Here is a 57,671-nt window from a genome sequence, read left to right as displayed (position 1 = left end):
GAACTTTTTGTTCGTCTTTTAGACTCCAAAAAGCTCCTAATCATCCTCGCGGGGCTGGGACTACGAAATCGAGACATTGTCTATCGATTTCTGTCCCACCGCCATTTTTACGAATTCTCTTATCACAATCTTGTGATAATTTACAAGTTTTTAACAAATAGCTTTTTAAACTTCATTATTTTTAAAAAAAGTGTATAATGGAAATTGTTTTTGAAAGGAGAAGAAAATGTCTGAAAAACAAATGAAAACACTGGGTTGGATTGCAACCTTTATGTCTGTAATGATGTATGTCTCTTATATTCCACAAATTATGAACAATCTTGCGGGTCAAAAAGGGAATTTTATCCAACCGGCAGTAGCTGCACTTAACTGCAGTCTTTGGGTTTACTACGGTCTCTTTAAAAAAGAACGAGATATCCCTTTGGCAGCAGCTAATGCACCTGGTATCGTTTTTGGACTTATCACCGCTTTGACAGCTTTAATTTAATATAGCTAATGAACTCTTCTTCGTATTTAAGCATGAAGGAGAGTTTTTCTTTATCCGAAATTCCTAAAAAAACATGATATAATACTATTAGAAAGGTTGGTGTTTATGGCTAGAATACTTATCGTTGAAGATAATAATGAGATTCAAGAAATTTTGAGAACTCTTCTTTCTGAGGAGCATGAGGTGATTCAGGCTTTTTCTGGTACTGAAGGAATGATACGATTTGAACAAGGTGACATTGATCTAATCTTGTTAGATATTATGCTACCGGGTAAAAATGGTGATCAAGTTTTAAAAGCCATTAGACACGATAGTTCAGTTCCTGTCATCATGCTAACTGCCCTAAGCGATAAAAAGCTCATCAGCCAATATCTCTTAGATGGTGCTAATGATTATATTGTAAAGCCTTTTGATTTGGATGAAGTTTTTGCCAGGGTTACGGTACAATTACGTCAAAAAAGTGACAAGCAAGCAGCTGAAATCGAACATCCAGACAAGTTGATTCAACAGTTAAAAAATATTCAATTTGATGCAGATAGTTTTGAAATCAAAAATTGCCAGGAAACTATTCGCCTAGCTAAGAAAGAATGCTTGATTCTCCAAACCTTGTTGAGACATCCTAAGAAAATTTTCACGAAAGAAGAACTCTATGAATTGGTCTGGGAGGATACTTATTTACCAGGCGACAATACTCTCAACACTCATTTAAGCAATCTCCGTAAAAAATTAAGCCAACTAGATCCAGAGCAAGAGTATATTGAAACCATCTGGGGAGTTGGTGTTCGGTTAAAAGGAGATGAGCAATGATCTATATTTTACTATCTTTGCTACTAATGGTTATTATCCTATTGACGATAGGGTTGATTCGCTATCATCTAGCACTCATGAGCTTGACCCAACAGATTGAAGACAAGATTCTGACTGGAAGTATGAAGAGAATCGGAGTGTCAACTTTCTCCAAGGATTTTTTACATCTTTACAAGCAAATCAATCATCTCTTTCAAGAAGTTGAGCAGTCACGCTTGATTATGAAGCGTGAAAAGCAGACTTTAGACATGGCTATTAGCAATATTGCACATGATATTCGGACGCCTTTAACGATTGCGTCCGGTTATACTCAGCAATTGCTTAAAACAGAAAATCCTGAGTCTGAGAGTTTGAAAAAAATTGCCCATCATCTCAATCAAGTTTCAAAACGTCTAGAGGCTCTTTTGGACTATCGTCGGTTAATGGAAGGAGCAGTTAAACCTGACTTATCTGAGTTAGAAGTCTCGACATTTATGACGCAAAAATTGCTAACCTATTATGATTCTTTTCAAACGGCAAAGATTGACCTTGATTTGCAAGTAGAACCTGGTTTGTATTTACTGACAGATTCGGATTTATTAGACCGTATGTTGCAAAATCTCATTGGCAATGTTTTAAAACATGGGAAGGATGAAGCGAGATTTTCTTTGAAGGAAGTGGATAATCACATTTATTTGGAAATTTCAAATCTGGTCAAACAACCCATTCGAAAAATTGAAAATCTCAGTCAACGATTTTACTCTGAAAACCTATCAGATACAGAAGAATCCTCTGGTTTAGGTCTTTATATTACTGAAGAACTATCCCATCTCCTTGGAGCAGAACTACAACTAAGTACAGATGGTGCCTGGTTTACAGTTAAGATACTCTTTTAAAACAAGGAACCTCCTCTTTTTAAAAAGAGGAGGTCATTTTTATAAGCTTTTCTTCTTGAAAACAGCAAGTCCACTAACGGTAAAGAATAGAATAACAGTAACTGTAACGATAATGGTGTATAGAACAGCTTGACTATAGGCAGTCATGGCATAGGCAACATTTAAGGATAAATAGCGTAAAATCTCGATATCTGGAAAGATAAGCATCGGCGTTGAAAGTAAGATAGAACTGATTAAATAGCCAATGAAAACAGCCAGATAAGAATGAGTCACATAGAGAATGAAGGAAATAATGGAAAGCCAAGCAAGAAGGCAGAGGAATTGAAGACCAATCGTTAGAAGGAGATTGCCAATAAATCCTTCTGGCATGGTTCCTACTCCGTTTAGGATAGTTGCTGGTACGAAAGCAATAACTAGGCTAATAAGAATTTGCATTAGAGCGATACTGGCTAATACAACAGATTTGGCTAGAAAGAATTCTGTACGAGAAACCCCTACTGTCAAACTGTTTTTATAGAGTTTTCCGATAAGGTCAACTCCCAGAACGAGGCAAGCAAGGATAATACAGAGAAAAACGAGGTTTGAACCTTGACTCGATGCGTTAATCAGGGCTTGCACACCATTCCAACCTTGGGTTGGAATTTCTGATTCTGGGGGCGTTGTATTAACTGACATTAGATGTCCTGTAGCCCCAATAGTAGCTCCCATTAACATGAGTGCAAAGAGAACAATCTCTGTAATCCAAAAACCTTTGGAACGGAAAAGACGGTAAAAGTCTGCTTGAATTGTATGAATCATGATCTTCCTCCTATTTTACTAATTGTGTGAAGTATTCTTCAAGATTTTGACGAGCATAGTAAATCTCATCAACAGCGACATCTGCTAGAGTAAGTTCTTTGAGAATTCGTTTGACATCTTGTTCATGACTAAAAATATGAATCTCATTATCTGAATTCACAACTTTAAATTCAAGACGCACTTTGTCTTTTAAGATTTGACTAGCTTTTTCTTTTTCACTTGTTTTCAGAACGATATAGTCTTCATTCAGTGTCTCAAATTCAGCCTTACTGATTTCTCGAATGATTTTTCCTTGGTCCAGAATTCCAAAGCGATTGGCAACCAGATAAAGTTCTGACAAGATATGACTAGAGATGAGAATGGTCATTCCTTTCTCTTGATGCAGACGTTGAATCATTTGACGAAACTCTTTGATACCGATTGGGTCAAGACCATTGATGGGTTCATCAAGGATGAGAAAGTCTGGTTTTGATAGGAGGGCAATAGCAATGCCTAGACGTTGTTTCATCCCAAGAGAGAAATCTCGAAAAACTTTTCTACCTGTATCTGTTAACCCCACATACTTTAATGTCTCCTGAATGACTTGATCAGCATTTGGGATATGTCGAATCGTACAATAGTATCTTAGATTTTGATAGGCTGTTAAATGATTGTGAGCTACTGGGGATTCAATGACTGAACCTACTCGAGATAGGGCTTTCGTGCACTCCTTATACCCTTGACTAGAAAATAGGGAAATCGTTCCATGGTCAGCAGATAATAATTGGGTAATAATTTTAATCAGAGTTGTTTTACCAGCACCATTTTTTCCGATAAGTCCATAGATATCTCCTTCTTTAACTGAGAGACTAAGATCTTGTAGAATAGGTTGTTTGCCAAATTGTTTGGACAAGCCATGGATTTCGAGGACTGTTTTCATAGTTTTCTCCTTTAATCTTTGATACTCAATGAAAATCAAAGAGCAAACTAAGAAGCGAGCCGCAGGCTGTACTTGAGTACGGCAAGGCGAAGCTGACGTGGTTTGAATTTGATTTTCGAAGAGTATAAGATGTTTTATTTTTATAATTCTAGTATAAAGCATAGATATCAAAGAATCGTCAAGCATTTCTAAAGTGTTTCTAAAGTTTTTAAGTTTCTAAAAATAAAAAGCCCAGTTGGCTAGAAATACTAGTTGACTGGGCTTATTTTCTACAAAATATATTTCTCAATAGCACGTGCAACACCATCTTCTTCATTGCTAGCAGTTACGGCATCCGCGAGAGATTTGACGTAGTCGCTGGCATTTCCCATGGCAATCCCAAGCCCTGCAAATTCTATCATCTCAATATCGTTATTGGCATCACCCATGGCCATGATTTCAGAAGGTTGGATATCCAAAATCTCAGCCAAGCGAGAAAGAGCAGAAGCTTTTGTGGTACCGAGTGGCATTGCTTCATAGATAACTGGTTGTGAACGAACTCCGCTAAATCTCTGACAAAGTTCATCAGCAAATCGTTGTTCAAAATCATCTGTTTGTTCTTTTGTACCTAAGAACATACCCTGGAACATGCGATATTTTCCACTGGTAGCTTCCTCTAGTGAAATTTCAGTCAGGTCAGAAAAGACGAGTGTCGCATCGTATTTTACGATAGGATTTGGTTCGCCTCCGAGAACGAAGTAGTGTTCCTCGTCAAAGAGAGTCAACTGGACCTCACTCTTTTCAGCAAGTTCATTTAGGTATTCAATGTCTGATTTGCTAAGTTCTCTCCAGTCAACAAGGCCCCAATCACTAGTTTGGTGGGTAGAACATCCATTGTTGACGATGACGTATTCATTCTGCAAATCAAGTCCGAGTTTCTTGTAGTAGGGAAGAACCCCAAAGAGAGGACGACCAGTACAGAGAACCAGTTTGACGCCTTTTTCGACAGCCTTATGAATGGTATTAATATGAGCCTGAGGAATTTCCTTGGCTTCGTTGAGCAGAGTTCCGTCCATATCAAGGGCAAGTAGTTTAATCATAGTAGTTCCTTTTCACGTGTTTTGTCTATATTATAGCATAATTTAGTGGAAATAAGGATTACTATGTCAATTTAGGACGTTTCAATTACAATTCATGATTTGAAGAAGCTTTTTGGCAAATATATGCTATACTAAACTTGCGATATACTGATAATGGATAAAAAAGCAGAGGACTTATCATGAAAAAAAGAGCAGTACAGATTTTACTAGCCTTGTTAGTAATTATTTATAGGAAGACTTGGTTTTGGTGGATTTTTAATCACTTTACAGCTAGATTTGTAGCTGCTAGTCGAGAATTTTTTCAAATTCTTGCTTTTTTAGAGTTTATCGTTATTCTTCTAGCTATGCTATATTTACTAGTATTCGAAGGTAGAAAAATGCTTGAGTTGAAGTAGAAATGGAGATATCTAGTTTATTTGCTTCTTGCTTATGGAGTCAGTTATCTTTCAGATATTGTGTTTTCTTTTTTAACCCCAGCAACGTCCAATCAAATCGCTTTAAATGAATTGACTGAGATGACAGGGCGACAAGAGTTACCTTATCTTTTACTTATTGTTTGTCTACTAGGACCAATTACAGAAGAATTGGTTTACCGTGGAGTTCTGATGAATACATTTTTGAAAGATTCACCTTGGTATGGAGATGTTTTACTATCAGCCTGCGTCTTTGGCTATGTGCATGTCAGTTCAGGTTTAACACCACTCGCCTTTTTCACCTATGCAAGTGGAGGAACGATTTTAGCATTGCTCTACCGAAAAACTCACTCTCTCTATTATCCCATTTTACTCCATATCATGATTAACATTACAGCATTTTGGGATTTATGGATGCTTGTATTTTCATGAAGATAGTGCTTATCGATCAATGCCGGAAATTTCTGGCATTTTACTTTTTATCAGTAGTTTAAGAACTCTCTATTTATAGGATTAGCAGTCAAAAAATGGTATAATGAAAGGTAATGAAAAAATCAAACGAGGCAGAGATGAAACTACTTTATACCGATATTCGGACTTCTTTGACAGAAATCCTGACCAAGGAGGCTCAAGGACTGGTTGCCCAAGGCAAACGAGTCTTTTACATAGCTCCTAACTCTCTTTCTTTTGAAAAGGAACGTGCCGTCCTGGAGTGCTTGAGTCAGCAGGCTTCTTTTGCGATCACAGTCACGCGCTTCGCTCAGATGGCTCGTTATCTGGTTTTAAACGATATACCCGCGAAGTCAAGTCTCGATGATATCGGTCTTGGTATGGCTTTCTATAAATGTCTGTCTGAGATAGACCCTAAGGATTTACGTGTTTACGGGGCTATTAAGCAAGATCCGCAATTCATCCAACAATTGATTGAGATTTACCATGAAATGACAACTGCTAAGATGAGTTTTTTGGATTTAGAAAGTCTATCTGACGCTGATAAACGTTCTGATTTGCTCATGATTTTTGAAAAGGTAACAGCTTATCTGAATCAAGGTCAAGTTTCGCAAGGGAGTCAATTATCATATCTGATCAATGCTATCGAAGAAAACAAGGTAAGTAGTGATTTTAGTAAGATTGCCCTAGTCATTGATGGTTTTACCCGATTTTCTGCAGAAGAAGAACACCTAGTGGATCTACTTTATCGTAAGGGTGTTGAGATTGTTATTGGTGTATATGCGTCTAAGAAATCTTATACTAGCCCATTTAGTGAAGGGAACCTCTACCAAGCCAGTGTTGAGTTTCTACGCCATTTAGCTTTTAAATATCAGACTAAGGCAGAAAATACTTGTCAAGAACATGAGAAACTTGATGCCTTTGCCAAAGCCTCAAGACTACTCGAAAGTGCTTATGATTATTCTAAAATTAGCTTAGAAGTGGATGATAAGGATAGAGAAGATTTGCAAATTTGGTCTTGTCTAACCCAAAAAGAAGAGCTGGAGTTAGTTGCTCGTAGTATTCGCCAGAAATTGCACCAAGAGCCAGAACTAAGCTATAAAAATTTTCGAATCCTATTAGGTGACGTAGAGTCTTATAAACTGTCTCTGCAGACAATTTTTAATCAATATCAAATTCCTTTTTATCTAGGTAAGAGTGAGTCTATGGCTCACCACCCTTTGACTCAATATGCAGAATCCATCGGGCGTTTGAAACGATACAATTTCCGTCAAGAAGATTTGATTAATCTCCTACGAACCGGCTTATATACCGACCTTAGTCAAGAGGAAATCGATAGCTTTGAGCAATATCTTCGTTATCTAGGAATTGATGGTCTCTCTAGTTTTAAACAAGAATTTACCAAAAATCATCATGGGAAATTTGATTTAGAGAAGTTAAACAAGCTTCGTTTTCGTGTTCTAAATCCATTAGAAACTTTATTATCTAGTCGTAAGCAAAAAGCTGAGAATCTTCTTTCAAAATGGAACAACTTTTTGAAAGATGCTCATTTGACCAAGCAGTTACAAACCTTATCTGCAACGATGGAAGTAGCAGAGCAAGAAAGACAAGAGGAAGTCTGGAAAGCATTTTGCCACGTAATGGAGCAATTTGCAACTGTATTTGAAGGTTCTAAGGTCAATTTGGATGATTTCTTAGCTCTTCTTCATTCAGGCATGAGCTTGTCCAATTATCGTACAATTCCAGCAACGGTAGATACTGTCCTGGTGCAGAGTTATGATTTGATTGCACCCTTGACAGCTGATTACATCTATGCAATTGGTTTAACTCAAGATCACTTGCCTAAAATTGCTCAAAACACCAGTTTGTTGAGCGATGAAGAAAGAGAAGTGCTGAACCGAGCAACTCAAGAAGGTTCTCAATTACTGATTGCAAGTCAAGAAAACCTCAAGAAGAATCGCTATACTATGCTTTCGTTGGTCAACTCTGCTAGGAAACAATTAGTCTTATCGGCGCCAAGTTTACTCAATGAAAATGAGAGTAAAGAGTCGGTATATCTGAAAGAATTACAGGACTTTGGTTTTAGCAAGATTGAAAAGAGAATTGACCGAAAAAATCTAACAAAGGATGATATTGGTTCTTATCACAGCCTTTTGTCTAGTCTTGTTGCCTATCATCAGCAAGGTGAGAGTGAGACAAGTGACCAAGACTTAACTTTTGTAAAAGTTCTGGCTCGTGTGATGGGTAAAAAGTTGGAAGACCAAGGTTTAGAAAATCCAGTTTTACCAACAAGTCCAAAGAGCAAGATTTTAGATTCTGAAACTTTGAAAGTCTTGTATCCTGAAGATCAAGATTTCTATCTATCTACTTCTGGATTAACAGAATTTTACCGTAATGAATACAGTTACTATCTCCGTTATGTCTTAGGTTTGCAGGAAGAATTGCGTTTGCGTCCTGATGCACGAAGTCACGGTAATTTCTTGCATCGTATTTTTGAACGAGCAATGAAACTTTCGCCTAATGAATCCTTTGATCGTCGTTTAGAACAAGCAATCTCTGAAACTAGTCAAGAACGTGAGTTTCAAGCCATTTATCAGGAAAGTTTGGATGCTCAATTCACCAAGGAAGTCCTATTGGATGTCGCACATGCTACAGGACACATTCTTCGACATAATGCGGATGTTGAAACGATTCAGGAAGAAGCAGTCTTTGGTAGCAAGGAACAAGCTTTTGTTCAGTTAGAAAACGGCAGAAATGTCTATGTCCGTGGTAAAGTCGACCGTATCGACCGTCTAAAATCAGATGGAGCTATTGGTGTTGTAGATTATAAGTCTTCTTTGACTCAGTTTAAGTTTCCTCTCTTTTATAACGGTCTTAACTCGCAATTACCAACCTATCTAGCTGCACTTAAAAAAGAAGGGAATAGAGACTTCTTTGGTGCCATGTATTTAGAGATGACTGACCCGATTCAACCTCTACAAGCCAATAAAACTCTTTCAAAGGCTGTAGCAGAAGCGAATAAGAGCATGAAGTATCAAGGACTCTTTCTTGAGAAAGAGATAAAAAACCTTGGAGAGTTTTACAATAAAAACAAGACTTATCAGTTGTCTGATGAGGAATTCCAGTTATTGTTGGACTATAATGCCCTTCTCTACAAAAAAGCGGCAGAGAAGATTTTATCTGGTGAATTTGCGATCAACCCTTATACAGAAAACGGTAGAAGCATTGCACCCTATGTTCAACAATATCAAGCTATTACAGGTTTTGAAGCCAATTACCATCTAGGTCAGGCGAGATTTTTAGAGAAAGTTGCCAAGAGCAATGCCAAGGAAGCTTGGTTTAATAAAATCAGAGAGGAGTTGGAGCGATGAAATTTTTAACCCAAGAAGAGATTGCAGCCTTGCAAGTAGCAGAAGCTCAGTCTAACAAGAAACCAAAGAAAACAGCTGAACAAATTCAAGCTATTTATAGCTCTGGTCAAAATATTTTGGTTTCAGCTTCAGCTGGTTCGGGAAAAACTTTTGTCATGGCTGAACGAATTCTTGACCAACTAGCACGTGGTGTTGAGATTCGCCAACTCTTTATCTCAACCTTTACGGTAAAGGCAGCAACCGAGTTAAAAGAACGCTTGGAAAAGAAAATTAGCCAACAAATCCAAGAAACGCAAGATGTGGAACTAAAAAAACACCTCGGCAGACAATTAGCTGATTTACCCAATGCCGCGATTGGGACCATGGACTCTTTTACCCAGAAATTCCTGACCAAGCACGGCTATCTTCTTGACCTGTCTCCAAATTTTCGCATTCTTCAGAATGAAAGTGAGCAACTCCTCTTAAAAAATGAGGTTTTTCGACAAGTTTTTGAACAGCACTACCAAGGCCAGGATAAAGATAATTTTAGTCGCTTGGTCAAAAACTTTGCAGGTAGAAGCAAAGACGCGCGTGGACTACGTAAACAGGTCTATATGATTTATGATTTTTTGCAATCTACTAGCAATCCTCAGGCTTGGCTAGAGGAATCTTTCCTAAAAGGTTTTGAAAAGGCTGATTTTACAGTTGCTAAAGAAAACCTTGTAGACGATATAAAGGAGAAACTCTGTGATTTAGAAAGCTTTTTCCGTTACCATTTGGATAATGATGCCAAGGAATTTGGTAAAGCAGCTTATTTAGAATCTGTTCAACAAGTTCTTGATGAAATCGGAGCTTTAACCAACGAATCAACTTTTAATCAATACCAAGAAGTTTTAGAACGAGTTGTTAGTATCTCTAAGGATAAGGGAGGTCGTGCTCTTACAAATGCTAGTCGTAAGGCCGAACTGCAAGACTTGAAAGAAACCTACAACCAAGAGAGAAAAGCAAAATTTGAGAAGCTGATTGCACTCAATGATCAAATCACTTTACTAAAATTCCAAGAAGATTATCATCAAGAGTCCTGGGACTTGGCAAAGACATTCCAAGTGTTCATGAGAGATTTTGTTGATGCCTATCGACAACGAAAACGCGAAGAAAATGCCTTCGAATTTGCTGATATTAGCCACTATACCATTGAGATTTTGGAAAACTTCCCACAGGTTCGTCAAGAGTATCAGGAACGCTTCCATGAAGTCATGGTTGATGAGTACCAAGATACCAACCATATCCAGGAAAGAATGCTAGAACTCCTCTCAAACGGTCATAATCGTTTTATGGTAGGAGATATTAAGCAGTCTATTTATCGTTTTAGACAGGCCGACCCACAAATTTTCAACGAAAAATTCCACAGCTTCGCTCAAGATGACAAAGAAGGTCAGTTAATTCTGCTTAAAGAAAATTTCCGAAGCAGTTCAGAGGTTCTTGATGCTACGAACGATGTCTTTAAACACCTCATGGACGAGGAAGTTGGAGAGATATCTTATGACGGTATGCACCAGCTTGTTTTTGGAAATACTGATATTCAATCAAATCCAGAAAACAAGGCAGAAGTTCTCTTGTACGATAAGGATGATGATAGCGATTCTGATGATGAGGAGGAACTTGCAACTAACAAACTGACTGGTGAAATGCGGATGGTGCTTAAGGAGATAATTCACCTTCATAATGATAAGGGTGTACCTTTCAAGGACATGGCTCTCTTAACTGCTAGTCGAAGTCGTAATGATCAAGTTCTGCTCGCCTTGTCTGAATATGGTATTCCTGTCAAGACAGACGGTGCTCAAGCAAACTATTTGCAATCCCTAGAAGTCCAGGTGATGTTGGATACTCTTCGTGTCATCCACAACCCTCTTCAAGACTTTGCTTTGGTTGCTCTGATGAAGTCTCCGATGTTTAGCTTTGATGAGGATGAATTGGCTCGTCTCGCTCTTCAAAAATCTGAGGATAAAGTTCAAGAGAACTTTTATGAGAAACTAGTCAATGCTCAAGCAAATACGGGTCTTCAAAAGGATTTAATTAAGTCTGAACTTCATAAAAAAATAGAATTTTTCATGGAAACCGTCCAGGCTTGGCGTTTATATTCCAAAACACATTCTCTTTATGATCTCATTTGGAAAATCTATAGTGACCGATTTTACTATGATTATGTTGGTGCCTTGCCAAATGGACTGGCCAGACAGGCAAATCTCTATGCCCTTGCTCTAAGAGCAGATCAGTTTGAAAAGAGTAATTACAAGGGATTATCCCGTTTTATTCGAATGATTGACCAAGTCCTGGAAGCCCAGCATGATCTTGCCAATGTTGCTGTAGCACCACCAAAGGATGCTGTAGAACTTATGAGTATTCATAAGAGTAAGGGGCTTGAATTTCCTTATGTCTTTATCCTCAATATTGATCAAAAATTTAATAAGAAGGATACTATGTCTGAGGTTATCCTCAGTCGCACAAATGGAATTGGGTTAAATTATGTAGCTAGAGTCGCTACAAATGCAAAAGAGGAATATGTTCCATCTACCATTAAATTATCTATTCCTAGCTTGACATATACTCAAAATAAGGAAGAACTCCAATTAGCAAGTTATTCTGAACTCATGCGTTTACTTTATGTAGCCATGACACGTGCTGAGAAGAAACTCTATTTAGTTGGAAAAGGATCTCGTGAAAAGTTAGAATCTAAAGAATATCCAACAAATGGGCAAGGTCTTTTGACTCGAGAAACGAGACTAGACGCTACTAATTTCCAAGATTGGATTTGGGCCATTTATCAAGCATTTTCTAAGGAGGATTTGCATTTCACTGTGCGCTTTGAAGGTGAAGAAGGCCTAACCAAAGAAGCTATCGGAGAATTGGAAAATAAAAGTCAGCTCCAAGACCAATCCCAAGCAGATAATCGCCAGTCAGAAACCATCAAAGATGCGTTGGAAATGCTAAAAGAAGTGGAAGTGTATAACCAAATCCACCGTGCAGCAATCAATCTTCCAAGTGTACAAACCCCTAGTCAGCTTAAAAAATTCTATGAACCAGTCATGGATATGGAAGGTGTAGTAGTAGCTGGTCAAAGTCAACTAAAAGAAAGCACTGTTCAATTCAACCTTTCTGATTTCTCTAAAACTAAGAAAGTTACTGGTGCTGAGATTGGTAGTGCTACCCATGAACTCATGCAGAGAATTAATCTAGCTAAGAAACCCACTTTAGAGACTTTAACAGAGGCCTTAGAGCAAGTTCAAGTAAGTTCAGCTGTCAAATCCAAAATCAATCTAGGAAAAATTTTATCCTTCTTTGATTCAGCTCTCGGTCAAGAGATTCTTGCAAATCAAGATAAACTCTATCGAGAACAACCTTTCTCAATGTTAAAAAGAGACGAGAAGAGCCAAGAAAACTTTGTTGTCCGTGGAATCTTAGATGGATATCTCCTCTACGATGATAAGATTGCTCTCTTTGACTACAAGACAGACCGTTATGAGCATGTTAGTCAACTTGTTGAACGCTATCGAGGACAATTAGACCTCTATGCAGAGGCTCTATCTCGTTCTTATCAAATAGAAACAGTTGAAAAATATTTGATTCTACTTGGTAAAGACCAAGTAGAAGTCGTTAAAATATAGAAAGAAAGGAGGCATCATGTCCATTCCTGTTAGAAAAAACTTATATGATGCAGTTTTAGAGGCCTCTAAAGCCGATACTTGGGAACAAGCTACCAAACAATGGAGTGAAGTTTCCTTGATTTTTAATGGAATCGGTCGAAGCAATTGTGTCTGCGGTAATGCTATTAAGTATGCTTATGAACTTTTTAACGGAGTTACTGGCAAACGACTTTTCCCATTGGGAGTGACTGTGTGCGTCATTTCCAAAGAATTAGCCTAGATCAACAGCTAGAAGAGGAAGAAAAACTTCTCAGAAAGCTTGAAAATCTAACCAGAAAGGCCCAGAAAAAAGAAGCCATTCGAGTTAATAAAACAGATTTTGATGAGCGACTAATCAACTGGCTATGGGAAAAGGGAGCTTTTAAGTCAAATCGAGGTAATCAATTTTCACCAGAAAAGGATTATCAACTCTTTTTGGAAGTTTTTCAAGGTGGAAGTTGGAGTAGGGCAGAGCCTTTGAAGAAAGCTCGTATGGAGGAAGTCCTTGAAAAATTTATCAAACCCTTTCTACTTGGAAAATCTGACGATCAGCTCTATCTTGTTAAACTAGGAAAAGAAAAAATTGACTATGAGCAGGAACTTCGCATCAAGGCTGAAAAGGAACGAAAGAAGCGAGACGAGATTGCTAAACAATATGCGGATAACCTGGTTCTAGCAATGGGACCAGCTGAACGTGCCTACCAGGATTACTTTGGATTGAGCGAAACACTGACACTAGAAGAGCGCCAGTGGGAAAAGATTCTCTTCGGTAAAAATCGGACAGAACGTTCTATAAAATCAAAACAGTACCAAAGAGAACTCGAAAAGGATCAACGCATTGCTAGTCAAGATCCTCTTGAAAGAAAACAAAAGCAAGTCTGGTTGCTTAACTCTTATTTTAAGGATATACCCGAAGAAAAAGCTCGCTTTTCCCGACTTCTAATCATGTATCGAAAAACTGGAGAAATCCCATTTTCAACTGACTATCTCTCTAACACTTTGTTTGACTTTTTCTACAAAATGAAGGCTTTTGAATTTGAAATAGCACCTGATCAGGTACGTGATTTTCTAAAGGAATGTTTAGATGCGGAAAATCTATCGTCCGCACAAAAATCTTGGATAGAAGGCATTTTAACCAACTGCATCAAACCTTTTTTAGAAAGAATGATAGTTTCGTCCTGAATGGATAGACTCATTATTGTTAAAATTAGTCTTAAAAGTATTTTACATAATTTATTTTATGTATAAACTAAAAATGTTTGTGTCAACATTAAAAAAATAGAAAGAAACTATGTCAAAAGAAATCGATATCGAATATTATCACCAACTAGCCTTGCAAAAACAAAAAGAGCATCGGAAGTTTTTAGGAAATCTGAAAAAGAAAGCACCTAAAAATTTGGATAAAATTGCCCTTGAAATCCATCAAGAAGTTTTTACTGAAATTGATTGTACAGCCTGCGCTAACTGCTGTAAGAGTCTTGGTCCAGACTTCAAAGAAGCAGATATCACACGTATCGCAAAATACTTTAAAATGAAATTGCCAGCCTTTGAAGCTGAGTTTTTGCAAGTAGATGAAGACGGTGATAAAGTCTTTAAGTCAATGCCTTGTCCCTTCTTAGGAGGCGATAATCTCTGTTCCATCTACGATGTCCGTCCAAAAGCCTGTCGTGAATTTCCACATACTGACCGTAAGAAGATTTACCAAATCAATAATCTTACTATTAAAAATACTCTAACCTGCCCCGCAGCTTATCTCTTTGTTGAAAGATTAAGAGAGAAAATAGACTAAGTACTCTCATTGTATGATAAGATTCATCCTCAAATACAGTTACTATTTGGGGATTTTTGTATATTTATTTTTATCTGAAAATTCAAACTAAATTTCTTATTAATTGATAAGTCTTTTCTTTAAGCTTAAAGTTTTTTAAACCTTATCTTAAAGAAAACTGATATAAGGTATTTTTAAGCGATATTCTGTATAGTTATACCATCACCAAAGAAAGAGGTATCGATATGAACTACATAGTCATTCCAGCTTATCAACCAGATAATAAACTTATCAAACTCATCGAAAAAATTCATGAAAAGAGTGATTTTCATATTTTAGTCATAGACGACGGCAGTTCATCAAAGTGCCAAAAAATCTTTGATAAAGCAAAACAATTTGCTACTGTCATTCGTCACCAAGTGAACCAAGGTAAAGGGCAGGCTCTAAAAACAGCCTTTACTTATATCCAAGAACAAAACATTTATGGTACGGTTGTCACAGCAGATGCGGATGGACAGCACAAGGTATGGGATATTTTCCGCACGGCTAATAAAGCTTCCGAAAATCCAAATAAGCTAATCTTAGGTGTACGTGCCTTTTCTGGAAAAGTTCCTCTTCGTAGCCGTTTTGGTAACAGCTTAACCAAAGCTCTCTTTAAGCTTCAAACAGGAGTTGGAGTAACAGATACGCAGACAGGTCTTCGTGCTTTTACTACAAACTTGATACCGTTTATGCTTAAGATTGAAGGCCAACGTTACGAATATGAAATGAATATGTTGCTCGAAGCAACAAAAGAATATGAGATTTTAGAAGTTCCTATTGAAACTGTCTATATTAATGACAATGAGGCTTCACACTTCCGCCCAATCCAAGACGGGCTCATGATTTATAAAAATATCTTTAAATTTGCCTTATCATCTCTTAGTAGCTTTGTTGTAGACTATGTCGTTTACGCTCTAGCAATCTTGATTTTACCGACAGTTCCGACGAGTCTACGAATCTTTCTAGCAAACGGAGTAGCTCGTGTGACTAGCTCTATTTTCAACTATTCTACAAATAAGAAACTAGTCTTTAAAAATGACGATAGCCTTGTGAAAACAGGGATGGGATACTTTGGTCTAGCAGTTGGACTCTTTGTCTTAGACACGCTACTGATTCGTCTCTTCTTTACAGTCTTTGGTATCAACCTTCTGATTGCTAAAGTTATCGTCGGCATCCTTCTCTTCGCTGTCTCTTGGACAGTTCAGAAGAAATTCATCTTTAAGGAAAGGACATCAACTGTATTATGAAATTTTTAAAGAAACGCTATGCTTACGCCTCAGTTATTGGCCTACTCTTGACAGGATCCTTTAGTTACTCAATGCTAAAGACCTTTGTCCTCGCTGAAACTATCTCGACAGTTGCTACAACTAGCACAAGTTCCAATGCAGCAGCAGCAAGTCAAGCTGCTAAGACAGCTACTGTCACTGACTCTAGTTATAAAGATGACAATATTACTGTCAATTTGTCTGAAACGACGGTCAATAATACCCAAGTCTACGTTGCTGATATTTCTCTGAGCTCATCGGATTATCTGAAAACTGCCTTCGCTCAAAATGCCTACGGAACTAATGTAACTGCAAAAACCTCTGTTACCGCAGCTGACAACAATGCCATTTTAGCGGTAAACGGGGACTACTATGGTGCTAACTCTACAGGTTATGTTATCCGTAATGGAGTAGTTTATCGTGATACTGTTCGTGAAGATTCTAGTAATGGCGACCTAGCTATTTATAAAGACGGCTCTTTCAAGGTTATTTACGAAGATCAAATCTCAGCTGAGCAACTAGTAAATGACGGTGTCGTCAATCTCTTGGCTTTTGGACCAGCCTTGGTCGAAAATGGTGAGATTGCAGTTGATACCAATACAGAAGTAGGACAGGCCATGGCTTCAAATCCTCGTACAGCTATTGGTATTATCGATGAAAACCACTATATCATCGTGGTTTCAGATGGACGTACCTCTGAAAGTGAAGGTCTCTCTCTTTATCAGCTTGCTGAGGTCATGAAATCATATGGAGCAAAAACAGCCTACAACCTTGATGGTGGTGGATCATCTACACTTTACTTCAACGGTCAGGTTATCAATAAACCAACGACTGGTGGAAACAAAATTTCAGAAAGGGCGGTGAGTGACATTGTCTACATCGGTTACTAATTTTAGCAAAAAACGATTTAAAAAAACGGTCATTTCTTATACACTAATCACTATTTTCTTCTTTGCATTTTCTAGAATTTACGAAGCATTCAGCTTTGGAGAAACTTCTATTCATATGCACTATTTATTTGCAGTACCTCTTATTGGAGGAATTCTACTAGCAATCTTTCTCCAGGTTCTCCCACATTTCTCTCGTATTAGTCTAAATCTATGGAATTCGGCAGTAGCGATTATTACGGCAGGGATACTTTTCCGCGGGATTGTCAATCTTTCTGGACGCTCAACAACCTTGGATGCACCCTACTGGTACGTTGGGATTGGGTTTGCAATACTAGCGATCGTCACTATTTTCATCAATCCAAACCTTTGGAATAATTCTCCTAAAGCAACCAAAACGAATCGCAAAGAAGTCTACAGTCAGGTATAATGTTATAAAAAAGTAGTCGTTCAACTTATGTTCGACTACTTTTTATTGATTTTTATTTCTAAAATATTTTAAAAATATTACAAGTTCTTTTCTTCTGAAAGATACTACTTTTATATTTAACAGAATATTGTATAATATAGTGGATAAATACTGTTTTTTACACAATATATAGAAACACCAAATACAATATCTAGGTATTCGTAAGGAGAAAAGAATGAAAAAAATATTGCTGGCAAGTACAGTTGCCCTCTCTATGGCAGGTTTTGCAAAAACGACCGTCTATGCCGAGGATTCTCAAGCTACCAATAATGTTCAATCATCAGAAAAGATTGCTACCAATACAGTAAGCAATGAGAAGAAAAATCAAAGCGAAGCTGAAAAAGCAACTTCTCAAACTCCAGAGACCAAAGAAAAACCTTCAAAAGAAACAGTAGTAGAAGTAGTTAACAAAGAAGGTTGGCAAAAAGAAAATAACCAATGGCGTTATTATGAGGATAATCAGCCCGTTTCAAATTGGAAAAAAATAGCAGGAGTCTGGTACTATTTCAATCAAGATGGCATCATGCTTAGTAATACTATTTTTAATGATTACCTATTGAATAATAGCGGTGCTTTGGCAGAATCTTCTTGGGTAAAAATTGACAACCAATGGTATTATGCCACTGAGGACGGGAAAGTTACTCGTAATAATTGGAAAAAGATAGCGGGTGTTTGGTATCGATTCGATGAAAATGGTATCATGATCAGCAATGCAGTTTACGATGATTATCTGTTCAAAGCAAGTGGTGTCTTAGCTGAAAATAGCTGGGTAAAAATTGGTGATAAATGGTACTACGGCGATCAAGAAGGAAAAATCAATCGTGACAAGTGGGCAAAGATTGATGGACAATGGTATCGATTTGATGAATCTGGTGTCATGCTAAGTGCTACTATTTATAAAGACTATCTTCTCAAGACTAGTGGAGCTATGGCGGAAAATGCCTGGGCAAAACTCGAAGATAAGTGGTATTATGCTACAGCATCAGGAAAAATTATTCGCGACAAGTGGGAGAAAATCAGCGGTTCATGGTACTATTTTAATAAAGACGGTGTCATGTTAAGTAGCCAATGGAAAGAGAAATACTATCTAAAAGATAGTGGGGCCATGGCCAAAAGTGAATGGATTTTCGATGAAAAATTCAAGAGCTGGTTCTATCTCAAATCAGACGGCACCTATGCTGAAAATCAATGGGTAGGTTCTTACTATCTCAAACCTTTTGGTTATATGGCCAAAAATGAATGGATTTTCGATAAGGACTACAATGCTTGGTATTATCTAAAAGAAGACGGAGCTTATGTAACTGGTAACTTCACCATTAACGGGAAAGACTATACGTTCCAAAGCAATGGGAAATGGATTTCTGATACAGCAGCATACTATAAAGTAAAACCAATTACAGCAAATGTATATAGCGCTTCTGGTGAGAAACTCAGCTATATTTCGCAAGGAAGTATTGTAGCGATTGATGGAGCAGAAGCCAAAGACGGTCGACTTCCAGTCAAAATTTCAGGTCTTTCAGGATATATGAACAAGAGTGATCTAGTAGCAGTCAGCTCTGATAGTGACTTTATTCCTCACTATGCCACTGATGGTAACTATCTCTACCATGAATTGTCACCATACGCAAGTATCCGTGTAGCACCTCATAGTTCATCAATGGCAATTGGCAAAAAATACTATTCAGCTGATGGTATCAATTTTGAAAACTTTACAGTTGAAAATCCTTTCTTATTTAGAGATTTAAGAAAACCAAGCAATTACACAGCTGAAGAATTAGATAAAGTCTATTCTCTTATGAATATCAAGGGAAGTCGTCTGGCAGGTAAGGGTGCAATCTTTAAAGAAGCTGAAGAACGCTATCAGATCAACGCTCTCTATCTAATCGCCCATAGTGCTCTTGAAAGTTCATGGGGACGTAGCCAAATTGCTAAGGATAAAAATAACTTCTTTGGTATCGCTGCTTATGATACAACGCCATATGATTCAGCTAAAAGCTTTGACGATGTTGATAAGGGTATCTTAGGTGCAGCCAAGTGGATTCGCGAAAATTACATCGATAATGGGAGAACATACCTAGGAAATAAATCATCAGGTATGAATGTCCTTTATGCTTCAGATCCATACTGGGGAGAAAAAATTGCAAGCATCATGATGTCAATTAACAGCAAGCTTGGTGAAAAAGATTAAAAATCATTAAAATCGATAACGACTGTATAGTGGTTATCGATTTTGCTTATCAAGAAAACTTGAAAAATGAACTTTGTGAAGCAGAATTTCGAGAATAGAAATAAATGAGGAATTGATTTACGTGACTTAGGAATTGATGCATACGCTTATGATTATTCAGTAATCCCAGACTTACTTAATAATCTCAAAGCCAATAATCAAATTATACTAGGTGGGGATGCTTTTTGCTACAAGAATGGCCAATTGACACATACTTATGATAATTGGTATTACGAGAAACAAGATCCAACTATTGATAGCAGTGAATCCATTTTCCAAACAGAAAAGTATATCAGCAACTATGTTAAAAATCATGGTGAACACTCTTATTTTTCAATCGTTTTAGACAATGAGGAATTTCATTTGTGACTGATTCACTTAGAAAACATTTTACAATCGGCATTGAATCAAGCGTCAAATACGAGAAATCATGTTATAATAAAAGACAGTGATTTATTTTAGAAAAAGATTTGTATTTAATTTTTGAAACTGGAAAAATAGATACAAATCCAATAAGAGAAAGGAATTATACTCTCATGGCAACTATTCAATGGTTGGTCTAGAAGATTTAAAATAATAAAACATTGTGAAGTAGAATAAATACTTAAAACCCTTGGAATTCAAGGGTTTTTATTGGTTTAGATTTTAATTCTTCACATTGTTATATGTGCTTGATTGAGCAATAATCATCAATAAAAACATTTTTTTGGTGTTGAGTTTGGTGTTCAAATATTTATTATGTTACGGAAAGGAATTTCACAATCTTTCCGTTTTTTTATTTTCTGGAGGAAAAATGACAAAAGAATTACAATCATCACGCTATATTGTCATTTCATTTTTAGTACGTGAAATGGGAATTGATATTGTTGAGGCCATCACTCTTATGGCTGAATTAGAAAAAAGTGGCTTGGTTCGATTGGAATCAAGTGGAGATTTAATACTCAAAGAACTTGGAGGAGCTCTATGAAACGAATTACCGCAAATCAATATCAAACTTCAGAACGGTATTATAAATTACCTAAAATTCTTTTTGAGGATGAGAAATATATGGATATGAAACTAGAAGTAAAGGTGGCTTATTCTATTTTAAAAGATCGTTTAGAATTATCTCTCAGTCGTGGTTGGATAGATGAAGAAGGCGCGGTTTATTTAGTATTTTCTAATTCTAAACTGATGAGGCTGTTAGGTTGTTCGAAGTCAAAATTACTGTCCATCAAAAAAACTCTTAAAGAATATGACTTAATTGATGAAGTCCAACAGTCTTCAAGTGAGAAAGGAAGACTAGCTAATAAGATTTATTTAGGGGAATTATCTTCTAGCCCAGTAGCTAGTTCAAACAGGCCTAGTGTTAAAAAAAGACTAGGGCAGGTTGAAAATGAAACGGCCCCCGTCTCACATTCAGCCCCTAGTGAGACTGAAGTTAGTGAGACTAAATATAGTGAGACTGATTCTTTATTTATTGAGGATGAGGAAGAGAGGAACTTTCAACCTATCTTGAGAAGAAAAGTAGAAAAGGTCACAAAATATGATCGAGATTATATTTGGGGATTGGTACAAGAACAATTTAGACGAGAGGGTTTTTCTGAAACAGCCAGTGAGATTGCTATGACTGATTTTGAGAGAATCTATCAGTATGCTCTTGACAATGTTCGCTTTGTTAGACGAGCGGAAGTACTTGCTGAATTTGTGTTTAACGGCTTGTATTCCGTTTGGAATAATCGTGTTAGAAAAGGAGGTGGTTAAAATGTCGCCAATCGAGTGGATATTAGTTATGCTCATTGTCATTTCAAGTGGTGTGACACTTTGGACATTGATAGTCGATCAGAAAGGGGTGATAAAGAAATGAGATTTATTGATTTATTTTCAGGTATAGGCGGATTTCGGCTTGGAATGGAAAGTGTTGGACACGAGTGTATTGGATTTTGTGAGATTGATAAATTTGCTAGAGAATCTTATAAGTCCATTTTTCAAACGGAAGGAGAAATAGAATTTCATGACATACGAGATGTTTCAGATGACGAATTTAAAAAACTTAGAGGGAAGGTCGATGTCATCTGTGGGGGATTCCCTTGTCAAGCATTTTCAATCGCAGGAAGACGATTGGGATTTGAAGATACTAGAGGAACTTTGTTCTTTGAAATTGCTCGGGCGGCCAAACAAATCCAACCACGTTTTCTTTTTCTTGAAAATGTTAAAGGCCTACTCAATCACGATAAGGGACGGACGTTCACCACAATTCTTACCACACTTGATGAGTTGGGGTTTGATGTTGAGTGGCAGGTGCTTAACAGTAAGGATTTTGGCGTTCCCCAAAACAGAGAGAGGGTGTTTATTATCGGACATTCTAGAAAGAAAGGTACCAGACTCTTATTTCCTTTCAGACGAGAAGGTCAAGCAACTAACTCTGAGACTTTAAAAACAATAGGGAATTTGAATCCATCAAAAAGTGGCATGAGCGGTAAAGTGTATTATTCAGAAGGTCTTGCACCAACCTTAGTTCGTGGAAAAGGAGAAGGATTTAAAGTTGCGATTCCTTGTATGACACCAGACAGATTAGAAAAAAGACAAAATGGTAGACGTTTCAAGGATAATCAAGAGCCAATGTTTACTTTAAATACTCAGGATCGCCATGGTATTGTCGTTGTTGGAGATTTACCAACTAGCTTTAAGGAAACTGGTCGCGTCTATGGAAGTGAGGGCTTATCTCCAACACTAACTACGATGCAAGGTGGAGATAAAATTCCCAAAATACTGATCCCAGAACCAATCCATTTTCTAAAAATCAGGGAAGCAACTAAAAAAGGGTATGCTCAAGCAGAAATAGGAGATTCAATCAATTTAGAAAGACCAAGTTCTCAGTATCGGCGTGGTAGAGTTGGAAAAGGTATAGCGAATACTTTGACAACTGGTGGTCAAATGGGAGTAGTAGTGGCTAGCTATGAAGGAGAAGATAAGCAAGTTTACCATGTAGCCGGTGTCTTAATAGATGGACAATTTTACCGTTTGAGAATACGACGAATCACCCCTAAAGAGTGTTTCCGCCTGCAGGGATTTCCTGATTGGGCTTTTGAAGCTGCTAGAAAAGTCTCTAGTAATAGTCAGCTCTATAAACAAGCTGGTAATAGTGTAACCGTACCTGTGATTGCCGCAATCGCAAAGAAATTAAAAGAAATAGAGGAAAAAGATGAAAGCATTAAATAAAGAATCAATACTAGATTGTGATGAATTAGAAATAGAATTACATGACGGAGAAATCAAACAGCTGGATGAACAAATATTTTTAATGCCTAATTATCCATGTGAGTTTGAGGTGACATTTTTAGATGATTACCATAAAAAACACAATTACCCACTATTTTATGAATCCTATCTTCAAAACATTATGGAATTCCTTGAAAGTCAGGATATAAAGAATGGAGCTGATGCCTTTATAGATGATAATCATAATCTTGTTTTTGTTTTATATGGGCAAGGCTATCGAGCCGAGGGAAAAGAGGGAATACTTACAACCCAGGTAACTGTAAAAGCTTATGATGAAGACAAGAAATCAGTTAACTTCTCAAATTTATTAGATTCCTTAATCGTTTCAGAATATCAAATGGAACCGAATCTTTGGGAGGTCTCCCATGATTGATCTCTATCTAAGTAAAAATAGCCAAAGAAATCAACTTCTTTTAGAATTCTTCCAAAACTATGGCATTGAGGTATCCTGTCATTCGATTTCTGAAATGACAAGGGATAAATTAATTGAGATGATGAGCTATTCTTCAGATTGTTTTGAGTTTTTATCTCCCAATTTATTACGATTTAAGAACCGTGACAATTTAAGATTAACGGATTTCATTGAAATGATATTAAAAAATCCTGAACTAACCATCAGACTTCCTCTTGCGGTTTCGAATAAAAGAGTTTATCCAAATCTAAATTTGGAGGAAGCTAGAGCTTTATTGCCAAGAGATACGAAACAATTGATTTACATGGCACAAACACATTATTTATCTAACTAAAGGAGAAGCAATATGGCTGAACGATTTTGGGAGAACTTGTCCATTATTTTGGCTGAAAGAAATATTAGCTGGATTGAGTTAACCAGAAAAATGTTTGCGGGAGAGTTTCACTATCCAAGTGAATTGAACCGTTTGTATCAAAAGATACGCCACTACAAGATGGAACAACGAATGCCTCAAAGTCCATGGGTAGAAAGAATTGTGCAGGTATTAGATTTAGATTATGAAGATTTATTTCGGAGGTAACTATGAAAAGAATCATTCCAGTTTATATATTCCAACAAGTAAATGTCCTATTGGTATCTCTATACTTACTGAAATTTCTTTGTATCGGTGAGTTAACTATACTACAGATTCTCTATGGAGCGTCGCTCATTTCTTTTTTATGGATGTATGGCCAACGCAAACAAGCTCATAAGGTCAATATGAAATCTAGGATGAAATGGCTTGGTATTGGATTCATTAGCCTACTGATTATAAGTCTATGTTTTAGCCTAATCCATGCTCAAGGAACCACGAATCAAGCAAACTTAATTGGACTTCAACATCAAGTGCCTTGGTTTTCATTTTTATTGTTCTTAATCAATGCGAGTATGGCTGAAGAATTTCTGTATAGAGAAATTTTATGGAATTTGGTCAGAAAATTAGATATTCGAGTTGCGTTGACAAGTGTTTTATTTGCCTTAGTACATCATCCAGGAACCATTCTAGCTTGGTGTTTATATGTTTCACTTGGGATGTTTTTAGGGATGGTACGCTATAAATCGGACTTATGGGGCAGTATGGGGCTACATTTGGTGTGGAACCTACTAGTTTATAGTTTGCTGCTTTTTTAGACCAAATTAGCTTGTTTTAGGGAAATGAAATGCTAACGTTATGTAACAATGTTAGTCTTTTATTTCAAACTCTTTGATTAATATGAATTTAGCTCGACAGAAAAATAAGAAATGTGATAAAAATTTCAACTACTCTTATCTATAATAAAGCTACCTGTTCTTTGAAAATTGAATCCACTCCGTCTTGATTAGCGTGCCTGTGTAAGTAGGGACTGAGAGTATTTCCCTGTGAAGGGCAACTGGCACAAGACGTGTGTGAGAATTTTCTAACAGACACGGAGTTTATCGTTACCAGACTTAAACGATGCGACAAACTAGATAAAGGAGTTAATTATGAAGGTAGTAAACTTGTATGATTTGAAACAAATGGGAAATAAAGGTGGTTGTACCATCCAATTGATTCATCACTTTCCTTTTGGTATGGGCTTAGGACATCTCAAAAAAGACTACATTGAATTTAAACGTGTTGGTATCTTTGATGGGAAGGCAGTAGAAGTCACTCTTCGAGAACCTTATTCGAGAGATCTACTGAAGGTTGTCAAGTCGATTAAGCAACGTCAGAAATTGATAGCTTATCGTTATAAAGAAGGAAAGCTGCTATTTGTTAAGAAGGAGGCATCAGATGTCCTCTGAACAACAGGAACGAATGGCAGTTCAATATGCAGAGCGTAGTCTTTTATTCACTGTCAAAAGTCTCTTAAAGATTCTAGAATGGTCTAGATGTCAGGCTTTAGCACAGGATTCCGCTTATAAGATAGGAGTACAGAAATTAGAAGAATTGCTACAATCTCCCTATGCGATTGATACGATTAATCTGAAAAAAGATTTTTTAGACAAACCAATTGATATAGAGAAATTTAAAGCTTTTTTAGAAAAAGAAGAGATTCCTTTAGCCATTGCTTGGCAAGGGGATTCTCTGCATTTCTACACGAAAGACCGTTCGATTCTAGACCATCATTTAGACCATCTGCTAGAAAAAATGATTAATGATCCGGAGAAATTAGCTGATTTTACCATGGATAAGTCATTAGACGATGCAATTGATGAGGCTAAATCCCAAATTACCTTTATACAAGAAGGGGCCGTCAAACAGAAAGAGATGGTGAGATGATGTACAGTGGAAAGAAATTCCTACTATTCTCACTGTTAGGCATCTTACTAGGCTATCTTTTTCATCGTTTGACGCTTTTGTATGATTCCTATACTGGAAATAGCTTAGATAAATGGACTCATCTTCTGATGGAAGGTCAAGATGAAGTTCTTCAGTCGCCATGGAATGTTTCTTTTACTGGAAAATCAAGTGCTTTTTTTCTACTAGGCTTTCTGATGATGTTGCTGGTTTATCTCTATCTAGAGACTGGTAAAAAACAATACCGAGAAGGGGTAGAATACGGGAGCGCCCGTTTTGGAACTCTAAAAGAAAAGAAGCTCTTTTATGGTAAGGAATTTTCTCATGATACGATCTTAGCACAAGATGTTCGTTTGACATTATTAGATAAAAAACCACCCCAATATGATAGAAATAAGAATATTGCGGTGATTGGAGGTTCAGGAAGTGGGAAGACATTTCGCTTTGTGAAACCCAATCTGATTCAAATGAATAGTTCTAATATTGTAGTGGATCCTAAAGATCACTTGGCCGAAAAAACAGGCAAACTCTTTTTAGAACATGGCTACCAAGTAAAGGTGCTAGATTTAGTCAATATGAAGAACTCAGATGGCTTCAATCCTTTTCGCTATATAGAGACAGAAAATGATTTGAATCGCATGCTGACGGTTTATTTCAATAACACCAAAGGCTCTGGCTCTCGTAGTGATCCATTTTGGGATGAAGCTTCTATGACTTTGGTACGAGCTTTAGCCTCTTACTTGATCGATTTCTATAATCCACCTAAAACAAGAGAACAGCTCATAGAAGAAAGTCGTTTGAGTCAAAAGGAATACCAAAACTTGTTGAAACGTCAAAAAAAAGAAGTGGAAGAGCGAAAAAAACGAGGGCGTTATCCAAGTTTTGCTGAAATCTCAAAACTCATTAAACACTTATCCAAGGGTGAAAACCAAGAAAAAAGTGTCTTAGAAATTCTATTTGAAAATTATGCTAAAAAGTATGGGACTGAAAATTTTACCATGCGAAATTGGGCAGATTTCCAAAATTATAAGGATAAGACTCTGGATTCTGTTATAGCTGTAACCACTGCGAAATTTGCCCTCTTCAATATTCAAAGTGTCATGGATTTGACCAAAAGAGATACCCTTGATATGAAGACATGGGGCAAGGAAAAATCAATGGTTTACTTAGTTATCCCAGATAACGATAGTACCTTTCGCTTTCTTTCAGCCCTCTTTTTTTCAACCGTATTTCAAACCCTAACAAGACAAGCAGATATTGATTTTAAGGGTCAATTGCCTCTTCATGTGAGAGTTTACTTAGATGAGTTCGCAAATATCGGAGAAATTCCAGATTTTGCTGAACAAACCTCAACAGTTCGTTCTCGTAATATGAGTCTCGTTCCCATTCTTCAAAATATTGCCCAACTTCAAGGACTCTATAAAGAAAAAGAAGCTTGGAAAACCATTCTTGGGAACTGTGATAGCTTAGTATACTTAGGTGGGAATGATGAAGATACCTTTAAATTTATGAGTGGCTTACTCGGTAAACAAACCATTGATGTTCGAAATACTAGTCGTTCCTTTGGCCAGACAGGTTCAGGATCCCTTTCTCATCAAAAGATTGCTCGTGATTTAATGACACCTGATGAAGTCGGAAATATGAAACGACATGAATGCCTGGTTCGAATTGCCAATATGCCTGTCTTTAAAAGCAAAAAGTACAATTCCACTAAGCATCCAAACTGGAAATACCTAGCCAATCAAGAAACCGATGAACGGTGGTGGAACTATCAGATCAATCCTTTGAATCAAAGACAAGAAAATCATCTTGACGGCCTTAGAATTCGTGATCTAACTTTTGAATCTAGTTTAAAATAAAAATAGAAAAGAGGAAATAGATGATTACGCATTTTAAAGGTTTTGTTTATGGAGTAGACGCAAGTGCTATGTTTGCACAAGCTATGTCTTTGTTACAGAAGGGATTGATTGCGGTTGGTGCCTTTCTCGTTGTTGTAGGGATTGTCAACCTTGCAACCAATATTAAAGATGGTGGACCAGGTGTTCGGAATGCCATTCTTGAAATTGTCGGTGGTGTTATGGTAGGGGCTGCTGGAGCCTTTGTAACCCAGATTTCAATTTAGGAGGATGAACAATGACATGAATCTTAGTTTAGTCTCACCCTTTGTTTACCTTGCATCTGAAAAAATATCAGCTGAAAATTTATTTGAAGGATTTAATGTGGATTTACAATCTACGGTAGATCTGATTAAATCTCTATCTAGCTATAATCCAACCGTTTGGACTTATATGTCAAGTATTACTAAAAGTGTCATGCAGCCTCTTGGAGTTGCGATTTTATCAGTTGTTCTCATCTTAGAGTTTTCGAAGATGGCAAAGAAAATTGCTAACTCTGGTGGAGCGATGACCTTTGAAGCCATAGCGCCAATGCTGATTAGTTATATTATGGTCGCAGTTGTAATTACCAACACTACCGTCATTGTAGAAGCCATCATCGGGATTGCGAGTCATGCCATTGAACAAGTGGCCTCGATTGTGGCTCACGGTGGGGCAAAGTATGATACACTCTCTGGATTAAAAGGGTCAGGATTTATTGGCCGGATGATTGTGGGCTTTTTCGCCCTCCTCATTTGGCTTGTTCGGATAGTAAGTGCAGCCATGGTTAATCTTTTGGTATCTATTCGATTTATTCAACTCTACCTTATGATCCCATTTGCCCCTCTTACGATTCCAACATTTTTAAGTGATGAATGGAAGTCTATTGGTATAGGCTATTTAAAAAATATTATGGTCTATGCGGTACAAGGGGTTCTTATTTTTCTGATTGTTTCTCTTGTTCCTTTGTTTGAATCTGCTGGTAAAATAGCTGTTTCAAATGGTGCAGGAGTCCTGCAATCACTTGCGATTATGTTTGGTAGTTTGGTACAAGCTATCTTACTGATTATTGCCCTCGTTGGTTCTCAACGTACGGCTCGCTCAATCTTAGGTATGTAATTAGATAAAGGCTAGGAAGTGGTTGCTTCTTAGCCTTTTTAGAAAGGAAAGTCATGAATACACGTGTCTTTAAAGACATCTCAAAATACCAACACAGGGCTTGGTTAGGTTTCACCACAAGACAAATCATCTTTGTTTTACCAGCCTTTATTGTCACAATTATTGTTTTGGGCTTGAATCTCTTTTTCTGGCAATTTGGAGATTGGTTTGTTTACGGTTTTGTGTTTGCTTTTACCATCCCCCTCTTGCTTTTTGGAGTCTATAAACCCAATGATTTATATTTTGAACATTATTTGAAATACCGTCTTCATTTTGAACTAACGATACCCCTACGCACAATTTCAGGAAAGAAAGGACTTGAACATGAAAAGAAAATCAAATACATTAAAGAAACAAAAAACTTCAACGACTAATAAAAAGGAAGAAGTTAAAGATAAAAAAGAGGAAGTGTTACCATCAACGGCTAATACTCTTTCCTATCAAGCCTTGTATCAAAATGGTCTGATGCAGGTAAAAGAAGATTATTTTTCACAAAGCTATTTACTTGGTGATGTCAATTACCAGACTGTTGGTTTAGAAGATAAGGGAGCAATCATTGAGAAGTATTCTGATTTGATTAACTCTTTAGATGACCAAACCAACTTCCAATTGACCATTTTTAATAAAAGATTGAATTTAGAAAAATTCAGACACAGTGTTTTGTATGAGGAAAAAGAAGATGGGTACGATAGCTATCGTAAAGAATTGAATCGGATGATGAATCAAAATTTAGATAGTGGTGAAAATAACTTTTCGGCTGTGAAACTGATTAGTTTTGGTAGAAAGGATTCTAATCCCAAACAAGCTTATCGTTCCTTGTCTCAAATAGGCGAATATTTCAAGAGTGGTTTCTCAGAAATTGATGCTCGATTTGGATCCTTGACTGGAGAAGAACGGGTGAACTTGTTGGCAGATATGCTTAGAGGAGAACACCATCTTCCTTTTTCTTATCGTGATTTAACGAGATCTGGCCAGACAACTCGTCACTTCATAGCACCTAATCTCTTGGATTTTAAAAACAAGAATTACCTACAAATCAATGACCGCTTATTACAGATTGTCTATGTCAGAGACTACGGTATGGAGTTAGGAGATCAGTTTATCAGAGACCTCATGCAAGGAGATTTGGAATTGATTGTGAGCCTCCATGCTCAAAGTTCGACCAAGGCGGATGCAATGAAGAAACTTCGAACAAAGAAGACCTTGATGGAATCCCAAAAGATTGGGGAACAACAAAAACTAGCTCGTACAGGTATCTATTTGGAAAAAGTAGGTCATGTATTAGAAAGCAATATCGATGAAGCTGAGGAACTCTTAAAAACCATGACCGAGACAGGAGATAAACTATTTCAAACAGTCTTCTTGATTGGTGTTTTTGGTCAGGATGAAGAAGAACTCAAACAAGCACTAGACACTATTCAACAAGTGGCCGGCTCAAATGACCTAATGATTGATAAACTTCCATATATGCAAGAAGCAGCCTTTAATAGTTTGCTGCCATTTGGTTGTGATTTTTTAGAGGGCTTATCACGGAGTTTATTAACATCCAATATAGCAGTGAACTCACCTTGGACCTCAGTAGACTTACAAGACCGTAATGGGAAATATTACGGTATCAATCAAATATCAAGTAATATTATTACCATTGATCGTAGCCTATTAAATACACCGTCTGGTCTGATTTTAGGGACATCTGGAGCTGGTAAAGGCATGGCAACCAAGCATGAGATTATCACGACAAAAATCAAAGAATCTGGTGAGAATACAGAAATTATCATCGTTGATCCAGAAGCAGAGTACAGTGTGATTGGACGGGCTTTTGGTGGAGAAATGATTGATATTGCGCCTGATTCCCAAACCTATCTCAATGTTCTTGACTTGTCTGAAGAAAATATGGATGAAGATCCTGTAAAGGTAAAATCAGAATTTCTTTTATCCTTTATCGGCAAGTTATTGGATAGAAAAATGGATGGAAGAGAAAAATCGATTATTGACCGAGTCACCAGACTGACCTATCAGTCATTTAAAGAGCCTTCTTTGGAAGAATGGGTCTTTGTCTTGAGTCAACAACCAGAAGAAGAAGCGCAGAATTTGGCACTTGATATGGAACTATATGTCGAAGGTTCTCTTGATATTTTTTCTCATAAGACCAATATTCAGACAGGATCTAATTTCTTGATTTATAACGTTAAGAAGTTAGGAGATGAGCTGAAACAAATCGCCCTTATGGTGGTTTTTGATCAGATATGGAATCGCGTCGTACGGAATCAAAAATTAGGGAAGAAGACCTGGATTTATTTTGATGAAATGCAGCTTCTCTTATTAGATAAATATGCCAGTGACTTCTTCTTTAAATTGTGGAGTCGTGTCAGAAAATATGGAGCCAGTCCGACTGGAATAACTCAAAATGTCGAAACTTTATTGTTAGATCCAAATGGTAGACGGATTATTGCCAATAGTGAATTTATGATTCTCCTCAAGCAAGCAAAAAATGACCGAGAAGAATTGGTTCAACTCTTAGGCTTGTCAAAAGAACTCGAAAAATACCTAGTCAATCCAGAAAAAGGGGCTGGACTGATAAAAGCTGGTTCAGTTGTTGTTCCCTTTAAGAATAAGATTCCTCAAGGTACACAATTGTTTGATATCATGAGTACAGATCCTGATAAAATGGCTTCTAACTAAGGGGAAGTAAAATGAAGGATAAAAGAGAAATCATACGTGCCCGAAAGACATTTAGAAGAAGTCTAAAAGATGAGAAGAAATTCTTGAAACAAGGAAAGAAGGAGGTGAAGAAACAGAAAAAAGATTCCTCTGCACTGGATGAAAAAGCATGGAAAAAAGAGATAAAGCAAAAGCTAGAGGAGATGAGAGAAGCTTCAAAGGCTAGAGTAAAACAAGCAAATGAAGACTACAATCATATTCATCAAAATAGTCCTCCATCTCTTTTGAATCGAAAAGAATTAAGAGACAGACGATTACCTCATGCTAGGAAACGATTGAAAATAGCCAAGAAGCAATTTAAGGAAGCTAAGGTAGAAGCAAAAGAAGAAAGAAAAGAGAATCGTAAAGAAAGAAAAACCAATCAAAAGTTTCTCTATGGTCAGGAAACGAAAGCAAAATCTAATTTTTTCTTTCAAGGGAAGAATTTAGAAGAATTAAAAGCTAAGAAAGAAGTCAAGGCCGCAAAAGAAAATCTAAAATCTACCAAACAAGCCTATAAGTCCAAAAAAGTCAGTAGGAAAGCCAAAACTTTTCTTTATGTCCTTGGACGTGAAGGTGGAGAGTTAGCTTCAGAAAATGAAGATTTAGAAGGCTATCGCACGCTACAAGAGACCATTAGAAAAGGAAAACGCTACAGCCGAATTTCTTATAATCTGGGGAAAGCTAGTGTCAAAACAGGACAAGCAACAGGTCGTTTTACCAAGAAGAGACTGACCAACACAAAAGAGCGATACCATCATTTTAAGGATGGAAAAGGATGGAAACTAGCGAAAGATAATCCAAGTTCCTTTAAAAATCGGTTTCGAAAATTAAAGAAACAAGGTTTTACAAGTGTCCGAAATATCTATCAAAAACTAAAAGCAGCCTTTTCCTTCTTTACATTTGCGGCTGGAAATCCTGCAACATGGATAGTTGGAGGATTAGTCTTTCTTCTCTTATTTATGATGAGCTTCTTTTTAGGTTTTTCATCTGCTAGTTTGATTCAACAAGATGAATTTGAATTAACAAAAGCTTATACCCACCTAACTTGGGAAGACGCAGAACATACTCGTACAAATGACAAAGGCATTACCTATTACACAAAAGTTGATGATGTGATGGGGTATATGAATTTTAAATTCCATGACTATGAGTTTCACAAACCAGTTCACTTATTTAGTTCAGAAACTTACAAGGATTATCTGTCTACTTTGTGGCATGATTTAAACGATGGGGAAGATTTGAAATCCATGCAAGACATTTATGAAACTCCTAAGTATAAACTATCGAAAGACGATCAAGAGGAAATGAAGGAACTAAAAGAAGAAGGTGTCTATGCTTCCATGCAGGAATTGGACAATCCGTTTGAGGGACAAAGCAACGAAGATAGTTTAACCATGACTTATCGTTATGGATACTATGATTTAGACGGAAAACCTACTCTTCAGGAGTACATTCTACTAAAAGCGAAGGCTCACCAAACGATTGTCGCACCAATGGATGGGGTCGTATCTCTAGATGGTGACAATGTAATTCTCACTAATGGAAAAGGAGAGAATGAGAGTCGTTTGACCTTGTATTCTATTCATAATGGCCGTGCGATTGAGGGGACAAGAGTCCTAACGGGTGATATTATTGGTGAAACAGCAGACGATACAGGTTTGAAAGTTTCCTATCAAAAGTATAAGAACAAGAAAGAAAAATTGGTGTATGTCAATCCGCAATTTTATTTTCCAAAAGTCATTCAACTTCAGACAACTATCTTACCTGCCATTGGTCAGTTTGGTGGGGATGAGTTTGAACGAGCAAAACATATTTATGAGTTTTTGAAATCTCAAGGGGCAAGTCCCCAAGCCATTGCGGCAATTTTAGGAAATTGGTCGGTAGAATCTTCTATCAACCCAAAACGAGCTGAAGGGGATTATTTATCTCCTCCAGTTGGCGCTACGGATTCCTCATGGGATGATGAAAGCTGGTTAGCGATTGGAGGGCCAGCCATTTATAGTGGTGCTTATCCTAATATTCTTCATAGAGGTCTAGGTTTAGGGCAATGGACAGATACCGCAGATGGGTCAACACGTCATACAGCCTTGTTGAATTATGCACACGCCAAAAATAAGAAGTGGTATGATTTAGACCTCCAACTTGATTTTATGCTTCACGGGGATAGTCCTTACTATCAAAGTTGGTTAAAGGATTTCTTTGGAAATACGGGCAGTGCAGCCAATCTCGCCCAACTCTTCCTTACCTATTGGGAGGGAAATTCTGGTGATAAACTACTAGAAAGACAAACCAGAGCAACGGAATGGTATTACCAAATTGAAAAAGGTTTTAGCCAAACAAATGGAGGACAGGCAAAGAGTGATCCACAGTCCCTTGAAGGGGTTCGTGGAGACTTGTATGAGCATTCTGTTCCTGGTGGTGGAGATGGTATGGCCTATGCCTATGGACAATGTACATGGGGGGTTGCGGCTCGTATGAACCAATTAGGCTTAAAATTAAAAGGAAGTAATGGAGAGAAGATTTCAATCATTAATACCATGGGAAATGGTCAGGACTGGGTTGCAACAGCTTCAAGTCTTGGAGGAGAAACAGGTTCCACACCAAAAGCAGGCGCTATTGTTTCTTTTGTCGGAGGTACCCATGGCACACCAGCAGACTATGGTCATGTGGCTTTTGTCGAGAAGGTCTATGATGATGGTTCTTTCCTTGTGTCTGAAACTAACTATGGTGGCAACCCTAACTATACCTTTAGAAAAATCTCTCAAGCAGATAGTGCCATTAGTTTTGCTTATACGGTGAAATAAAAGAATCATGTCATCAGTTTAGGTGACATGATTCTTAGTTTTTATAGAGTGACATATTTAATGCCATAGGCTGATAACTTACTTGATGATCGTCTTTAATCAATTGACTGTAAGCAACAAATCCGAACTGTTCATAAAATTGAATGACTTTAGGATGATTGATACTATCTAAAAATACCATCTGAGTTCCTACAATTGCTCGAAATTCTTCAATTTTTTGAATTACAATTTCAAATAACTCTTGTCCTGATAGTTTATTTAGCTTTGTGTTTTTGCCGAATTGACCGATAAGTAACACAGGGAGATAATCAATATTTTTGGGACTTTTCCCTTTTAGGACAAGTTTCTTTTTTAAGGATTTCTCTAAATCAGAAATATCAACAACTTTGAGAGATAAACTAAAGAATCCTATGATGTTACTTGTTTCAATTTCTTCAACGATAAAATTACGAGAACGATGTTGTTTTTCAAAATTGGGAGCTTTATCAGATAGATAAGTCAACATCTCTTCATTACCGTTGAAATTAACATTTTCTAAAATGATAGTTTTAAATAGCTCCTGAACTTGTTTCTTAGTTTTATCAGGAGCCAGCACTTGAATATTTTCAAGATATTGCTTAAGTGGTGTTACTTGAATTGTCATCTTACAGATACTTTGAAATGAGTTTATTTTTCGTTGGAGCGGTAGCGTCTTGTGATTCAATAGATTTCAAGACTGCTTGTAGCTTTTTAGATGGTTTATGATTAAGAATTTTTAGAGCATCTTCGTTTGTTAGTTTTATGTCACGTGTTAAACTGATTGTAGCCATTTGTTCTACCTCCTGTTTCTACTTAAATTCATTATAGCTTATTTTGAAAAAAAGTTCAATCTAAAGATAGTGTATGTTTTCTATAGTGTATAAATCCAAAATAAGTTTTTCTCTTGTATTTGTAGCTCATATTCGTTAGAATAATGGTGTAGATGAGTGGTCGGCTCATGGTCAATCTGATAGTAATCTTGGACATAAGGGCCAAGCGGTGGCGGACACCAGAACGAAATCCGATAGCAATCTTGGACGTAAGGGCCAAGCGGTGGCAGACACCAGAATAAACCGACTGACTAGGTGGCTTACAGGTTCAGTAAGCCATCTATTTTTTATTATTACAATAGTTTATTTGAAAAAAATTTTCTGATTTACTTAAAATTAATTGACATATAATAGTAAAAATGGTATCATTGTTTTATAAAGAAACCGGTTTCAAAAAAGAGAGAGGAGGATTTATTTTGTCGGATTGTTACTCAGGGTGTGCTTTGTTTGAAAGGAGAAATAAAATGAAAACGAAAAAAAATAGATTACTCGCTCTAGCTCTTATTTCAAGCTTTACATTAATGGGAGCTGTATCTGCCGCAGTGCAGTATCCTGATGGTGGTGTTTGGACCTATGGTGAGGGTTCTGGAGGAGGATGGGCTTTTTCAAATTACTACCATGGTAAAAAATACCATTATTCATCTATCGTGAGCAGATGGGATAGTGATTCTGATAAAGGAGAAGCTCCTGCTGGAAAAACTTCCTACGCATGGATTTGGACCAAATGGGGAGAACAAGTATCATTTTACTATGATTATGACTAATCGTTCATTGGTTTAAATCGTTCCCCTTGTACGAGCTACAAGGGGAATCATTTTTTTATAAGGAGTCTATTATGAAGAAACTATTTATTTGCTTGTCTACTATTTTTCTCAGTTGCTTCTTCATTTGGATTATCATCTTACGTGCCCCTCAGTATCTCTATACTAGTTATGACTCCGTTACCCTGCTACGTGTTAAAAAGGGGGCACAAGAGCCGACTCGTGAGGAGTTTGAGCGAGAGTTGGAGAAGTTTGCAAGCTCGGAGCAGAGTTTGATTGCCAGACGGATAGTAGAGCCGAGTAAGGATGGAAGCACCAACTTCACCTATGCGACCTATGGTCAGGGAAGCTTGCCAAAAGAGTTTCAAATGGCCAGCCAAGAAAGCCGAGAACGGAGCGATCCTCTCAATAGCTACCTTCTCTTATCTGGTTCATTGACCAAGGAAAAATTAGCTGCAAAATTAGATGATTTAGGTTATAAAGCGATTGCAGACCGCAAAACTCCTCCGTATCTTTTAGCTTTTTGGATTGCTTTAAATCCGTTGTTGTTGATTAGTTTAGCTATATTTGGATTAGCTTTCTTTGCTATGGTGATTATCACTCGGATTAAGGAGATGCGGGCTGCAGGGCTTCAGCTCTTTTCAGGACAGACCCTCTTGTCCATTATAGGAAGCGCCTTATACGATGACGTCAAGTGGCTTTGCTTAGCTGGGGGGGGATCCCTTATAGTGGGAGGTGCTGTACTCCTCGGCCAAGGGCTCTTTTATTCCGTTCTTTTAGCAACCTTTAGTATCGGAGTGGGGCTTTATCTTCTCTTTTTATTGGGAATTTCGCTCGTACTGAGCCTGCTCTACTTGATGAGCTTGAGTTACAAGGCTTTGGTTCCTGTGTTAAAAGGACGTTTGCCCCTCAAACGTTTGATGACCTTGACCTTGCTATGTCAGTTGGTTGCTGTCTTTACAGTAGGTTATGCAGTCAAGACTGGCTTGACTTCTTACCAGCGTTTACAGGAACTCCAGCTATCCAAGCAAGCTTGGGAAGATCGAGCAGATTATTACCAAATTTCCTTTGGGATCGGTGATAGAGGAAAAAATGCGGAAAATCAGAGCAAGTGGTATGCCTTTGCCAAGGAAGCAATCGAAGAAGAACAAGCCCTTTATGTAAAGGATAATCTGTTCCATTTTGCCAATCCACAAGGAAAAAATGAACAGGGAGAGACATTGGATACCTATAGTCCGGATGCTAATACGCTCTATGTTAGTCCCAGTTATTTGGAGAAGGAAAAGGTCGTGGTAGATGCTGAGACCAAACAGAAGTTAGCCCATCTCCAAAAAGGTGAGTTTATTCTCTTGCTCCCAGAACATTTGCGCTCTCGAGAAGCAGAACTAAAAAAAATCTTTGAAGAAAGATTGAGTTATTATGGAAAATCTGGTGAGGAGGCAAGTGCTCCTTTGGATTATGAGATGAAAGCGCACGTTAGTTATCTTTCAATGGGAGAAAAGCGGTTTGTTTATAATAACGGTGAGAATCCCGTATCCACTCAGTATTTGACTGATCCGATTTTAGTGGTATTCACGCCGACTTCTACAGGTGATAGTTTTACATCCTTATCTAGTTGGTCTATCAATGCTGGTAAGAATATTTTTGTCAAAGGATATGAAGATGGGATTAAACTCTTGAAAAATGCAGAAATTTATGATCAAGTCTCCTATCTCAAGGAGGGACGAAGTGTTTACCTCGCACGTTACTATGAGGTTCAAACAGAAACTCTAACCCTTATTTTAGGAGCTATTATTGGAATCGCGAGTTCTTTGCTTCTCTTTTATTCTGTGAATCTTCTTTATTTTGAACAATTCCGTCGTGAGATTTTGATTAAACGAATTTCTGGTTTGCGATTTTTTGAAACACACGCTCAGTATATGATTAGTCAATTTGCTAGTTTTGTATTCGGTGCGAGTCTCTTTATTTGGCGTAGTCGGGATTTGATGATTGGATTGGTAACTTTATCAATCTTCCTCGTTATTGCTATACTGACTCTCTACCGTCAAGCACAGAAAGAATCTCGTGTTTCTATGACCATTATGAAAGGAAAATAGGATGATTGAACTAAAGAATATATCTAAAAAATTTGGAAGCCGTCAGCTATTTTCAGATATTAATCTTCATTTTGAAGGTGGGAAAATTTATGCCTTAATCGGTACAAGTGGCTGTGGTAAGACAACACTCTTGAATATGATTGGACGATTAGAGCCATATGACAAAGGGCAAATCATCTATGATGGCACCTCTCTTAAAGACATTAAGCCCTCTGTTTTCTTTAGAGATTACTTGGGATATTTATTTCAAGATTTTGGCTTAATTGAAAGCCAAACCGTCAAAGAGAATCTCAATCTGGGTTTAGTTGGTAAAAAGTTGAAAGAAAAAGAGAAACTCTCTTTGATGAAACAAGCTCTAAACCGTGTAAACCTCTCTTATTTGGATTTAAAGCAACCTATATTTGAGTTATCAGGAGGAGAAGCACAACGTGTTGCACTAGCGAAGATAATTTTAAAGGATCCGCCTTTGATTCTTGCAGATGAACCAACCGCTTCGCTAGACCCCAAAAACTCTGAGGAATTACTCTCTATCCTAGAATCTTTAAAAAATCCGAATCGAACCATTATTATTGCGACCCACAATCCTCTTATTTGGGAGCAAGTGGACCAAGTCATTCGAGTTACCGATTTATCACATAGATGATATGGCAAGATTCAGCAATAAGAAAGTTTTTGATTATATACAGCATAAATTTCGAAAATCTGGAGTACTTGTTTATAATCACAATATTATTTGAGAACGCAGTTTTGGCTCGTTCTCTTTTTTTGTTGTGATACTTCTTTCAAGGAATATTTGGTAGGATTGGAGTGAAAAAAGATTAACTAGGAAAGAAGGAAGTATATGGAAGCCATTTATCAACGTGATTCGGATCAAGATGGACTAACTGATGCTCAAGAATTGGCGCTAGGAACCAATCCTATTAGCTCAGATTCTGATGGTGATGGTCGTTCAGATTTAGTGGAAGTAGAAGAAGGAACCAATCCCTTAGAAAAGGATTTACAAGACATAGACCAAACAAGTATAACTGAACCATCTTCAGTATTTATGGAAATGAAACAAAAGATTTCAGATATGATGGAGAGTCACTACAAGGAATTTATACAGGCTCTTATTAGTATTGAAACAGGGATTGAAAACGAACAAGACCTTGAAGACTTATATACTTACTACATGAGAACAGATGCCGTTTCTCTTTTGTCTAGTGATTTAGAAACCAGTCCTCAAAAGGTTGAAATGGAGATAGAGTTGTAGGGGAATCATGTGATTCTCCTATTTTCGTATAGATGAAAGGAGCGAGTATGGAAGTAATGCAATTATTGGCTATGTTTCGTGGAACAATTCCAAAAGATAGGAAGAAAATGGACCTATTTCTTCGTTATCAAGCGCAACATTTTGATGAGAAATGGCAGGATTTGGTAGAGAGTTTTTTGACTGAAGAGGGTAAGATAGAAGAGATACCTCATGTCTATTCGTTTCATCAAGATATTATTTCTTTCCTAGAGGCTAGTTCTGAAAATAATGATCAAGATTTAGAAAGTTACACAAGAAATTTTGGACAAGCGGGTCTAGGTAAATTATCTCAATTAAGTAATTTTGAGAAAAACTTGGTGCTAGAAGTCGCAACCTATAACCTTTCCACTCGATTTTATATCCAATCTGAAAAAGAGAAGCTAACACCATTAAGTGAGCTTGTATTTCATCAGAATCAGGATGTCAATTTAGTCAATGTCTATCGGGTTGCGAATAACCTATCTGACCGCATTAGTAGAGATATAGAGGAATTCCTTCTAATGGTTGACTCAAAAGAGCTTAAAAAAGAAGTTCTTGAGATTCGTTTTGAAGAAAAAGAGGGAGAAGTTCTAGCCTATTTGGGTTCAGAGTTGATGGCTGCTTTAGATACAGTTACAAATCTTGTCCATCATGAAGACAACTACCAACAACTCCCACTGACACAAAAACTAAAGATTATTACTCATTTTGATGAGGTAAAAGCAAGAAGCGAAAAGTCTAAGCAAGTAGCGGAAGTGGTCTTACCTTTAGATAATATTGACAAGGTAGAAGAAAATGTGGAAGTTCATTCCCTATCTAAAGTAGATAAAATTGTAGAAGAAGCTTTGAGGGAATATCCAATCGGTTCACAAGTAAGTTATAAAGGACAAGTATTTCAGTTGGTTTCGATTGAAAATGCACAGTTAAATGACTTAGTTCGCCTAGAGCTATTCAATGATTCCAACCAGTTATTTGAAGAGAATCCTATCTTATACGTGAACAGTTTGGAAGAGATTGAACAAGTATTGTCTCATGTAGAACTTGAAAAAGAAGATTCAGATATTGAGATTGAATCACCAAGTGAAAGCCAGGAAATAGATTTGTTTTCCTATCTGGAAGAGGATAATGAAAAGGAAAAGGATAAGGAAACAAAACCTTTAATTTCAGTTATAGAAGAGACGGATGTCCCCGTTCAAGATTTTGTTTTTCCAGATGATTTAGAGGACTTTTATCCTAAGACAAATCGAGAAAAGATTGAAACGAATATCGCCGCAATTGAACTTGTTAAAAGATTAGAAAAAGAGGGACGACAAGCGAATCCAGAAGAACAAGAGATACTAGCCAAGTATGTCGGCTGGGGTGGTCTTGCCAATGAATTTTTCGATGAACTCAATCCAAAGTATGAAACAGAACGTTTAACTCTTAAGAGTTTAGTAAGTAAATCAGAATACTCCACTATGAAACAAAGTTCTCTCACAGCCTATTATACAGATCCAATGATTATTCGCCAGATTTGGCAAAAATTACTGGATGATGGTTTTGAAGGAGGAAGGATTTTAGATCCTTCTATGGGGACTGGGAACTTCTTTGCGGCTATGCCTAGAAGGATACGAGAGAGGTCAGAACTCTATGGAGTTGAATTAGACAGCGTGACAGGCGCAATCGCAAAACAACTCCACCCCAATACCCATATTGAAGTGCGAGGATTTGAAGAAGTTTCCTATCAAAATAATAGTTTTGATTTAGTCTTAACGAATGTTCCATTTGGAAATTTTCGCATTGCTGATAAAAACTATGATAAACCTTATATGATTCATGATTACTTTGTCAAACACTCACTTGATTTAGTAAGAGATGGAGGACAAGTTTCGATTATCTCTTCTATTGGCACAATGGATAAGCGGACAGATAATGTCTTACAAGAGATTAAATCCAACACTCATTTTTTAGGGGGAGTTCGGTTGCCAGATACGGCTTTTAAAAGCATTGCAGGTACTCGTGTAACCACAGATCTCCTCTTCTTTCAAAAGGATCAAGCAAAGAATCTTAATGAAGAGGAACTTGTTTTTAGTGGTTCTATTCCCTTTGAGGAGGATAAGCGTGTCTGGATCAATCCTTATTTTGATGGGAAATACAATACACAAGTTTTGGGTCAATATGAGGTACGTAATTTTAATGGAGGAACCCTCAATGTTAAGGGGGAATCAGAAACATTAGCTACTGACATAATGAAAGCATTAGAGAATGTAGAAGCACCTAAACAAATTGACAATTCTTTGAAAGCACCTGTTTTTATCCAAGAAGAAGTGGATAATTCTATCCCAAGTCGTATACGTGAGGACTTAACGCTCTATTCTTTTGGATATGAGGGAAATCAAATTTATTACCGAGATACGCATGGCATTCGGAAAAGTTCAAAAGTTGACGAAATTAGTTATTATGTAGATGAGAAGGGAGATTTTAAAGCTTGGGACAGTTCTTTGTCTGAACATAAAATAGACCGATTCGTGCAACTTCATTTGACTGATGAGGAAGCACTAGATGTTTACAAGTCAGAAGAAGCGAGTAAAAGGGGGAAATATAAGGGACTGTTCAAAAAAACTGTCTTTTATGAAAGTCCCTTATCGGATAAGGATATTAGTCGCATTAAGGGCATGGTTGATTTGAGAGAGACCTATCAATCCTTAATTGAAATTCAACGTCATCCAGATTATAGTCGGACAGATTTTCAGGTATTACTTAGTAAACTCAATCGTGACTATGATCGCTTTGTAAGTCAATTTGGATACTTGAATGCCTCAGTCAATCGGAACTTATTTGATAGTGACGATAAGTATTCTTTACTAGCAAGTTTAGAAGATGAATACATTGATTCTAAAGATCAGAAAGTAAAATATAAAAAATCTTTAGCCTTTGAGAAAGCATTGGTTAGGCCAGAGAGAGTGATTGCAAGAGTTTCAACTGCTCTAGATGCCCTAAACTCTAGTTTATCGGATGGTAGAGGGGTTGATTTAGACTATATGGTATCAATTTATCCTGAACATAGCCAAGCTGCTATTTTAGATGAGTTAGGTGACCAGATTTTAATGGATCCAGAAAGCTATTTAAGAGGGGAAAGAAAATATCTTTCTAAGAACCAGTTTTTGTCAGGAGATATTCTCAACAAGATAGAAGTAGTTCAACTATTAGTGGAGGAAAACAATCAAGAATATGATTGGAACCATGCTTTAGATTTGTTAGAATCTGTTCGCCCTCCAAGGATTTATCTGGCAGATATTGAGTTTAAAATAGGGTCACGTTGGATTCCTCAATCCGTCTATGGTAAATTTGCTTTTGAATGTTTTACCAATCGTGAACTTGAATTGTCTTCGCCTGATGTTGAACAAGTCATTGAAGTGAATCCTGTCGATGGCCAGGTTCATTTAAGGACATCATTTGCTTATCGCTATCCAAGTGCCAAAGATAGTAGTCTTGGAGTTAGTGGGTCACGTTATGATACAGGAAGAAAGATTTTTGAGAATTTACTAAATTCAAACCAACCGACGATTACTATGACTGTTACGGAAGGAGAAAAGAAAAAGACCATCACAGATTTGGAAAAAACCTCTGTTCTAAGAGCAAAAGAGCAGCATTTACAAGAACTCTTTCAAGAATTTGTCTCACGGTATCCAGAAGTCCAACAAGTCATTGAGGAAAGCTATAATCGTCTTTATAATCGAACGGTTAGTCGAGAGTATGACGGTAGCCATCTAGTCATTGATGGCTTGGCACAAAACATCAGTCTTCGTCCTCACCAAGAAAATGCCATTCAAAGAATCGTAGAAGAAAAAAGAGCCCTATTAGCTCATGAGGTAGGTTCAGGAAAGACCTTGACCATGCTTGGTGCTGGGTTTAAATTAAAGGAGTTGGGGATGGTTCATAAGCCCTTGTATGTAGTACCTTCTAGTTTGTCTGCTCAATTTGGCCAAGAAATCATGAAATTTTTCCCCACTAAAAAGGTCTTTGTGACCACTAAGAAAGATTTTGTGAAGGCGAGAAGAAAACAATTTGTATCACGTATTATTACAGGAGATTACGATGCTATTGTCATTGGGGATTCTCAATTTGAAAAAATCCCTGTCAGTAAGGAAAGACAGATGAACTATATCGAGGATAAACTTAATGAACTACGAGAAATTAAAACACATTCTGAAAATAAGTATACCGTTAAAGAAGCAGAACAATCAATAAGTGGTCTAGAGAAACAATTGGAAGAACTCCAACGCTTTAATCGTGATAGTTTTATTGATTTTGAAAACTTAGGAATTGATTTTCTCTTTGTGGATGAAGCACATCACTTTAAAAATATTCGTCCGATTACTGGGCTTGGAAATGTAGCAGGGATTACTAATACAACTTCTAAGAAGAATGTGGATATGGAAATGAAAGTTCGACAGATTCAGGAAGAACATGATTTTAAAAACATTGTCTTTGCGACAGGAACACCTGTTTCCAATTCTATTAGTGAGTTGTATACTATGATGAACTACATTCAACCAGATATCTTAAAACGCTATCAAGTTGATTATTTTGACTCTTGGGTAGGTGCTTTTGGAGAAATTCAAAACTCTATGGAATTAGCTCCTACAGGGGATAAGTACCAACCTAAGAAACGATTTAAAAAGTTTGTCAATCTACCTGAGTTGATGAAAATCTATAAAGAAACAGCTGACATTCAAACACAAGATATGTTGGATTTACCTGTTCCAGAAGCCCATATTATCCCTATTGAGAGTGAGTTAACTGAAAACCAGAAACTCTATTTAGAAGAATTAGTTATGAGGTCAGATATGGTCAAATGTGGGACAGTTGATCCGAGTCAGGATAACATGTTAAAGATAACAGGTGAGGCACGAAAACTAGCTATTGATATGCGTTTATTGGACTCTAGTTATAGTCTAGCAGACAATCATAAACTGCTTCAGGTAGTGGATAATGTTGAAAGAATTTATCGTGAGGGAATGGAAAATAAGGCTACTCAGATGATTTTTTCAGATATTGGAACACCTAAGAAAAAGGACAATGGCTTTGATGTTTATTCTGAGATTAAGGCTTTATTAGTGGATAGAGGAATCCCTAGTAAGGAAATTGCCTTTGTACATGATGCCAATAGTGATGAAAAGAAGAATAGCTTGTCTCGAAAGGTCAATGCAGGAGAGGTGCGGATTCTTCTTGCGTCAACTGAAAAAGGAGGAACAGGTTTAAATGTTCAGAGCAAGATGAAAGCAGTTCATCATCTGGATGTCCCTTGGAGACCAAGTGACATTCAGCAACGCAATGGACGGATTATCCGACAGGGAAATGAAAACAAGGAAGTGGATATTTACCACTATATTACCAAAGGTTCGTTTGATAATTATCTATGGGCAACTCAGGAGAACAAACTCCGTTATATTAAGCAGATTATGACTTCTAAGGAGCCGATTCGTGCTGCAGAAGACATTGATGAGCAGACCATGACAGCTTCTGATTTTAAGGCACTAGCAACTGGGAATCCTTATCTCAAATATAAGATGGAATTAGAGAATGATCTAACTCTATTAGAAAATCAAAGACGCGCCTTTCAACGCAGCAAGGATCACTATCGTCATACAATCTCTTACTGTGAAGAAAATATGCCCATTCTTGAGAAACGATTAAGCAAGTATGAAGGCGACATTCAACAGTCTGAAATGTCGAAAGACCAGGCATTTTCTATGACAGTAGGCAAACAAGCTTTTGAGCAACGAGCTGAAGCAGGGGAATCCCTACACCGTCTTATCCGTCATAATCAAGCTGACAGCAAAGAATTTCGTACCTTAGCAAGTTATCGAGGATTTGACATTAAAATGCTTAGTCTTCCAATAAATCAGCCTCTTCCTGAAACCTTCTCTGTTAAGATTGTAGGAGAAAATCAGTATTCTGTCAGTTTAGATTTGTATTCTCCTTTGGGGACAATTCAAAGGCTTCAGCATACGATTGATCACATTAAAGAGGACCAAGTGAAAACTCAGAACTTATTGGATGAATTAAAGGATAAATGGACTACTGCTAAGGTAGAAATTGAGAAAAATTTTCCAAAGGAAGAGGATTATCAAACTAAAAAGGCCGAATACGATGTACTCGCGCCATTGATTGAAACAGAAACGGATTTAGATATTATTGATCAGGCCTTAAGACAATTCCACGAAAAAGGAAACGAAAAGCAAGAACAACTTTCTTTTGAATTAGATTAAAAAATAGATATAAATAGCGGACAAGAAATGAAAAGCGCGGTAGAATAAAGATAGAAAGAAACGAGGTAACGATTATGATGGAAGATATCTATTATCAATTAGAAGAGGCCTTGGTACAGGGATTTCAAACACCTGAAGAATACCAAGCCTACAAGGAGTTAAAGGAACATTATGAGGAAGTGACAGGGGATTACAGCTTTTCCAAACGAGAACTTACTAGTCAATTGGAAATCTCTCTTCAGAATCATCGAGGTGTGGATTTTGAAGAACATGAAAAAGAGGAGTATTTGGACTTAGTTCAAAAATTAGAAGAGTTTGATTCCTCTCTTGCCACCCATTATCGTCAATTGATTGACTAGAAAGGAGAAAGTTATGAATGATTTACTCCTTATCCCAGTAATTTTTTTAGCAGTTGGAGGAATTCTCATTCTTTTATGGAGACTCTTTCTTATTGCCAGTGGACTTTTCCTGATTGGTTTTGTCAGTTTTCTTATTTTCGTGGAGGTTTATGGAATTTATTTGTTCTTTACTGAACCTACTTTATATTTTGATGATATCAGACAACATGGTTTAACTAGTTTTACGGCTGTGTACCTTTTCATCAATCTGATGTTGGTTCTAGGATTTAGTTGGCGCTTCATTAACTCCATAAATAAGAATAAAATGTGAACTTTTTAGATAGTTAAAAGACTTTATTCAAAGGCAAGTTTGAATAGAGTTTTTTTTGTTGATGTGCTTATAATCCCGTCCTAGTACTTAGTGTGAGAAACAAAAAGAGATGAATTAAAATTAAAGTGTACAGAATGCTTTAGAGTTTCTATTTTTCTTATAATATATAGTAATTTCGGTACAAATTAACTTGTATATTCTATCTGGTTTAGTGTAAACTATTCATTGCGTCCCAAATACGGGAAGTTTGTTTCTGATTTTCATATTTGGATTATAATATTCTCACCAGAGTTACTTAAGGAGTAAGATATGAACCAGATTACGAAACAATATAAATTACTATATTTCTTGCTTATTTTATTAAGCCTGACAAGTGCTCTTTTAATGACATTCTTCTCTCTCCAATTAGGAAGAATACTTGATAGTATATCTAATTCAAATAGTGGATTACTCTTTCATATCACTATTTGTGTAAGTTCAATTTTACTGTGGTTCTTGATTTCTTGTTCCTATTCCTATCTTAAAAACCAATATGTAAAAAAAGTTATTTTAGATCTAAAAAGGCGTCTCTTATTACATTATTTATCACGTGAATTTAACCAAATTGACAACCGTAACCATTCAGATTTCTTAAATAATATCACCAAAAATAGTGACCTTATTCAAGAAAATTTATTGATTCCTAGAATCTCTCTAATTGCAAATTTAGGGACCCTTATCATGAGTGTGGTTGCTATTATCTATATAGAATGGCGATTAGCATTAGTCTTTCTTTTATTGTCAAGTATAACGATTTTTCTATCTCAAATTCCTGGAAAGTTAATGACTAAAGCAACTAATAATTATTCCCTACAAAATAGTGACTATTTATCAAAAATGACAAACTTTATTGATGGTTTTGAACAAATTAAGTTATTAAATGTTCAAAGCTGGATTCAAGAAAAAATTCAAGGAATCAGTTTAGAATTTGAAGAGTCCAGAAAAACTTATCAATTTTTAAAAGACATAGCTTCAACTACTGGAACCTTACTAAGTTTTTGCTCTCAACTATCCTGTATGGTTGCTGGTATCTTTTTTGTAAGAAATAACTTACTGACTATTGGATTACTCGTAGCAAGTATTCAATTATTAAACGGTGTTTTTGCTCCATTACAATCTATTCTTTACAATAAAAATTTAATCAGCAGTAGCAAGTCCATTATTGATAATATCCAAGAAAATCTATATGAGATAAATCATGGAATTTTCCATAAAACAAGTACAATTGATTGTGATAACATTTCGACCATTTCTATTAGCCAATTACATTATGAAATTGAAAATAAAATATTATTTGATCATTTTTCCTATGAATTTAAAAAAGGCAAACGCTATGCGATTATCGGTGCTTCAGGAGCTGGGAAAACAACTTTAGTAAAATTAATACTAAATTATTATTCCAAAAATCTTTATGATGGGGAAATACAAATCAACGGAAAACAGAATATTGATATTCCCTCAGAGGAGTTATATAAAGATATTGCATTTGTGCAAAAAAATGACTTTCTGATTGAAGGCAATATTCTAGAGAATATCAAATTGGCTAGAAACCTTTATTTAACTGAAAAATTAAGAAAAGCCTTAGGCTTTAATGAAGAATTTCTTAATAAGAGTCTATCTCAATCAAATCAAACCATTTCAGAAGGAGAAAAACAGCGAATTGATTTAGCTAGATTTTTAGTTAAACCATATTCTGTATATATCTTTGACGAACCTACAAGTAACCTTGATCCAATAAAAGCCAAAGAAATGATGGACTACATTCTATCCATTAGAGATGCAATTGTTATTGTCATTACTCATGATCAAAGTCCAAAAATATTGGAAGAGTTTGATCAGATAATTGTTTTATAATAGAAATGAGGTGATGATCATGATTATGGAAGATTTCAACATTTTGGAGTTAGAATTTGAAGAAATTCGTGAAGAAGATACAACTAATTGGTACTTTATCTAAGATAATTTTAGATTTAGTTAATTTAAACTCTTAAAAAGAGAGTTTAAATTAGTTTGTATTAATAAAAAAGAAGTCAGTAATATTAATTGACTTCTCGTGTATAACAAAAGCATGCATGTTCATCTTGCATGCTTTTATCAAATAGTTGAGGATATAAAATGGATAATTATTTCCCAAAATGGAACCAGGATAGAATCGTTTACCAATGGAAGAACGATAGATTAAGAATTGGAGCTGACGATGTTGATGTATTAGAAATTACAGGATACTCAGATTTTTGGTCAGATTTAATTTCTTGTTGCAATGGAATTAATAGCTTTGAAGAAATTAAAGATTTATTAAGAAAAAAATATGATATATCCGAAAATATTATAGAAAAATATATATCTAAATTTTCTGATCGTAATTTATTAGAAATATTAGATAGACCTGTAAATCAAATTGATCACTATTTAATTAATGAATCACTGGAAACTTATTATTCTAGTGAAGGTATTGGTGGGATTAAATTACTTGAAAAATTGAGTAATTTAAAAATTACCATACTAGGATGTGGAGCCGGTGGTTCTCATATCGCATTACAATTAGCCCAATTAGGGGTAGGGCGACTTCATTTAGTCGATGATGATATTGTTAAAGAAAATAATATAAATAGGCAATCTATGTTTACCTTTAACGATATTGGTAAATATAAAGTTGACTGTGTAAAAGATTGTATTCTAAAACGTAATTATCAGTGTGTAGTCACAAAAAGAAAGTTAAAAATGAGCACTGTTGATGCTGTAAAAAAAGAAATTTCTGAAAGTGACTGGGTATTTTGTTGTATGGATGAACCTCCTTATATAGCACAAAGATTAGTAAATAGAGCATGCTATTTATTTAATATCCCTAGTATATACTGTTTTAGCCAACGTAGCGCAGGTAAACTCTTATTTTGTAATCCTAATATTCAAAATATAGGCTGTGTTGATTGTTTACTTTATGAACAAGATAGTGATAACTTTCAAAATTTAGTTAAAAAATTTTCAAACTATGATGGAAAATTAATAACTGCAAATATTTTAACTAATATTCTATTATTGTCATCATGGGTTGTGAAGAAATGGTTAGATTGTGTAACAGAGAAAAATAGTAATGTTTGGAATACTTTATTTAGATTTGATTTTTATAGTTTTAGGGAAGATGAATTCAAGCACTTCTCTAAGCAATCTCATTGTCCTACATGTGGTCATGATTTCAATAAAAGTAAACTCTGGGAGATTCTAAAAATTGATGAATAAGAAAATTATATTTAAAAAAAATCAAGCAAGTAAATTTGCATATTTTTCATTGATGTTTGTTGCAGGTACTAGTATTGAGCAAGTAAATGAATTAGGATTTTCACATCTTATTGAACATTTACTAATACGAGCAGGGAATGAACAATCACTAAATGAATTGTTTGATATGAATGGTGCAGCTATTAAAGGAGAGACATCTAGAGATTATATTAATTTAAGTGGTTACTGTCTAGCTGAAGATTTCAATAAAATTTTTAAAATACTGATAAGTAGGATTTTCAATCTTTCTATTACTGAAGATGAACTATTGAGGGAAAAGAAAATAGTCTTAATTGAATTAAATCAGTATGAAAATAGTAAAAAATCTATTAATGATAATCGAGTAATTTTTAAAAATAGTTCTTGGTCAATAGATATTATTGGTACTAGAGGTAATATTGAGTCTGTTACTTTAGAAACTATATATAAATTTTATAAAAATAAAATTCAAGCAGGAGAATTCCAGATTGCTATTTCTGGTCCAAGTTTTCTACAAAGTGAAATCATATGTATTGAAAATATGTTACCTTTAAGTGGATCATCTGTAGAAATTAACTTTCCGACATTTTCAAGTGGTTTAACAGAATTAGATAAAATACAAGAACTCTCTGAAATTTCTATGTATCTTGATATATCTGGTATGGTAGCATCATCTCATGATATGGCAATGTTAAGTATCTTAAACTCGATGTTAACTGGTATTAAAGATTCATTATTAGGCCATAAGTTAAGGACACAAAAGCAATGGATATATAATATTGTATCATACCCAATATTTTATAGTAATATGACTTTACTAAAAATAGTAACTATAACACCTACAATCTATAAGAAAAAATTGATTAAAACACTAGAGAACAATCTTGTTAATGAATCCGATTTATCTGATGAACTATTATTTTATAAGGCTAAAAAAAGAGTAATCAATGAATTGTACATAAATTGTGAAGTTAATAAAAATGAATATTTAAAAACAATTTGTAGAGAAAAATTATTTGATATTCCAAGTTGGGATAGTATTGCTGAAGAGCTAGAGTTGATTTCTTTAGATGAGTTCAAGAGATTTTCAAAAAAAGCAATTATTCAAAATAGGAATTACCACATTGTATTAAATTGATAATATTTTTTTCGAAGTATTCTTTATAATTTTTGTATATTGTTTTATTGAATAATTCAAAAATTTTTAAAGCATCTTCTATTTTTAAAATTGATTTTTGATTATGATGAAATTTAAGTTCAAAATATCCATCTAAATACAAAAAAATAGTTTGTTCAAAAAAATCTGTGGAATTAGATAATATATTCTTAGTAGCTTGTTTTAAAAATAAAGATTCCTCATATAAGCTATTTTCAATCATTATAATAAGTGAATTAAGAAGTAATTGAACGAGAGATTGTTTATTTCTAGGTATGGAACTATACAACTTTCCTTTTTTTAGTGCCTCTTTAGCATATCTAAATAATAAATTTGGTAATATTGCTCGACAGCAATTTCCAAGAATAAGAATTTCGTAATATCCCCAGTTTTCAACAGAAAATAAATAATTTGTAAGGTAAGAGGTGTCTTGATTACTCAATTTATGATTATTATCAATTCCATAGACAATGCTTTCAATGAAAATAGCATTTAGCTTATGATAATGAGAATTTGTCTCTCTAAACAGTGCTATCTCTTTGTTTGCCATATTAAGTAATGATTTAATTTCTTGATTGTAGGCAGCCTGTTGAACTAAGCGGATCAAGCTATTGAAGTCTGAAGGCTCATAATTATTACAGGAAAGTAAAAACTCTTCTAGTGTTACACCTATTTTTTCAAGTAGATATAATAATTTAAAAAATGAAATTTCTGTCTCTCCTAATTCAAATCTAGAAATTTGAGACTTTGAAATTTCTGCACCTGCTAATGAAGAAATAGAAATACCTTTTCCTTCTCGTATTTTTCTATAAGTTTCACCTAAAATCATATTTACCTCCCTTTACCATAAAAAATCATTAGAAAGTGTGACAGATAATGAAAAAATACTATCAAATTCTTTTATTACTATTTGATATTATCATTATTATTGGATTATATCAATAAAATTAATGAGTCTGGGTAAAAACTCAATTTCAGGAGAAAATAAAATGAATATTCCCACGATAAAACGCATTATATCAAGTTTTTTGGACAGCCTTTGTTCGAAAATTATTTTAACTCATAGTTGATGATTCCATAAATTGAAAAGTTTTATACTTAGCATTAAAATGCTCGATTTTAATACGTATTACAAGTATCTCTATTAAACTTCTTATCCTCTTCAGTCAATGGATGCTTTTTAGAACTTTTAACAGGAATGAAGGTTATCTTATGAGTATTCACAATGCATAAATAATCCAAATCCAGAAAAACAAGTGATTGCTCTGGCAAACTTGACCTATCCTTTCTTAAAAAGAGTAAAATCATGTGTATGACCTTCTTAAAAAACTAATTAGCAGGCATGAAGTGGTGTTAAATCGAGTATGATTTGTGTCTTTATGTTATGTCTCTTTTTTCCTGAATAATTTTACTTTGGTTTCTTTTAACGTTGAAATAGGATTTTCTATTACATCAATAGCTATAGTGACACTTGTTGATTTTAAGTTTTCTAAGTCAAATAGACTTGAGGAATGGAGAGTATATTCTACGAATGTTAATGTTCAGTGACTGTCGCTAATCCAAGACCAAAATCAAAAGCTAGGAGACGTAGAGTTGGTCAATAGAATAAATAACGCAAGTTTAGCATCAACTGTTTTTATAGACTTAGCGTTTTTGGACGTCCTCCTTTATAGTGTTTGGCTTTATAAGCTTTATTTAGACAGGATATCTTCGTTGGGAAGGTGTCCTTTTTTACACTAATAAATAATTTAAAGTTCTCAGAAGTTAGTTGCATGATCTTTTGTAAATAGTTTTCTTAACCATAGTATAGCATAGTACAGTATGCATTTTATTTTTTTCCAATAAGTCTATTATACTCCAAAGACAGCTAGTTTTATTTTTTTCTCTGAACTGTACGATTTTGCGCCTGAAATGTAGGAATCACCTTTCGTTGTTGTGTGATAAAACTTACAAGTTCTTTTTGATATTCTTGACCTAGTTTTTATAGAAAGAAGGTCTAAGATGTTAAATAAAGTCAAAACTAAAGCCTTAATTAGTGTTGGAGCAGTAGCCGCAACTAGCTTTATTCTCATGATGGGATATACTGCTGGTCAACATTCTACTGCTAAACAAAGTCGCAAAGAGATTGAATTGGCTGCAGCTAAACTTGTGGAAGATAAACAAGCAGAAGATAAAGCCAGTATTTTGTCATCGGATACTGTAAAAGAATTTTTGACACAGTACTATACGAAAGAAAAGCTCGGAGAAAATAATACACGCATTCAACCTTATATGACTGAATCAGCTTATTCTCAAGAATTGACAAGTCAAAACGATGCCATGAACCAAGTGTATAAGGACTATATTTTGGATTATCATTTTGAAAAAGCTGATATCTTTGTCAATCAGACTACGAATCAAGCCATTGCCATGGTCTCTTATAATGTAACCTATGTATCTGATTTAAAGAATGTCAACCAATCAAAGACTAATCAGACAGAAACAAGAACAGTTAAGTTATCCTATTCTAAACTACCTGGTAAGTTATTGGTCAACCAAGTACAGGTTTGGAAATCTGGGTTGGATGATTTAGATAAGGCAACTCCTAAAACTTTAGAAGAATCATCCTCAATACCATCACTGCCAAATACTACGACAAAATGATGATATTGCATGGAAATAGAAGAATGTAAGCAAATTTCAATTCTTGATGTAGCCAATCGTTTAGGTATCTCCTTTAAACAAGTTTCTAGCCGTGTCTATGAACATCCTGAACACGATTCATTCCGAATTTTTTCAACTACCAATACTTTTAAATGGTTTTCAAGAGATATTCAAGGTGATGTCATTGATTTTGTTCGACTTGTTAAGGGAATTTCCTTTAAAGAAGCTCTAGCCTTTCTTTCTGAAGAACCTTTTCAAAAAGAAGCTGTTCAAGAAAAAAGAGAGAGACCATTTTATTATCCTTTAAAGAGAATAGAAGATTCTAACTGTAGTCTGGCCAGATATTACTTAACAGAATGTAGAGGAATTTCAGAAGAAATAGTACAAAGGATGATTCAACAAGGTTTAATAGCACAAGCCAGCTGGAAAACAAATGAAACAGTTGAACCTGTTATTGTTTTTAAAAGCTTTAATCATCGTCACAAGTTGCAGGCAGCAAGCTTACAAGGGATATATAAGAATCACTCTCTTCCTAGAGAGAGGTTAAAAACAATTCTAAAAGGAAGCCATGGACATGTTGGAATCTCCTTTGACATTGGTAAACCAAATAGACTGGTCTTTTGTGAATCGTTCATTGACTTGATGAGCTATTACGAACTTCATCAACAAAATCTATCTGATGTTCGTTTGGTATCTATGGAGGGGTTAAAAAGGTCTGTTGTGGCTTATCAAACTTTACGGCTGATAGCTGAAGAAAATCAGAAGTTGGAATTCTTAGATACAGTAACATCTTCAAAGTTATTGCCTTTGATCAATACAATTCGTGATACCACTACCTATTTCGATAATCATCCTGATTTATTGACACTTGCGGTAGATTGTGATGATGCAGGAAAAGATTTTTCTGATAAGTTATCTCAAAAAGGATTGCCTATTTCACTGGATTTACCTAATAATGAATTTGGGAAAGAAAAAATAGACTGGAATGATGTCCTTAGAGAAAAGAAATCAGATTTACAATTGATGCTTGAGTCTGCAAAAGAGACATTTGGGAATCAGCCAGCAAGACAAATCTCTCAATGTTTAGAATTGTGATAACAAAATCAAGATGTTCTAGCTAAAATTAGTATGAAGGAGGATCGTATATGACCATAATCGAACGCTTAGAAGAAAAGGTCACTAGGCAAGAAAGCAAGGTAGCAAGAGAGACAGAAAAACTCGCTGCTTACAAAGAGCAACTGGAGACAGCGATGTTTGCGACGTTCAAAAGGCGTCAAAGCATTAGTCACATGAGTTTTGAAGAAGCTCTTGACCATGCATTTGGCAAAGAAAGACAATTCGATGATTCTGAATTTAGAAAGGATGAAATGAGTGAATGACAAAAGATTGGAATTTTAATCAACCATTAGAGAGTAAATCAGAAAATCAAGAAGATCCAGATAAAATTGCGGCCTTATTTGGAAATCATCAAGGAGGTAATGATGTAAATTATGAAGCAGCTTTTCAAAAGCGCAAACAAGCACCTGTGACGGAATCAAATTCTAGTTCTAAACCCAAAGTTACAGAGGTTAGAACAGGAAAAGAGACAGATATCACTACAAGTTATCAGCAACATCTTAAAAGATTGATTGCGGATAACAATAGTGATATTCAAAGCAGCCAAAAGAAAATTGAAGAGCTACATACGTTGATCGACACAAAGAATAAATACAATAAGAAATTGCAGTCCATTTATGATGCGATTTCCGAATTACACTAAGCAGTCCTGATAGGCTGCTTTTTTTGAGAGGTTATAGATGTTTACAAAACTTTTTAAGAAAAACCAAGACAATAGTGACGTATTTAAGAAGCTAATTCATAGACTATCTGATATGTCTGTCCAAGATCTTGAAAAAATAGACCGACTGATAGATATCATTTTCACTCCAAATCAAGAAACCGAACAACTAAAAACAGAAGCAACTTATAGAGAAGAAACTTTGGAGGACACATTAAAGGAAGCTAAGAATCAACTTCATAAGGAACAATTGGAGAAGAATTTAGAGAGATTTAGGAAAAACAGCCAATAATGCACCAAAAATGGTGCATTTACTTTTTCTAAATGTTATAATGGTGGTATAAAAATAAAAGGAGTTTGCCATGATTGGAAAGAACATAAAATCCTTACGTAAAACACATGACTTAACACAAGACGACTTTGCCCGAATTGTAGGAATTTCTCGAAATAGCTTGAGCCGGTATGAAAATGGAACGAGTTCAGTCTCTACGGAACTAATAGACATCATTTGTCAGAAGTTTAATGTATCTTATGTCGATATTGTAGGAGAAGATAAAATGCTCAATCCTGTTGAAGATTATGAATTGACTTTAAAAATTGAAATTGTGAAAGAAAGAGGAGCTAATCTATTATCACGACTCTATCGTTATCAAGATAGTCAGAGAATTAGCATTGATGATGAATCTAATCCTTGGATTTTAATGAGTGATGATCTATCTGACTTGATTCATACAAATATCTATTTAGTAGAAACTTTTGATGAAATAGAGAGATATAGCGGTTATTTGGATGGAATTGAACGTATGTTAGAGATATCTGAAAAACGGATGGTAGCTTAATGGAAATCCAAGATTATACCGATAGTGAATTCAAACATGCTCTAGCACGGAATCTTCGCTCACTGACAAGAGGAAAAAAGTCCAGTAAGCAACCTATAGCGATTTTGCTTGGAGGGCAAAGTGGTGCTGGTAAGACTACAATTCATCGTATTAAACAGAAAGAATTTCAAGGAAATATTGTTATCATAGATGGCGATAGTTTTCGTTCTCAGCATCCACACTATTTAGAACTTCAGCAAGAATATGGCAAAGACAGTGTAGAATACACCAAAGATTTTGCAGGAAAAATGGTAGAGTCTTTAGTAAGAGAATTGAGTCATTTGGGATACAATCTTTTGATTGAGGGAACTTTACGGACAATTGATGTTCCAAAGAAAACAGCACAACTCTTGAAAAATAAGGGATATGAAGTACAATTAGCCTTAATTGCAACAAAGCCCGAATTGTCCTATCTGAGCACTCTTATCCGATACGAAGAACTGTACGCTATCAATCCAAATCAAGCACGCGCAACTCCAAAAGAACATCATGATTTCATTGTAAATCATTTAGTTGATAATACACGACAATTGGAAGAAGTAGCTATCTTTGAAAGAATTCAAATTTACCAACGAGATAGAAGTTGTGTATATGATTCAAAAGAAAATACAACTTCAGCAGCAATCCAGCTTCATGACTTACTATTTGGAGAATGGAATCAAGCAGAGAAGGATATGCTTAAATCAGGAGAAGAAAGATTGAAAGATTTAACTAATTGAAATAGTTGTTAGAACACAAATTTTAAAATATAGTCTACTTATAACTTTTGTTAGTTGTTTAATTAAGGTGGGCGAAAATTTTTTAGAACCAAAAAACGCATAATCTCAGGTGTTGAAAAACTTGAAATTATGCGTTTTCTTGTGGGAAGATTTACTCCATTTTCTTCAGGAATTGAGATTTTGCCCATCTCTTTTTATTATATTTAAGGATATTTGAAAGATATATTTTAGAAAAACAATTATGGAGTTCTTAAATACAGAATATATTATAAATGCTGATTCAAAGTGAAGTTTTATATGTTTTTTGATTTTGTTGAGCATAAAATCTATTAACTAAATTCGAACTACAAAAATTAATTTTAGATGAACTAAACTGTAGGCTTTGGAAAGTTCTCTTATTCGATTTCAGAATGAATCGCTGATACAGGATTAAAAGAACTAAGTATTTCTTTTTGTTTTGAATGGGATACGTGAGTATAGATTTGTGTGACTGATATAGAACTGTGTCCAAGAATTTGTTGAATGTATCGAATATCTACATCATTATCTAGAAGCATTGTCGCAAAGCTATGTCTAAACATATGTGGTGTAATAGTTTTAGATAAGCTATTTTGTTCAACGATTCTCTTTATAACTAAACGTACACTTTGCTCTGACAATGGTTTAAGAGAATGTTTCCCTGGAAACAAGAAATCATTTGATTCATTTCTTGTTTTATTTATATATGTTTCTAATAAATTGAATGTTTTTTGATCTCCTAAAAATAGGATACGTTCTTTCTTACCCTTTCCTATAATATGGAGTGTCTTATTGGAAAGATTAATATCTTTGAGATGAATATGGCAAAGTTCAGAAATTCTGATGCCTGTTGAAAGTAAAAGTGAAATAATTAGTAGATTTCTTTCAGCGTGTTGTTTTTGATAATCAGTTTTAGATAGAGCTACTCTCTGCTCTAAATATAAAAAAATACTTTTCAGAATGTCATACGGAATCGTTTTAGGCAATATTTTTTCAGTTCTAAATTGAAAACGCAATTGATTGAAGGGGTTCTCTTCAATTATGTTCTGGTATTTTAGATAGTTATAAAACACCTTCATACAAGCAATTTTTCTTCTTAATGTATTCGTTTTTATGTTAGATTGTGTCAAGTGTTCTATATAGGATTCGACATTATCATAGTCTGAGTTATAAAATTGCATAAGATCATTCTTATAAGCGCGAATTGTGTGTGAACTCAAACGCTTATGAGTTTTGCAATAATCTAAGTAAGTAGAAA

Annotated in this window: 50 protein-coding genes and 2 pseudogenes; 45 read left to right on the top strand and 7 right to left on the bottom strand. The window is 35.7% G+C overall.

Going from position 1 to position 57,671, the window contains the following annotated elements:
* Positions 1–226: 226 nt before the first annotated feature.
* The 3 genes from HMPREF2795_RS08320 (at position 227) to HMPREF2795_RS08310 (ending at position 2,169) form a co-directional block, all read left to right on the top strand.
* Positions 227–487: a SemiSWEET family transporter gene (locus HMPREF2795_RS08320; protein ID WP_049509788.1), complete on the top strand. Its 261-nt coding sequence runs from the start codon at positions 227–229 to the stop codon at positions 485–487.
* A gap of 105 nt (positions 488–592) precedes the next feature.
* Positions 593–1,294 carry a response regulator transcription factor gene (locus tag HMPREF2795_RS08315; protein ID WP_049509789.1) on the top strand — a complete coding sequence of 234 codons (702 nt, stop codon included), beginning with the start codon at positions 593–595 and terminating at the stop codon, positions 1,292–1,294.
* The gene (locus HMPREF2795_RS08310) at positions 1,291–2,169 is read left to right on the top strand and encodes a sensor histidine kinase (RefSeq protein ID WP_049509790.1); all 879 of its coding nucleotides are present in this window, start codon (positions 1,291–1,293) and stop codon (positions 2,167–2,169) included. The genes HMPREF2795_RS08315 and HMPREF2795_RS08310 overlap by 4 nt, the downstream gene beginning before the upstream one ends.
* A 39-nt stretch (positions 2,170–2,208) precedes the next feature.
* Here HMPREF2795_RS08310 and HMPREF2795_RS08305 read toward each other — a convergent pair whose 3' ends face one another.
* From HMPREF2795_RS08305 to HMPREF2795_RS08295, 3 genes are all read right to left on the bottom strand, one after another.
* Positions 2,209–2,967, bottom strand: a complete 759-nt coding sequence (locus tag HMPREF2795_RS08305) for an ABC transporter permease (RefSeq protein ID WP_049509792.1) — start codon at positions 2,965–2,967, stop codon at positions 2,209–2,211.
* Between the two features lie 10 nt (positions 2,968–2,977).
* On the bottom strand, positions 2,978–3,886 hold the full coding sequence (locus tag HMPREF2795_RS08300) for an ATP-binding cassette domain-containing protein (RefSeq protein ID WP_049509793.1): 909 nt from the start codon (positions 3,884–3,886) through the stop codon (positions 2,978–2,980).
* Positions 3,887–4,155: 269 nt separating this feature from the next.
* Complete coding sequence (locus HMPREF2795_RS08295) at positions 4,156–4,965, bottom strand: Cof-type HAD-IIB family hydrolase (protein ID WP_049509710.1); 810 nt, start codon at positions 4,963–4,965, stop codon at positions 4,156–4,158.
* A 179-nt stretch (positions 4,966–5,144) separates the two neighbouring features.
* Here HMPREF2795_RS08295 and HMPREF2795_RS10965 point away from each other — a divergent pair.
* The 25 genes and pseudogenes from HMPREF2795_RS10965 (at position 5,145) to HMPREF2795_RS08180 (ending at position 34,030) form a co-directional block, all read left to right on the top strand.
* Positions 5,145–5,810: pseudogene (locus tag HMPREF2795_RS10965) on the top strand (lysostaphin resistance A-like protein).
* Positions 5,811–5,947: 137 nt separating this feature from the next.
* Entirely contained in the window at positions 5,948–9,199 is a 3,252-nt protein-coding gene (gene rexB, locus HMPREF2795_RS08285; RefSeq protein WP_075228639.1) for an ATP-dependent nuclease subunit B, read from the top strand.
* Complete coding sequence (gene addA / locus HMPREF2795_RS08280; RefSeq protein WP_075228635.1) at positions 9,196–12,843, top strand: helicase-exonuclease AddAB subunit AddA; 3,648 nt, start codon at positions 9,196–9,198, stop codon at positions 12,841–12,843. Before rexB ends, addA begins: the two co-directional genes overlap by 4 nt.
* A gap of 16 nt (positions 12,844–12,859) precedes the next feature.
* Positions 12,860–14,043: pseudogene (locus tag HMPREF2795_RS08275) on the top strand (hypothetical protein).
* A 109-nt stretch (positions 14,044–14,152) separates the two neighbouring features.
* Positions 14,153–14,650 carry a YkgJ family cysteine cluster protein gene (locus tag HMPREF2795_RS08270; protein ID WP_049509707.1) on the top strand — a complete coding sequence of 166 codons (498 nt, stop codon included), beginning with the start codon at positions 14,153–14,155 and terminating at the stop codon, positions 14,648–14,650.
* Between the two features lie 224 nt (positions 14,651–14,874).
* A complete protein-coding gene (locus HMPREF2795_RS08265; RefSeq protein WP_049548957.1) occupies positions 14,875–15,918 on the top strand; it encodes a bifunctional glycosyltransferase family 2/GtrA family protein in 1,044 nt (347 codons plus the stop codon).
* Positions 15,915–16,826 carry a phosphodiester glycosidase family protein gene (locus HMPREF2795_RS08260; protein ID WP_000670356.1) on the top strand — a complete coding sequence of 304 codons (912 nt, stop codon included), beginning with the start codon at positions 15,915–15,917 and terminating at the stop codon, positions 16,824–16,826. Before HMPREF2795_RS08265 ends, HMPREF2795_RS08260 begins: the two co-directional genes overlap by 4 nt.
* Positions 16,807–17,253 (top strand): hypothetical protein, encoded by a 447-nt coding sequence (locus HMPREF2795_RS08255; RefSeq protein ID WP_025171268.1) that lies wholly within the window; start codon positions 16,807–16,809, stop codon positions 17,251–17,253. Before HMPREF2795_RS08260 ends, HMPREF2795_RS08255 begins: the two co-directional genes overlap by 20 nt.
* 214 nt (positions 17,254–17,467) lie before the next feature.
* On the top strand, positions 17,468–19,480 hold the full coding sequence (locus HMPREF2795_RS08250; protein WP_000722156.1) for a glucosaminidase domain-containing protein: 2,013 nt from the start codon (positions 17,468–17,470) through the stop codon (positions 19,478–19,480).
* Between the two features lie 111 nt (positions 19,481–19,591).
* Complete coding sequence (gene imm40 / locus HMPREF2795_RS11090; protein ID WP_081478789.1) at positions 19,592–19,888, top strand: Imm40 family immunity protein; 297 nt, start codon at positions 19,592–19,594, stop codon at positions 19,886–19,888.
* 424 nt (positions 19,889–20,312) lie between these two features.
* A complete protein-coding gene (locus HMPREF2795_RS10665; protein ID WP_080982957.1) occupies positions 20,313–20,486 on the top strand; it encodes a hypothetical protein in 174 nt (57 codons plus the stop codon).
* The gene (locus tag HMPREF2795_RS08245) at positions 20,483–21,262 is read left to right on the top strand and encodes a replication initiator protein A (protein ID WP_075228634.1); all 780 of its coding nucleotides are present in this window, start codon (positions 20,483–20,485) and stop codon (positions 21,260–21,262) included. The genes HMPREF2795_RS10665 and HMPREF2795_RS08245 overlap by 4 nt, the downstream gene beginning before the upstream one ends.
* 99 nt (positions 21,263–21,361) lie before the next feature.
* A complete protein-coding gene (gene dcm / locus HMPREF2795_RS08240) occupies positions 21,362–22,720 on the top strand; it encodes a DNA (cytosine-5-)-methyltransferase (RefSeq protein WP_075228633.1) in 1,359 nt (452 codons plus the stop codon).
* Positions 22,704–23,153, top strand: coding sequence for a hypothetical protein (locus HMPREF2795_RS08235; protein WP_075228632.1), 450 nt, complete (start codon positions 22,704–22,706; stop codon positions 23,151–23,153). The genes dcm and HMPREF2795_RS08235 overlap by 17 nt, the downstream gene beginning before the upstream one ends.
* Positions 23,146–23,526, top strand: coding sequence for a thioredoxin domain-containing protein (locus HMPREF2795_RS08230; RefSeq protein ID WP_005589856.1), 381 nt, complete (start codon positions 23,146–23,148; stop codon positions 23,524–23,526). Before HMPREF2795_RS08235 ends, HMPREF2795_RS08230 begins: the two co-directional genes overlap by 8 nt.
* Before the next feature lie 12 nt (positions 23,527–23,538).
* Positions 23,539–23,772, top strand: a complete 234-nt coding sequence (locus tag HMPREF2795_RS08225; RefSeq protein WP_000840776.1) for a hypothetical protein — start codon at positions 23,539–23,541, stop codon at positions 23,770–23,772.
* 2 nt (positions 23,773–23,774) lie between these two features.
* Positions 23,775–24,362 (top strand): CPBP family intramembrane glutamic endopeptidase, encoded by a 588-nt coding sequence (locus tag HMPREF2795_RS08220; protein WP_075228631.1) that lies wholly within the window; start codon positions 23,775–23,777, stop codon positions 24,360–24,362.
* Positions 24,363–24,695: 333 nt separating this feature from the next.
* Positions 24,696–24,995, top strand: a complete 300-nt coding sequence (locus tag HMPREF2795_RS08215) for a hypothetical protein (RefSeq protein ID WP_044727593.1) — start codon at positions 24,696–24,698, stop codon at positions 24,993–24,995.
* Positions 24,985–25,473, top strand: a complete 489-nt coding sequence (locus tag HMPREF2795_RS08210; protein ID WP_075228630.1) for a hypothetical protein — start codon at positions 24,985–24,987, stop codon at positions 25,471–25,473. Before HMPREF2795_RS08215 ends, HMPREF2795_RS08210 begins: the two co-directional genes overlap by 11 nt.
* A complete protein-coding gene (locus tag HMPREF2795_RS08205; RefSeq protein ID WP_075228638.1) occupies positions 25,473–27,350 on the top strand; it encodes a VirD4-like conjugal transfer protein, CD1115 family in 1,878 nt (625 codons plus the stop codon). The genes HMPREF2795_RS08210 and HMPREF2795_RS08205 overlap by 1 nt, the downstream gene beginning before the upstream one ends.
* A 20-nt stretch (positions 27,351–27,370) precedes the next feature.
* The gene (locus HMPREF2795_RS08200) at positions 27,371–27,613 is read left to right on the top strand and encodes a hypothetical protein (RefSeq protein ID WP_000627865.1); all 243 of its coding nucleotides are present in this window, start codon (positions 27,371–27,373) and stop codon (positions 27,611–27,613) included.
* Between the two features lie 16 nt (positions 27,614–27,629).
* A complete protein-coding gene (locus HMPREF2795_RS08195) occupies positions 27,630–28,484 on the top strand; it encodes a VirB6/TrbL-like conjugal transfer protein, CD1112 family (RefSeq protein ID WP_049512298.1) in 855 nt (284 codons plus the stop codon).
* 53 nt (positions 28,485–28,537) lie between these two features.
* The gene (locus HMPREF2795_RS08190; RefSeq protein WP_074324869.1) at positions 28,538–28,897 is read left to right on the top strand and encodes a PrgI family protein; all 360 of its coding nucleotides are present in this window, start codon (positions 28,538–28,540) and stop codon (positions 28,895–28,897) included.
* A complete protein-coding gene (locus tag HMPREF2795_RS08185) occupies positions 28,848–31,205 on the top strand; it encodes a VirB4-like conjugal transfer ATPase, CD1110 family (RefSeq protein ID WP_075228629.1) in 2,358 nt (785 codons plus the stop codon). The genes HMPREF2795_RS08190 and HMPREF2795_RS08185 overlap by 50 nt, the downstream gene beginning before the upstream one ends.
* An 11-nt stretch (positions 31,206–31,216) precedes the next feature.
* Complete coding sequence (locus HMPREF2795_RS08180) at positions 31,217–34,030, top strand: phage tail tip lysozyme (protein WP_075228628.1); 2,814 nt, start codon at positions 31,217–31,219, stop codon at positions 34,028–34,030.
* Positions 34,031–34,064: 34 nt separating this feature from the next.
* Here the strand turns inward: HMPREF2795_RS08180 and HMPREF2795_RS08175 are convergent, their stop codons facing one another.
* On the bottom strand, positions 34,065–34,673 hold the full coding sequence (locus tag HMPREF2795_RS08175; RefSeq protein WP_075228627.1) for a hypothetical protein: 609 nt from the start codon (positions 34,671–34,673) through the stop codon (positions 34,065–34,067).
* 1 nt (position 34,674) lies between these two features.
* Positions 34,675–34,839, bottom strand: a complete 165-nt coding sequence (locus HMPREF2795_RS10765; protein WP_000201399.1) for a hypothetical protein — start codon at positions 34,837–34,839, stop codon at positions 34,675–34,677.
* A gap of 503 nt (positions 34,840–35,342) precedes the next feature.
* Here HMPREF2795_RS10765 and HMPREF2795_RS08170 point away from each other — a divergent pair.
* The 10 genes from HMPREF2795_RS08170 to HMPREF2795_RS08125 all read left to right on the top strand — a co-directional run bounded on the left by HMPREF2795_RS08170 (position 35,343) and on the right by HMPREF2795_RS08125 (position 50,360).
* On the top strand, positions 35,343–35,642 hold the full coding sequence (locus HMPREF2795_RS08170) for a lactococcin 972 family bacteriocin (RefSeq protein ID WP_049525949.1): 300 nt from the start codon (positions 35,343–35,345) through the stop codon (positions 35,640–35,642).
* Between the two features lie 71 nt (positions 35,643–35,713).
* The gene (locus tag HMPREF2795_RS08165) at positions 35,714–37,735 is read left to right on the top strand and encodes a bacteriocin-associated integral membrane family protein (RefSeq protein ID WP_075228626.1); all 2,022 of its coding nucleotides are present in this window, start codon (positions 35,714–35,716) and stop codon (positions 37,733–37,735) included.
* Position 37,736: 1 nt separating this feature from the next.
* Positions 37,737–38,378 (top strand): ABC transporter ATP-binding protein, encoded by a 642-nt coding sequence (locus HMPREF2795_RS08160; RefSeq protein WP_049525946.1) that lies wholly within the window; start codon positions 37,737–37,739, stop codon positions 38,376–38,378.
* Between the two features lie 198 nt (positions 38,379–38,576).
* Positions 38,577–38,987, top strand: coding sequence for a thrombospondin type 3 repeat-containing protein (locus HMPREF2795_RS08155; protein WP_075228625.1), 411 nt, complete (start codon positions 38,577–38,579; stop codon positions 38,985–38,987).
* A 47-nt stretch (positions 38,988–39,034) separates the two neighbouring features.
* Positions 39,035–45,259 carry a DEAD/DEAH box helicase family protein gene (locus HMPREF2795_RS08150; RefSeq protein WP_186822905.1) on the top strand — a complete coding sequence of 2,075 codons (6,225 nt, stop codon included), beginning with the start codon at positions 39,035–39,037 and terminating at the stop codon, positions 45,257–45,259.
* 74 nt (positions 45,260–45,333) lie between these two features.
* Positions 45,334–45,618, top strand: a complete 285-nt coding sequence (locus HMPREF2795_RS08145; RefSeq protein WP_075228623.1) for a DUF5962 family protein — start codon at positions 45,334–45,336, stop codon at positions 45,616–45,618.
* A gap of 13 nt (positions 45,619–45,631) precedes the next feature.
* Positions 45,632–45,928 (top strand): DUF5966 family protein, encoded by a 297-nt coding sequence (locus HMPREF2795_RS08140; protein WP_049525938.1) that lies wholly within the window; start codon positions 45,632–45,634, stop codon positions 45,926–45,928.
* A 309-nt stretch (positions 45,929–46,237) separates the two neighbouring features.
* Positions 46,238–47,821: an ABC transporter transmembrane domain-containing protein gene (locus tag HMPREF2795_RS08135; protein ID WP_075228622.1), complete on the top strand. Its 1,584-nt coding sequence runs from the start codon at positions 46,238–46,240 to the stop codon at positions 47,819–47,821.
* Positions 47,822–48,082: 261 nt separating this feature from the next.
* Complete coding sequence (locus tag HMPREF2795_RS08130) at positions 48,083–49,204, top strand: HesA/MoeB/ThiF family protein (RefSeq protein ID WP_075228621.1); 1,122 nt, start codon at positions 48,083–48,085, stop codon at positions 49,202–49,204.
* Complete coding sequence (locus HMPREF2795_RS08125; protein WP_075228620.1) at positions 49,197–50,360, top strand: M16 family metallopeptidase; 1,164 nt, start codon at positions 49,197–49,199, stop codon at positions 50,358–50,360. The genes HMPREF2795_RS08130 and HMPREF2795_RS08125 overlap by 8 nt, the downstream gene beginning before the upstream one ends.
* Here the strand turns inward: HMPREF2795_RS08125 and HMPREF2795_RS08120 are convergent.
* Entirely contained in the window at positions 50,323–51,207 is an 885-nt protein-coding gene (locus HMPREF2795_RS08120) for a helix-turn-helix domain-containing protein (RefSeq protein WP_049525931.1), read from the bottom strand. The genes HMPREF2795_RS08125 and HMPREF2795_RS08120 overlap by 38 nt on opposite strands.
* Before the next feature lie 1,172 nt (positions 51,208–52,379).
* Here HMPREF2795_RS08120 and HMPREF2795_RS08115 point away from each other — a divergent pair.
* The 7 genes from HMPREF2795_RS08115 (at position 52,380) to pezT (ending at position 56,395) form a co-directional block, all read left to right on the top strand.
* The gene (locus HMPREF2795_RS08115) at positions 52,380–53,021 is read left to right on the top strand and encodes a hypothetical protein (protein WP_060955603.1); all 642 of its coding nucleotides are present in this window, start codon (positions 52,380–52,382) and stop codon (positions 53,019–53,021) included.
* Between the two features lie 9 nt (positions 53,022–53,030).
* Positions 53,031–54,116 carry a toprim domain-containing protein gene (locus tag HMPREF2795_RS08110; protein ID WP_075228619.1) on the top strand — a complete coding sequence of 362 codons (1,086 nt, stop codon included), beginning with the start codon at positions 53,031–53,033 and terminating at the stop codon, positions 54,114–54,116.
* A 50-nt stretch (positions 54,117–54,166) separates the two neighbouring features.
* On the top strand, positions 54,167–54,400 hold the full coding sequence (locus HMPREF2795_RS08105) for a DUF5965 family protein (RefSeq protein ID WP_000152419.1): 234 nt from the start codon (positions 54,167–54,169) through the stop codon (positions 54,398–54,400).
* A complete protein-coding gene (locus HMPREF2795_RS08100; protein WP_075228618.1) occupies positions 54,397–54,780 on the top strand; it encodes a DUF5945 family protein in 384 nt (127 codons plus the stop codon). The genes HMPREF2795_RS08105 and HMPREF2795_RS08100 overlap by 4 nt, the downstream gene beginning before the upstream one ends.
* Before the next feature lie 37 nt (positions 54,781–54,817).
* Positions 54,818–55,090 carry a hypothetical protein gene (locus tag HMPREF2795_RS08095; RefSeq protein ID WP_075228617.1) on the top strand — a complete coding sequence of 91 codons (273 nt, stop codon included), beginning with the start codon at positions 54,818–54,820 and terminating at the stop codon, positions 55,088–55,090.
* Positions 55,091–55,160: 70 nt separating this feature from the next.
* Positions 55,161–55,637, top strand: coding sequence for a type II toxin-antitoxin system antitoxin PezA (pezA, locus tag HMPREF2795_RS08090; protein WP_075228616.1), 477 nt, complete (start codon positions 55,161–55,163; stop codon positions 55,635–55,637).
* A complete protein-coding gene (gene pezT, locus HMPREF2795_RS08085) occupies positions 55,637–56,395 on the top strand; it encodes a type II toxin-antitoxin system toxin PezT (RefSeq protein ID WP_075228615.1) in 759 nt (252 codons plus the stop codon). Before pezA ends, pezT begins: the two co-directional genes overlap by 1 nt.
* A gap of 395 nt (positions 56,396–56,790) precedes the next feature.
* Here pezT and HMPREF2795_RS08080 read toward each other — a convergent pair.
* A partial coding sequence (locus HMPREF2795_RS08080) for a tyrosine-type recombinase/integrase (protein ID WP_261675845.1) occupies positions 56,791–57,671 on the bottom strand: 881 nt, incomplete at its 5' end.

The sequence above is a fragment of the Streptococcus sp. HMSC056C01 genome (assembly GCF_001811305.1).
In the GTDB taxonomy this organism is placed as follows: domain Bacteria; phylum Bacillota; class Bacilli; order Lactobacillales; family Streptococcaceae; genus Streptococcus.
Note: the sequence above shows the minus strand (reverse complement) of the source record. Positions and strands in the feature narration are given on the sequence as shown.

What these genes read in the sequence shown, in the direction of transcription:
- HMPREF2795_RS08320 (WP_049509788.1), top strand. Translation starts at nt 227, where the DNA reads ATGTCTGAAAAACAAATGAAAACACTGGGTTGGATTGCAACCTTTATG.
- HMPREF2795_RS08315 (WP_049509789.1), top strand. Translation starts at nt 593, where the DNA reads ATGGCTAGAATACTTATCGTTGAAGATAATAATGAGATTCAAGAAATT.
- HMPREF2795_RS08310 (WP_049509790.1), top strand. Translation starts at nt 1,291, where the DNA reads ATGATCTATATTTTACTATCTTTGCTACTAATGGTTATTATCCTATTG.
- HMPREF2795_RS08305 (WP_049509792.1), bottom strand. Translation starts at nt 2,967, where the DNA reads ATGATTCATACAATTCAAGCAGACTTTTACCGTCTTTTCCGTTCCAAA.
- HMPREF2795_RS08300 (WP_049509793.1), bottom strand. Translation starts at nt 3,886, where the DNA reads ATGAAAACAGTCCTCGAAATCCATGGCTTGTCCAAACAATTTGGCAAA.
- HMPREF2795_RS08295 (WP_049509710.1), bottom strand. Translation starts at nt 4,965, where the DNA reads ATGATTAAACTACTTGCCCTTGATATGGACGGAACTCTGCTCAACGAA.
- rexB (WP_075228639.1), top strand. Translation starts at nt 5,948, where the DNA reads ATGAAACTACTTTATACCGATATTCGGACTTCTTTGACAGAAATCCTG.
- addA (WP_075228635.1), top strand. Translation starts at nt 9,196, where the DNA reads ATGAAATTTTTAACCCAAGAAGAGATTGCAGCCTTGCAAGTAGCAGAA.
- HMPREF2795_RS08270 (WP_049509707.1), top strand. Translation starts at nt 14,153, where the DNA reads ATGTCAAAAGAAATCGATATCGAATATTATCACCAACTAGCCTTGCAA.
- HMPREF2795_RS08265 (WP_049548957.1), top strand. Translation starts at nt 14,875, where the DNA reads ATGAACTACATAGTCATTCCAGCTTATCAACCAGATAATAAACTTATC.
- HMPREF2795_RS08260 (WP_000670356.1), top strand. Translation starts at nt 15,915, where the DNA reads ATGAAATTTTTAAAGAAACGCTATGCTTACGCCTCAGTTATTGGCCTA.
- HMPREF2795_RS08250 (WP_000722156.1), top strand. Translation starts at nt 17,468, where the DNA reads ATGAAAAAAATATTGCTGGCAAGTACAGTTGCCCTCTCTATGGCAGGT.
- HMPREF2795_RS10665 (WP_080982957.1), top strand. Translation starts at nt 20,313, where the DNA reads ATGACAAAAGAATTACAATCATCACGCTATATTGTCATTTCATTTTTA.
- HMPREF2795_RS08245 (WP_075228634.1), top strand. Translation starts at nt 20,483, where the DNA reads ATGAAACGAATTACCGCAAATCAATATCAAACTTCAGAACGGTATTAT.
- dcm (WP_075228633.1), top strand. Translation starts at nt 21,362, where the DNA reads ATGAGATTTATTGATTTATTTTCAGGTATAGGCGGATTTCGGCTTGGA.
- HMPREF2795_RS08235 (WP_075228632.1), top strand. Translation starts at nt 22,704, where the DNA reads ATGAAAGCATTAAATAAAGAATCAATACTAGATTGTGATGAATTAGAA.
- HMPREF2795_RS08230 (WP_005589856.1), top strand. Translation starts at nt 23,146, where the DNA reads ATGATTGATCTCTATCTAAGTAAAAATAGCCAAAGAAATCAACTTCTT.
- HMPREF2795_RS08225 (WP_000840776.1), top strand. Translation starts at nt 23,539, where the DNA reads ATGGCTGAACGATTTTGGGAGAACTTGTCCATTATTTTGGCTGAAAGA.
- HMPREF2795_RS08220 (WP_075228631.1), top strand. Translation starts at nt 23,775, where the DNA reads ATGAAAAGAATCATTCCAGTTTATATATTCCAACAAGTAAATGTCCTA.
- HMPREF2795_RS08215 (WP_044727593.1), top strand. Translation starts at nt 24,696, where the DNA reads ATGAAGGTAGTAAACTTGTATGATTTGAAACAAATGGGAAATAAAGGT.
- HMPREF2795_RS08210 (WP_075228630.1), top strand. Translation starts at nt 24,985, where the DNA reads ATGTCCTCTGAACAACAGGAACGAATGGCAGTTCAATATGCAGAGCGT.
- HMPREF2795_RS08205 (WP_075228638.1), top strand. Translation starts at nt 25,473, where the DNA reads ATGTACAGTGGAAAGAAATTCCTACTATTCTCACTGTTAGGCATCTTA.
- HMPREF2795_RS08200 (WP_000627865.1), top strand. Translation starts at nt 27,371, where the DNA reads ATGATTACGCATTTTAAAGGTTTTGTTTATGGAGTAGACGCAAGTGCT.
- HMPREF2795_RS08195 (WP_049512298.1), top strand. Translation starts at nt 27,630, where the DNA reads ATGAATCTTAGTTTAGTCTCACCCTTTGTTTACCTTGCATCTGAAAAA.
- HMPREF2795_RS08190 (WP_074324869.1), top strand. Translation starts at nt 28,538, where the DNA reads ATGAATACACGTGTCTTTAAAGACATCTCAAAATACCAACACAGGGCT.
- HMPREF2795_RS08185 (WP_075228629.1), top strand. Translation starts at nt 28,848, where the DNA reads ATGAAAAGAAAATCAAATACATTAAAGAAACAAAAAACTTCAACGACT.
- HMPREF2795_RS08180 (WP_075228628.1), top strand. Translation starts at nt 31,217, where the DNA reads ATGAAGGATAAAAGAGAAATCATACGTGCCCGAAAGACATTTAGAAGA.
- HMPREF2795_RS08175 (WP_075228627.1), bottom strand. Translation starts at nt 34,673, where the DNA reads ATGACAATTCAAGTAACACCACTTAAGCAATATCTTGAAAATATTCAA.
- HMPREF2795_RS10765 (WP_000201399.1), bottom strand. Translation starts at nt 34,839, where the DNA reads ATGGCTACAATCAGTTTAACACGTGACATAAAACTAACAAACGAAGAT.
- HMPREF2795_RS08170 (WP_049525949.1), top strand. Translation starts at nt 35,343, where the DNA reads ATGAAAACGAAAAAAAATAGATTACTCGCTCTAGCTCTTATTTCAAGC.
- HMPREF2795_RS08165 (WP_075228626.1), top strand. Translation starts at nt 35,714, where the DNA reads ATGAAGAAACTATTTATTTGCTTGTCTACTATTTTTCTCAGTTGCTTC.
- HMPREF2795_RS08160 (WP_049525946.1), top strand. Translation starts at nt 37,737, where the DNA reads ATGATTGAACTAAAGAATATATCTAAAAAATTTGGAAGCCGTCAGCTA.
- HMPREF2795_RS08155 (WP_075228625.1), top strand. Translation starts at nt 38,577, where the DNA reads ATGGAAGCCATTTATCAACGTGATTCGGATCAAGATGGACTAACTGAT.
- HMPREF2795_RS08150 (WP_186822905.1), top strand. Translation starts at nt 39,035, where the DNA reads ATGGAAGTAATGCAATTATTGGCTATGTTTCGTGGAACAATTCCAAAA.
- HMPREF2795_RS08145 (WP_075228623.1), top strand. Translation starts at nt 45,334, where the DNA reads ATGATGGAAGATATCTATTATCAATTAGAAGAGGCCTTGGTACAGGGA.
- HMPREF2795_RS08140 (WP_049525938.1), top strand. Translation starts at nt 45,632, where the DNA reads ATGAATGATTTACTCCTTATCCCAGTAATTTTTTTAGCAGTTGGAGGA.
- HMPREF2795_RS08135 (WP_075228622.1), top strand. Translation starts at nt 46,238, where the DNA reads ATGAACCAGATTACGAAACAATATAAATTACTATATTTCTTGCTTATT.
- HMPREF2795_RS08130 (WP_075228621.1), top strand. Translation starts at nt 48,083, where the DNA reads ATGGATAATTATTTCCCAAAATGGAACCAGGATAGAATCGTTTACCAA.
- HMPREF2795_RS08125 (WP_075228620.1), top strand. Translation starts at nt 49,197, where the DNA reads ATGAATAAGAAAATTATATTTAAAAAAAATCAAGCAAGTAAATTTGCA.
- HMPREF2795_RS08120 (WP_049525931.1), bottom strand. Translation starts at nt 51,207, where the DNA reads ATGATTTTAGGTGAAACTTATAGAAAAATACGAGAAGGAAAAGGTATT.
- HMPREF2795_RS08115 (WP_060955603.1), top strand. Translation starts at nt 52,380, where the DNA reads ATGTTAAATAAAGTCAAAACTAAAGCCTTAATTAGTGTTGGAGCAGTA.
- HMPREF2795_RS08110 (WP_075228619.1), top strand. Translation starts at nt 53,031, where the DNA reads ATGGAAATAGAAGAATGTAAGCAAATTTCAATTCTTGATGTAGCCAAT.
- HMPREF2795_RS08105 (WP_000152419.1), top strand. Translation starts at nt 54,167, where the DNA reads ATGACCATAATCGAACGCTTAGAAGAAAAGGTCACTAGGCAAGAAAGC.
- HMPREF2795_RS08100 (WP_075228618.1), top strand. Translation starts at nt 54,397, where the DNA reads ATGACAAAAGATTGGAATTTTAATCAACCATTAGAGAGTAAATCAGAA.
- HMPREF2795_RS08095 (WP_075228617.1), top strand. Translation starts at nt 54,818, where the DNA reads ATGTTTACAAAACTTTTTAAGAAAAACCAAGACAATAGTGACGTATTT.
- pezA (WP_075228616.1), top strand. Translation starts at nt 55,161, where the DNA reads ATGATTGGAAAGAACATAAAATCCTTACGTAAAACACATGACTTAACA.
- pezT (WP_075228615.1), top strand. Translation starts at nt 55,637, where the DNA reads ATGGAAATCCAAGATTATACCGATAGTGAATTCAAACATGCTCTAGCA.